Origin of the sequence: Larsenimonas rhizosphaerae (assembly GCF_023700005.1) — a bacterium.
GTDB classification, from domain to species: Bacteria; Pseudomonadota; Gammaproteobacteria; order Pseudomonadales; family Halomonadaceae; genus Larsenimonas; species Larsenimonas rhizosphaerae.
Genome location: NZ_JAMLJK010000001.1, coordinates 1,518,443 through 1,575,246, shown reverse-complemented (window position 1 = coordinate 1,575,246; position 56,804 = coordinate 1,518,443). Strand labels below are relative to the sequence as shown.

At 58.0% G+C, this 56,804-nt stretch carries 56 protein-coding genes and 2 tRNA genes (2 of these 58 running past the window's edge); 28 read left to right on the top strand and 30 right to left on the bottom strand.

Annotated elements, in window-relative coordinates; all coding sequences use genetic code 11:
• Positions 1-344, bottom strand: partial view of an APC family permease gene (locus NAT21_RS07200; RefSeq protein ID WP_250936711.1) — the 5' end (the start) only. 1,060 nt of this gene lie to the left of the window's left edge; only the first 344 of its 1,404 coding nucleotides appear in the window; it begins with the start codon at positions 342-344; its stop codon lies beyond the left edge, outside the window.
• A gap of 266 nt (positions 345-610) precedes the next feature.
• On the opposite strand from NAT21_RS07200, the gene NAT21_RS07195 reads away from it, so the two are divergent.
• Genes NAT21_RS07195 through NAT21_RS07185 form a run of 3 tightly spaced genes read left to right on the top strand, consistent with a single transcriptional unit; the run spans position 611 to position 2,626 of the window.
• Positions 611-934, top strand: coding sequence for a DUF1244 domain-containing protein (locus NAT21_RS07195; RefSeq protein WP_250936710.1), 324 nt, complete (start codon positions 611-613; stop codon positions 932-934).
• On the top strand, positions 931-1,449 hold the full coding sequence (moaB, locus tag NAT21_RS07190; protein WP_250936708.1) for a molybdenum cofactor biosynthesis protein B: 519 nt from the start codon (positions 931-933) through the stop codon (positions 1,447-1,449). The genes NAT21_RS07195 and moaB overlap by 4 nt, the downstream gene beginning before the upstream one ends.
• A complete protein-coding gene (locus NAT21_RS07185) occupies positions 1,442-2,626 on the top strand; it encodes a molybdopterin molybdotransferase MoeA (RefSeq protein ID WP_250936706.1) in 1,185 nt (394 codons plus the stop codon). The genes moaB and NAT21_RS07185 overlap by 8 nt, the downstream gene beginning before the upstream one ends.
• Before the next feature lie 3 nt (positions 2,627-2,629).
• On the opposite strand, the gene NAT21_RS07180 is transcribed toward NAT21_RS07185, so the two are convergent.
• From NAT21_RS07180 to NAT21_RS07155, 6 genes are all read right to left on the bottom strand, one after another.
• Positions 2,630-3,226, bottom strand: a complete 597-nt coding sequence (locus tag NAT21_RS07180) for an acyl carrier protein phosphodiesterase (RefSeq protein ID WP_250936704.1) — start codon at positions 3,224-3,226, stop codon at positions 2,630-2,632.
• A gap of 3 nt (positions 3,227-3,229) precedes the next feature.
• The gene (locus NAT21_RS07175) at positions 3,230-3,583 is read right to left on the bottom strand and encodes a TusE/DsrC/DsvC family sulfur relay protein (RefSeq protein WP_250936702.1); all 354 of its coding nucleotides are present in this window, start codon (positions 3,581-3,583) and stop codon (positions 3,230-3,232) included.
• 2 nt (positions 3,584-3,585) lie between these two features.
• Entirely contained in the window at positions 3,586-3,870 is a 285-nt protein-coding gene (gene tusB, locus NAT21_RS07170) for a sulfurtransferase complex subunit TusB (protein ID WP_250936700.1), read from the bottom strand.
• A gap of 4 nt (positions 3,871-3,874) precedes the next feature.
• A complete protein-coding gene (gene tusC / locus NAT21_RS07165) occupies positions 3,875-4,225 on the bottom strand; it encodes a sulfurtransferase complex subunit TusC (protein ID WP_250936698.1) in 351 nt (116 codons plus the stop codon).
• The gene (tusD, locus tag NAT21_RS07160; RefSeq protein WP_250936696.1) at positions 4,222-4,614 is read right to left on the bottom strand and encodes a sulfurtransferase complex subunit TusD; all 393 of its coding nucleotides are present in this window, start codon (positions 4,612-4,614) and stop codon (positions 4,222-4,224) included. The genes tusC and tusD overlap by 4 nt, the downstream gene beginning before the upstream one ends.
• A 128-nt stretch (positions 4,615-4,742) precedes the next feature.
• Positions 4,743-5,414 (bottom strand): Bax inhibitor-1/YccA family protein, encoded by a 672-nt coding sequence (locus NAT21_RS07155; RefSeq protein WP_250936694.1) that lies wholly within the window; start codon positions 5,412-5,414, stop codon positions 4,743-4,745.
• A gap of 151 nt (positions 5,415-5,565) precedes the next feature.
• Here NAT21_RS07155 and NAT21_RS07150 point away from each other — a divergent pair.
• The 3 genes from NAT21_RS07150 (at position 5,566) to NAT21_RS07140 (ending at position 7,607) form a co-directional block, all read left to right on the top strand.
• Positions 5,566-5,656 (top strand) — tRNA-Ser (locus NAT21_RS07150).
• A 174-nt stretch (positions 5,657-5,830) separates the two neighbouring features.
• Positions 5,831-5,921: transfer RNA gene (locus NAT21_RS07145), tRNA-Ser, on the top strand.
• 270 nt (positions 5,922-6,191) lie between these two features.
• Positions 6,192-7,607: an MFS transporter gene (locus NAT21_RS07140; protein WP_250936692.1), complete on the top strand. Its 1,416-nt coding sequence runs from the start codon at positions 6,192-6,194 to the stop codon at positions 7,605-7,607.
• Between the two features lie 206 nt (positions 7,608-7,813).
• Here NAT21_RS07140 and catA read toward each other — a convergent pair whose 3' ends face one another.
• The 3 genes from catA to NAT21_RS07125 are packed head-to-tail and all read right to left on the bottom strand — an operon-like array spanning position 7,814 to position 10,264.
• Positions 7,814-8,785, bottom strand: coding sequence for a catechol 1,2-dioxygenase (gene catA, locus NAT21_RS07135; RefSeq protein ID WP_250936689.1), 972 nt, complete (start codon positions 8,783-8,785; stop codon positions 7,814-7,816).
• A 54-nt stretch (positions 8,786-8,839) separates the two neighbouring features.
• Complete coding sequence (catC, locus tag NAT21_RS07130; RefSeq protein ID WP_250936683.1) at positions 8,840-9,130, bottom strand: muconolactone Delta-isomerase; 291 nt, start codon at positions 9,128-9,130, stop codon at positions 8,840-8,842.
• Between the two features lie 15 nt (positions 9,131-9,145).
• Positions 9,146-10,264, bottom strand: a complete 1,119-nt coding sequence (locus tag NAT21_RS07125; protein WP_250936682.1) for a muconate cycloisomerase family protein — start codon at positions 10,262-10,264, stop codon at positions 9,146-9,148.
• Between the two features lie 101 nt (positions 10,265-10,365).
• Between NAT21_RS07125 and NAT21_RS07120 the strand changes: the two genes are divergently transcribed.
• Positions 10,366-11,265: a LysR family transcriptional regulator gene (locus NAT21_RS07120; protein ID WP_250936681.1), complete on the top strand. Its 900-nt coding sequence runs from the start codon at positions 10,366-10,368 to the stop codon at positions 11,263-11,265.
• A gap of 54 nt (positions 11,266-11,319) precedes the next feature.
• On the opposite strand, the gene NAT21_RS07115 is transcribed toward NAT21_RS07120, so the two are convergent.
• Positions 11,320-12,222 carry a LysR family transcriptional regulator gene (locus NAT21_RS07115; protein WP_250936680.1) on the bottom strand — a complete coding sequence of 301 codons (903 nt, stop codon included), beginning with the start codon at positions 12,220-12,222 and terminating at the stop codon, positions 11,320-11,322.
• Positions 12,223-12,463: 241 nt separating this feature from the next.
• Between NAT21_RS07115 and aceE the strand changes: the two genes are divergently transcribed.
• From aceE to NAT21_RS07090, 5 genes are all read left to right on the top strand, one after another.
• Positions 12,464-15,127: a pyruvate dehydrogenase (acetyl-transferring), homodimeric type gene (gene aceE / locus NAT21_RS07110; protein ID WP_250936679.1), complete on the top strand. Its 2,664-nt coding sequence runs from the start codon at positions 12,464-12,466 to the stop codon at positions 15,125-15,127.
• A gap of 16 nt (positions 15,128-15,143) precedes the next feature.
• Complete coding sequence (locus tag NAT21_RS15585; RefSeq protein ID WP_350355162.1) at positions 15,144-15,323, top strand: E3 binding domain-containing protein; 180 nt, start codon at positions 15,144-15,146, stop codon at positions 15,321-15,323.
• 336 nt (positions 15,324-15,659) lie between these two features.
• A complete protein-coding gene (locus NAT21_RS15505) occupies positions 15,660-17,420 on the top strand; it encodes a methyl-accepting chemotaxis protein (protein ID WP_284732666.1) in 1,761 nt (586 codons plus the stop codon).
• Positions 17,417-18,922: a chemotaxis protein CheW gene (locus NAT21_RS07095; protein ID WP_250936677.1), complete on the top strand. Its 1,506-nt coding sequence runs from the start codon at positions 17,417-17,419 to the stop codon at positions 18,920-18,922. The genes NAT21_RS15505 and NAT21_RS07095 overlap by 4 nt, the downstream gene beginning before the upstream one ends.
• A gap of 149 nt (positions 18,923-19,071) precedes the next feature.
• Positions 19,072-20,097 carry a CNNM domain-containing protein gene (locus tag NAT21_RS07090; RefSeq protein ID WP_250936675.1) on the top strand — a complete coding sequence of 342 codons (1,026 nt, stop codon included), beginning with the start codon at positions 19,072-19,074 and terminating at the stop codon, positions 20,095-20,097.
• Between the two features lie 35 nt (positions 20,098-20,132).
• On the opposite strand, the gene NAT21_RS07085 is transcribed toward NAT21_RS07090, so the two are convergent.
• From NAT21_RS07085 to NAT21_RS07060, 6 genes are all read right to left on the bottom strand, one after another.
• Positions 20,133-20,369 carry a hypothetical protein gene (locus tag NAT21_RS07085; protein ID WP_250936664.1) on the bottom strand — a complete coding sequence of 79 codons (237 nt, stop codon included), beginning with the start codon at positions 20,367-20,369 and terminating at the stop codon, positions 20,133-20,135.
• Positions 20,370-20,528: 159 nt separating this feature from the next.
• A complete protein-coding gene (locus tag NAT21_RS07080) occupies positions 20,529-22,664 on the bottom strand; it encodes a PhoX family protein (protein WP_250936662.1) in 2,136 nt (711 codons plus the stop codon).
• 94 nt (positions 22,665-22,758) lie between these two features.
• Positions 22,759-23,655 (bottom strand): metal ABC transporter permease, encoded by an 897-nt coding sequence (locus NAT21_RS07075; protein ID WP_250936660.1) that lies wholly within the window; start codon positions 23,653-23,655, stop codon positions 22,759-22,761.
• Complete coding sequence (locus NAT21_RS07070; RefSeq protein WP_250936658.1) at positions 23,652-24,509, bottom strand: metal ABC transporter permease; 858 nt, start codon at positions 24,507-24,509, stop codon at positions 23,652-23,654. Before NAT21_RS07070 ends, NAT21_RS07075 begins: the two co-directional genes overlap by 4 nt.
• Before the next feature lies 1 nt (position 24,510).
• The gene (locus NAT21_RS07065; RefSeq protein WP_250936648.1) at positions 24,511-25,281 is read right to left on the bottom strand and encodes a metal ABC transporter ATP-binding protein; all 771 of its coding nucleotides are present in this window, start codon (positions 25,279-25,281) and stop codon (positions 24,511-24,513) included.
• On the bottom strand, positions 25,278-26,222 hold the full coding sequence (locus tag NAT21_RS07060; RefSeq protein ID WP_250936647.1) for a metal ABC transporter substrate-binding protein: 945 nt from the start codon (positions 26,220-26,222) through the stop codon (positions 25,278-25,280). The genes NAT21_RS07065 and NAT21_RS07060 overlap by 4 nt, the downstream gene beginning before the upstream one ends.
• A gap of 221 nt (positions 26,223-26,443) precedes the next feature.
• Here NAT21_RS07060 and NAT21_RS07055 point away from each other — a divergent pair, with 221 nt between their 5' ends.
• The 6 genes from NAT21_RS07055 to NAT21_RS07030 all read left to right on the top strand — a co-directional run bounded on the left by NAT21_RS07055 (position 26,444) and on the right by NAT21_RS07030 (position 30,294).
• Positions 26,444-27,484 (top strand): ABC transporter substrate-binding protein, encoded by a 1,041-nt coding sequence (locus NAT21_RS07055; protein ID WP_250936646.1) that lies wholly within the window; start codon positions 26,444-26,446, stop codon positions 27,482-27,484.
• Positions 27,481-28,515, top strand: a complete 1,035-nt coding sequence (locus NAT21_RS07050; protein WP_250936645.1) for a FecCD family ABC transporter permease — start codon at positions 27,481-27,483, stop codon at positions 28,513-28,515. Before NAT21_RS07055 ends, NAT21_RS07050 begins: the two co-directional genes overlap by 4 nt.
• On the top strand, positions 28,512-29,294 hold the full coding sequence (locus NAT21_RS07045) for an ABC transporter ATP-binding protein (RefSeq protein ID WP_250936644.1): 783 nt from the start codon (positions 28,512-28,514) through the stop codon (positions 29,292-29,294). The genes NAT21_RS07050 and NAT21_RS07045 overlap by 4 nt, the downstream gene beginning before the upstream one ends.
• A gap of 282 nt (positions 29,295-29,576) precedes the next feature.
• Positions 29,577-29,810, top strand: coding sequence for a hypothetical protein (locus tag NAT21_RS07040; RefSeq protein ID WP_250936643.1), 234 nt, complete (start codon positions 29,577-29,579; stop codon positions 29,808-29,810).
• 95 nt (positions 29,811-29,905) lie between these two features.
• Positions 29,906-30,127: a hypothetical protein gene (locus NAT21_RS07035; RefSeq protein WP_250936642.1), complete on the top strand. Its 222-nt coding sequence runs from the start codon at positions 29,906-29,908 to the stop codon at positions 30,125-30,127.
• On the top strand, positions 30,124-30,294 hold the full coding sequence (locus NAT21_RS07030; protein WP_250936641.1) for a hypothetical protein: 171 nt from the start codon (positions 30,124-30,126) through the stop codon (positions 30,292-30,294). The genes NAT21_RS07035 and NAT21_RS07030 overlap by 4 nt, the downstream gene beginning before the upstream one ends.
• 26 nt (positions 30,295-30,320) lie before the next feature.
• Here NAT21_RS07030 and cobA read toward each other — a convergent pair whose 3' ends face one another.
• Together cobA and serS are read right to left on the bottom strand one after the other, a co-directional pair.
• Complete coding sequence (cobA, locus tag NAT21_RS07025) at positions 30,321-31,496, bottom strand: uroporphyrinogen-III C-methyltransferase (RefSeq protein WP_350355161.1); 1,176 nt, start codon at positions 31,494-31,496, stop codon at positions 30,321-30,323.
• 27 nt (positions 31,497-31,523) lie between these two features.
• A complete protein-coding gene (gene serS / locus NAT21_RS07020; protein ID WP_250936640.1) occupies positions 31,524-32,807 on the bottom strand; it encodes a serine--tRNA ligase in 1,284 nt (427 codons plus the stop codon).
• 219 nt (positions 32,808-33,026) lie between these two features.
• Between serS and ydiJ the strand changes: the two genes are divergently transcribed.
• From ydiJ to cobO, 4 genes are all read left to right on the top strand, one after another.
• Positions 33,027-36,119 (top strand): D-2-hydroxyglutarate dehydrogenase YdiJ, encoded by a 3,093-nt coding sequence (ydiJ, locus tag NAT21_RS07015; RefSeq protein ID WP_250936639.1) that lies wholly within the window; start codon positions 33,027-33,029, stop codon positions 36,117-36,119.
• 87 nt (positions 36,120-36,206) lie between these two features.
• A complete protein-coding gene (locus NAT21_RS07010; protein ID WP_250936638.1) occupies positions 36,207-38,021 on the top strand; it encodes a cation:proton antiporter in 1,815 nt (604 codons plus the stop codon).
• Between the two features lie 132 nt (positions 38,022-38,153).
• On the top strand, positions 38,154-39,395 hold the full coding sequence (locus tag NAT21_RS07005; protein ID WP_250936637.1) for a NupC/NupG family nucleoside CNT transporter: 1,242 nt from the start codon (positions 38,154-38,156) through the stop codon (positions 39,393-39,395).
• Between the two features lie 76 nt (positions 39,396-39,471).
• Entirely contained in the window at positions 39,472-40,077 is a 606-nt protein-coding gene (gene cobO, locus NAT21_RS07000; protein ID WP_250936636.1) for a cob(I)yrinic acid a,c-diamide adenosyltransferase, read from the top strand.
• Here cobO and NAT21_RS06995 read toward each other — a convergent pair whose 3' ends face one another.
• Positions 40,078-41,211, bottom strand: coding sequence for an ABC transporter substrate-binding protein (locus NAT21_RS06995; protein ID WP_250936635.1), 1,134 nt, complete (start codon positions 41,209-41,211; stop codon positions 40,078-40,080). It abuts the gene before it with no gap.
• Positions 41,212-41,236: 25 nt separating this feature from the next.
• On the bottom strand, positions 41,237-42,232 hold the full coding sequence (locus NAT21_RS06990; RefSeq protein WP_250936634.1) for an alpha/beta hydrolase: 996 nt from the start codon (positions 42,230-42,232) through the stop codon (positions 41,237-41,239).
• A gap of 219 nt (positions 42,233-42,451) precedes the next feature.
• Here NAT21_RS06990 and NAT21_RS06985 point away from each other — a divergent pair, with 219 nt between their 5' ends.
• Positions 42,452-43,195 (top strand): SIMPL domain-containing protein, encoded by a 744-nt coding sequence (locus tag NAT21_RS06985; protein ID WP_250936633.1) that lies wholly within the window; start codon positions 42,452-42,454, stop codon positions 43,193-43,195.
• A gap of 91 nt (positions 43,196-43,286) precedes the next feature.
• Here NAT21_RS06985 and NAT21_RS06980 read toward each other — a convergent pair whose 3' ends face one another.
• A complete protein-coding gene (locus NAT21_RS06980; protein ID WP_250936632.1) occupies positions 43,287-44,735 on the bottom strand; it encodes a sodium-dependent transporter in 1,449 nt (482 codons plus the stop codon).
• 152 nt (positions 44,736-44,887) lie between these two features.
• On the opposite strand from NAT21_RS06980, the gene NAT21_RS06975 reads away from it, so the two are divergent.
• From NAT21_RS06975 to NAT21_RS06965, 3 genes are read left to right on the top strand one after another with little or no spacing between them, the layout of a single operon-like run.
• On the top strand, positions 44,888-45,544 hold the full coding sequence (locus tag NAT21_RS06975) for a potassium channel family protein (RefSeq protein WP_250936631.1): 657 nt from the start codon (positions 44,888-44,890) through the stop codon (positions 45,542-45,544).
• Between the two features lie 12 nt (positions 45,545-45,556).
• Positions 45,557-46,927, top strand: a complete 1,371-nt coding sequence (locus tag NAT21_RS06970; RefSeq protein ID WP_250936630.1) for a TrkH family potassium uptake protein — start codon at positions 45,557-45,559, stop codon at positions 46,925-46,927.
• A 51-nt stretch (positions 46,928-46,978) separates the two neighbouring features.
• On the top strand, positions 46,979-47,350 hold the full coding sequence (locus tag NAT21_RS06965) for a hypothetical protein (protein WP_250936629.1): 372 nt from the start codon (positions 46,979-46,981) through the stop codon (positions 47,348-47,350).
• A 62-nt stretch (positions 47,351-47,412) separates the two neighbouring features.
• Here the strand turns inward: NAT21_RS06965 and NAT21_RS06960 are convergent, their stop codons facing one another.
• Both NAT21_RS06960 and slyA read right to left on the bottom strand, forming a co-directional pair.
• Positions 47,413-47,721, bottom strand: a complete 309-nt coding sequence (locus NAT21_RS06960) for an MTH1187 family thiamine-binding protein (protein ID WP_250936628.1) — start codon at positions 47,719-47,721, stop codon at positions 47,413-47,415.
• A gap of 49 nt (positions 47,722-47,770) precedes the next feature.
• Positions 47,771-48,256, bottom strand: a complete 486-nt coding sequence (gene slyA, locus NAT21_RS06955; RefSeq protein ID WP_250938025.1) for a transcriptional regulator SlyA — start codon at positions 48,254-48,256, stop codon at positions 47,771-47,773.
• 216 nt (positions 48,257-48,472) lie between these two features.
• Between slyA and NAT21_RS06950 the strand changes: the two genes are divergently transcribed.
• The gene (locus NAT21_RS06950) at positions 48,473-49,666 is read left to right on the top strand and encodes an amino acid aminotransferase (protein ID WP_250936627.1); all 1,194 of its coding nucleotides are present in this window, start codon (positions 48,473-48,475) and stop codon (positions 49,664-49,666) included.
• Between the two features lie 30 nt (positions 49,667-49,696).
• On the opposite strand, the gene NAT21_RS06945 is transcribed toward NAT21_RS06950, so the two are convergent.
• Complete coding sequence (locus NAT21_RS06945) at positions 49,697-51,040, bottom strand: MATE family efflux transporter (RefSeq protein WP_322974090.1); 1,344 nt, start codon at positions 51,038-51,040, stop codon at positions 49,697-49,699.
• Between the two features lie 108 nt (positions 51,041-51,148).
• On the bottom strand, positions 51,149-51,604 hold the full coding sequence (locus NAT21_RS06940) for a hypothetical protein (protein WP_250936626.1): 456 nt from the start codon (positions 51,602-51,604) through the stop codon (positions 51,149-51,151).
• Positions 51,605-51,805: 201 nt separating this feature from the next.
• Here NAT21_RS06940 and NAT21_RS06935 point away from each other — a divergent pair, with 201 nt between their 5' ends.
• Positions 51,806-52,774: a LysR family transcriptional regulator gene (locus NAT21_RS06935; RefSeq protein ID WP_250936625.1), complete on the top strand. Its 969-nt coding sequence runs from the start codon at positions 51,806-51,808 to the stop codon at positions 52,772-52,774.
• Here the strand turns inward: NAT21_RS06935 and NAT21_RS06930 are convergent.
• The 4 genes from NAT21_RS06930 to NAT21_RS06915 form a co-directional block, all read right to left on the bottom strand.
• Entirely contained in the window at positions 52,759-53,949 is a 1,191-nt protein-coding gene (locus tag NAT21_RS06930; RefSeq protein WP_250936624.1) for an O-succinylhomoserine sulfhydrylase, read from the bottom strand. The two genes, NAT21_RS06935 and NAT21_RS06930, sit on opposite strands and share 16 nt — an antisense overlap.
• Positions 53,950-54,023: 74 nt before the next feature.
• Complete coding sequence (gene purF / locus NAT21_RS06925) at positions 54,024-55,544, bottom strand: amidophosphoribosyltransferase (RefSeq protein WP_250936623.1); 1,521 nt, start codon at positions 55,542-55,544, stop codon at positions 54,024-54,026.
• Between the two features lie 36 nt (positions 55,545-55,580).
• Positions 55,581-56,114 (bottom strand): CvpA family protein, encoded by a 534-nt coding sequence (locus NAT21_RS06920; RefSeq protein ID WP_250936622.1) that lies wholly within the window; start codon positions 56,112-56,114, stop codon positions 55,581-55,583.
• Positions 56,111-56,804: the 3' portion of an SPOR domain-containing protein gene (locus NAT21_RS06915; protein WP_250936621.1), read on the bottom strand. Its footprint extends 68 nt past the window's final position; only the last 694 of its 762 coding nucleotides appear in the window; the start codon falls outside the window, past its right edge; it ends in the stop codon at positions 56,111-56,113. The genes NAT21_RS06920 and NAT21_RS06915 overlap by 4 nt, the downstream gene beginning before the upstream one ends.

Genomic DNA, 56,804 nt, shown 5'->3' with positions numbered 1-56,804 from the left:
GGCAGCGCCACGGCTTCAAACGCCACCACGCTGATATAGCCCAGCACGATACTCCAGGTACAGATAAAGGAGGCAAAGTGCCCCAGCGCCCGATAACTGTACACATGCTCCCCACCCACCTTCGGCATGGCGGCAGCAAGCTCGGCATAAGTCAAACCGACCAGCACGACGGCAGCACCACCGATCAGAAAGGCTACGATGGCCCCCATGCTTCCGGCATTGACGATAAAATTACCGGTCAGCACGATCCATCCCCAGCCGATCATGGCACCGAAAGCCAGTGCCAATACGTCCTTTCGGGCCAGCACGCGCACCAGGTCACTTGATTCATTGGATGACGACATGGCAACTCCATTATTGTGTAGTTGTAGATATGTTGTTGTGTGGTGCGTCCAGGCAGTGCCTTCCGGAAGGAGAAGCACAGCCACGTGCAACATAATAGCCACACCTGCCAATAATCAAGCCTTTAAGAGCTTCGCACGGCCTTTTCAGGCTTATTTTGTATAAAAAATTGCACACCGCAGACTCTCTAAGGAATGAGGCGGTTGAGTCACCCACCAGCCACGCTACACTGGGCCTGATATTCCTATCGACGAAAAGGATTCTTCTGATGATCAATTCCCTGCCTGATGACACTCGCCAGGCCATGGAGGCCGATGCCTTTCGGCAGCTATTGGCCCACCTGGATGCCAACAAGGACGTTCAGAATATCGACCTGATGATTCTGGCCGACTTCTGCCGCAACTGCCTGTCAAAGTGGCTGGTTGCTGCCGGGGAGCGCCAGGGGGTTTCCATCGATTACGACACCGCTCGAGAATACGTCTATGGCATGCCCTATTCGCAATGGAAATCACTGTACCAGGCCGATGCCACTCCCGAACAATTGAATGCCCTCGACGCACGTCAGCAACAAAGGAGCCGGACCGACTCATGAAAGACTTCATGCCCCTGAACGTGGCCATATTGACGGTCTCGGATACCCGCACCACCGAAAATGACGGGTCGGGCGATTATCTTGAAGCCGCGCTGACCAATGCCGGCCACCGCTGTGCCGAGCGGCGTATCGTTGCTGACGATGTCTACCGCATTCGGGCCGACGTATCCTGCTGGATTGCCGATCCGGCCATCAACGTGATCATTACCACCGGTGGCACCGGGTTCACCGGTCGAGACACTACTCCGGATGCGCTGGAGCCATTGTTTGATCAACCCATCCCGGGCTTTGGCGAGCTGTTTCGTCAGCTGTCTCGCAAGGAAGTGGGCAGTTCGACCCTGCAAAGCCGCTGCGTGGCAGGATTTGTCAATCACACGCTGATATTTGCGCTGCCAGGCTCGACAAATGCCTGCCGCACCGGGTGGGAGCAGATTCTGATCGAACAGCTCGACAGTCGTCATCAGCCCTGCAACTTTGCCAACCTGGTCAACGGCGGAAGCGGCCATCATGGCTGAATTGCACAGTGTCGATGAGGCCCTGAACGCTACGCTGTCTCTGGCCCGGCGTATGCCAAACGAGCAATGCCTGCTGCACAGGGCCACCGGGCGTGTACTGGCCTGCGATATTCACGCCACCATCGACATGCCACCGTTCGACAACAGCGCCATGGACGGCTACGCCCTGAGAGCGCGAGATGGTGGTCAGGCCCTGACCGTCAGCCAGCGCATTCCGGCCGGCCATGCACCGTCTCCACTTGAAGCAGGCACCTGTGCCCGCATTTTTACCGGTGCACGTCTGCCCGAAGGCGCAGATACCGTCATCATGCAGGAGCAGGTCGAAATAACAAACGAGGGCCAGGCGGTATTTGCCGCCGACCTGCCCGTCAGCAACAATATCCGTCAACAGGGCGGAGAACTTCGTCGGGGTAACCGGTTGCTGGCAGCGGGTGCCTGCATCACCCCTGCCGCGCTCGGCCTTCTGGCCAGTCAGGGGCTGGGGGAAATTACCGTAGTGCAACGGCCGCGTATCGCCCTGTTGACCAGCGGTGATGAAGTCATCCTGCCGGGCAGAGCACTTGCCGAAGGGCAAATCTACAACAGCAACCGCTATCAGCTTGCGGCACTGATCGAGCAGTTCGGTGGGGAGCTGGTAGCCATCGACCACCTGCCGGATCAGTACGATGCGAGCCGACAGGCGCTCGAGCAATACGCTCGTCAGGCGGATATCATCGTGACCGCCGGAGGCGTATCGGTCGGTGAAGAGGATCATGTGCGCCATGCGATCGAGGCCGTGGGTCAGGTAGCCATGTGGCGGCTGGCCATGAAACCTGGCAAGCCACTGACCCTGGGTCATATCGGCAATACTGCCGTGATCGGCCTGGCAGGTAATCCGGTGTCAGGATTTGTCAGCAGCTACCTGTTCCTGCGGCCGCTCATCGGCAGCATGCTGGGGTGTCCGGCCATGTCGCAGTTGCGCAAGAGAACGGTCAGCGCCGGCTTCGAGACCCGCACGAATGCTCGATGCCACTATCTGCGGGTTGTCATCGACGAGCATGGCAAGGCACATCTAACCGGTGCTCAGGACTCTTCCATGCTGAGCTCCTGTGTCGATGCAACCGCACTGGCCGTGATCGACCCACACCGGCATATACAGCCCGGAGATGACATTACCTGCCTCGAACTGCCCGGCTGACCATCAGCCACCCTTCACGGCAGTGGCCCGGCGCAACAGGTCGGGCCACAGCTCATGATAGGTTGCTTCAAGCAGTGCCTGCTCCCTTATCAGCCAGGGCGTCAGCTGTTGAAGCCGATTCTCTCCGCGAAGCCGCAATCCAATGCGTCCGATGGCATGACATGTCGTGGTGTAGCGGGCATAGGATTCCAGCCAGCGCTCACGAACAAGGGCTTCGAACATTGGCTTCATGGCAGGCGGGATCAGCGCTTCATGCTCGGTCAGAGTGTCATAGACTCGATCCATCAGGGCAGGCTGCAGTTCTGGCACCTGAAGGGAAGGATCCAGCATGTCGCGAGCCAGAAAGTGATCCCAGATCATGTCAAGACCGATACCGGCCACCCGGCGGGTGGCGGGTGGTACCCGGGGCTTGAGTGCCATCACGGCCGGATGGTGATCAATCCACGCATCAATTTCGCGATGGCATCGCATCCCGTCAATGACGTCTGACGGCCAGCCTGAGGTCGGCAGCGCTCCCTTCACCCCATCAGCAATCAGATTGCCCAGCAGGAAGGCATCACTGCCATGCTGCGCGACTACGGCGTGTCCCAGAAAATTCATGAGTCAGAGACAGTTATCGGGCTTGGGCAGCCCGGCAAGCCGCGCCGCCACGCGAGCTGGGCTGTCAGGAAACAGCCGCATCAGATAAATGGAACGTCCCTTCTCGGCTCCAAGTGCCAGCGCCGTGGCCTTGACCAGTGGCCGCATCGCCGGTGACAGCTCATAAGTGGCGTAGAAATCACGAATGACGTTCAGTACCTCCCAGTGCGCCGACGTCAGTTCACGGCCTTCCCGTGCAGCCATGGCCTCGGCCACGGAACGGGACCACTGGGTTCGATCCACCAGACATCCCTCACTGTCCAGCGCGACACTCACGCCCTGAACATCGATAAACGTTGCTGCGTTGGCATGTGTCATGACTAGAACCAGCTGATGGTGGATGTGGCCTCGGCGGTCAGGCGAATGAACCCGTCAACGTCCACCAGATGAACATCATCGGGCATACGACCCGCCACCCCACGGGAAACGGCATCTTCACGCAAGGCATGCCAGCGTACGGTCTCGATGCGTGAATAATCAGGCGCCATGCCGGTGAAGACCCCATCCTCGATCAGGATGACGGTGTCACCGGGCAACAGCGCCGAAGCCATGTCATCAGGAACACGGGAACCAAAGGCGCTGCGATTGAGAATATGCAGAATCATGAGCCTAGAACGTCAAAATGGAATGATAATGGGCCAGACAGTCACGAGGTTCGACCACGTCACCATCAATGGCCAGCGCGTCAGCCTTCAGCCCTCGAGCTTCAAGCGCCGGACGACTCACCAGCACCGTGTCGATATCGTACATCGGGAACGCCTTGAGCATGGGCAACGTGCCCTTTTGCCCCAGTGCACCGGCCTCCTGGCCTTGCAGCAGGCAAAAGATGCCATCGCCGTCGAACAGCACATCCACCGGCACGCCCAGCGCACCGCCAACCAGTACCACCTCGATACCCTCTCGCGCCCAGCTGCTACCGTGGGGGGGATGACGAACAATGATCAGTGTTTTTCGTGTCATGGTGCAAAGGTTACCGTGCGATCACTGTGTTGCGAAGCGACAAGCAACTGCCCCACGCCTGTCAATTCAAAGGGCGCTTCCAGCGCATGTGCCTCATGGCCATGGCGCGTCGCCTCCGAGGCGTCATGGATGCCACGCTTGACTGCCGCCGCCACACAGACCAGCAATTCACACTGCTGATCGGCATGCAGTGCTCGCCAGCGCGTCAGAAGATGAGGTTCATCCTGAGGCGGCTGCATCAGCGACGAGCCATTGTGAACACCATCATGGTAGAAAAAAACCGTCGTCACACGATGCCCCTGCGCGGGCAACGCCTCGGCAAGGCGCAACGCCGAATGCGACGCCTGAGTGCTGTAGGGCGCCCCGTAAACCACCAGCGTATAGTTCAAGGTAACCTCACTGCCATGGGGCGAAAGAAGCCTGAGCCCCTGACGCTACCCGGTCAAAAAGTCTCTGTCCAAAAACAACAAGACCCCATCAAAGGGGCCTTGTTGCGCAGAATGATCAAACCGCATCATCAGTCGTCGCCGGACACCACGCCCAGAATCGACAACAGGCTGACAAACAGGTTGTAGATCGACAAGTATAAACCGAGGGTCGCCAGAATGTAATTACGCTCCCCCCCGTGGATGATCTGACTGGTTTCAAACAGGATCATCGCACTCGAGAACAGCACAAAGCCTGCCGAAACCGCCAGCGCCAGACCGGAAATATTGAAGATCATGGCCACCAGCATGGCCACCACCAAAACGATTGCTCCCGCCATCAGGAAGTTGGAAAGAAAGCTGAAATCCTTTTTGGTGATCAGAACCACCGCTGACAGTCCGATGAAGGTCGTGGCCGTCATCCCCAGCGCCGTCATGATCAACTGCGCGCCATTCGACAGGGTCAGATAACTTGTCAGAATGGGGCCCAGGGTAAAGCCCATGAAGCCTGTAAAGGCAAAGATGGCCAGCAGCCCTGCCGAGGAATTCTTGAGCTTGTGAACCAGAAACATCAGGCCGTAGGCCCCGATGAAAAATACAAAGATGTTCAAATGAGCCACGCCCATCGACATGGCAACGCCTGCAGTAACTGCCGAAAAGGCCAGAGTCAGCGCCAGCAGCATGTAAGTATTGCGAAGCACCTTGTAAGCCGGACTGACCTCCTGCCGGGCTTCAGACTGCGCAACATGGTAACGCTCGTTCATGGTAATGCTCCCATAGTACCGGTTTCTACCATCCAGCATGCTACGAGGCTGCACCCGGCGCAAGCCACCATTCAACACCGGTTAAGTCCATGATCGTTAAAAAGATACTTGACGCGTGCAGACAAGCTGGTAGCATGCATCGCCGTGAGACGGAGGGATGGCAGAGCGGTTGAATGCACCGGTCTTGAAAACCGGCAAGGGTTTATAGCCCTTCCAGGGTTCGAATCCCTGTCCCTCCGCCACCTCGAACACCAATGCCCCGAATCGATCCTATCGACTCGGGGCATTTTCGTTTCGGCCTCGCTCTTTTTTTAATGGCATATGAAATACCCCTCTGAATCACTACTCATGAAGCAACCGTGGCGTTTTAAAATTGCGTACAGCAATATAGCGTGTTAGTGTACGCACCCGTATTCGGAGGGATGGCAGAGCGGTTGAATGCACCGGTCTTGAAAACCGGCAAGGGTTTATAGCCCTTCCAGGGTTCGAATCCCTGTCCCTCCGCCAGTTTATATAAAAAAGGCCCTGATGATTCAGGGCCTTTTTTATGCCTGCGCACTCCCTGCCCCGCCTGCAGCAACCAGTTTGACACGCACCTTATCCGTGCACGACCTGCCTATATCGGCCACGCCGTGGTGCACTGGAACATCGGGCATTCAAAAGGTCGCAGCTGACAACGTCGACGACGCTTTGGTGTGTCCCGTCGTGAAGGGCTTGATGACAGACTGAGGTCGTGAGCATCTTGCGTATGCTTATCACCTGCCCAGGAAAGCGACCGTGTCCAATAACAATTATGCCGGCTCATCGAACAGCGGCAACCACCGCTCCCCCTTGTCCCAACCTCTGTCGCCAGGCCGTCGAAAGGCCATGCGCCAGGTCATTATTGCCTCGACCATCGGCAACTTCGTTGAATGGTTTGATTTCGCCATTTATGGCTTTCTGGCACTGATCATTGCTCAGCACTTTTTCCCTCAGGGAGAGCCTGCTCTGGCATTACTGCAGACCTTTGCCGTATTCGCCATCTCCTTTGCGCTGCGACCGCTGGGCGGCATCTTCTTTGGCCGGCTGGGCGACCGCATTGGCCGCAAACGAGTGCTCGCCATCACCATTTTGATGATGGCCGGCGCCACCGCCGTAATCGGCATTCTGCCCACCTACGACACCATCGGTTTCATTGCTCCGCTGCTTCTGGCACTGGCCCGCTGCATTCAGGGGTTCTCGGCCGGTGGCGAATATGCAGGCGCCTGCACCTATGTGCTGGAGCATGCCCCCACACGGCAAAAGGCACGTTATGGCAGTCTGATTCCAGTATCCACCTTCATGGCCTTTGCCTCAGCGGCCGGACTGACACTGGTGCTGGGCACAACACTGTCGGATGAAACCATGCAGTCCTGGGGCTGGCGCGTTCCCTTTCTGATTGCCGCCCCGCTCGGCCTGATCGGACTTTACATGCGCCTGCATCTGGAAGAATCGCCAGCCTTCAAGGCCCTGCAAAAAGCTCCCGAAACGGAACATGCCACCGTGAAGGAAACGGTACAGGTGCATGGACGAACCATCGTGTGCCTGAGCGCCTTCATCTCGGCCACTGCGTTGTCGTTTTACATGTTCACCACTTATCTGGTGACCTATATGCAGGTAGCCGGTAACGCCACACGCACGACTGCCCTGCTGGCCAGCCTGGGTGCTCTGGTATTTTCGGGCCTCCTGTGTCCGGTGGTGGGCCGTCTTTCGGACCGGATCGGGCGGCGCAACACCATCAAAACGGCCTGTATCTCCCTGATCGTGGCCGTATTCCCCGCCTATTATCTGGCCGGCAGCGGCGAACTGTGGCCGGCCATGCTGGGCGCCTCGATGCTGGCCGTGGGAGCCGTCATGTGCGGCGTGGTGACAGCGGTACTGCTGGCAGAACAATTCCCGACGCGGGTTCGCTATACCGGATCAGCCCTGTGCTACAACGTGGCGTATACGATTTTTGGCGGGACCGCACCACTGGTCGCCACCTGGTTGATCTCGCTGACAGGCTACTCGCTGGCACCTGCGTTCTACCTCATTGCGATTGCAGTGCTGGCCCTCATTGGTGGCTCACGTCTGCCGGAGTCCGCGCACCGTGCACTGGATGACAGGGAAGCCGCGTGGCAGGACCACCCACCGGTCACTCACCACAAGGCAAAGGGACGCGCTGTCACCTCATGAACTGGAGCGTCGTGCTCCATCGATGAGGCTATAACACCTGGCGTAAAGGCAGCCCAGCCACCATGAAACGCGCCCGACATTCACATGTCGGGCGCGTTTTTCCTTGATGCAGATGACTACGCTACTGCAGGCCTGCTGCCAGGACCGAAGGCACCGGATTCTAATTGATCAGGCAGTCCGGAGGTGGTGACGGCGTTAATCAACATCTAGACCTTCGCGGTGCCAGCCAGTTGGCTGGCCAGATCGTGCTCGTTTTCCTTCGCCCGCGGGCGAGCGTGACGCGCCTGAAGCTCGACCTTGTCGGTCGGCGACAACTCAATATCGAACACTACCTGTGAGAACGGCCCCTCCAACGCGCGTTTTTCGATCTCGGACACGTCATCGATGCGTTCGGCGGGAATCACCAGCTCTTCGCGGGTGGCGAAGGCAAAGTCATCAAAGGTGTATGGATCGCCGGCCAGATTGATCTGGGTGGTGAGGTGCTGATGGCCGGGCGCCGAGATGAAGAAGTGAATATGGGCCGGGCGCTCGCCGTGCCGGCCGAGCGACTTGAGCACGACGTCAGTCGGTGCGCCTTCGGGCACGCCATACCCGGACGGAATGATACTGCGGGCGGTGTAGCGGCCGTCGCTGTCGGTGTAGATAGTGCGGCGCAGGTTGTAACCGGACTGTGACGGATCGAAAAAGGAATAGCATCCATTGTCGTCGGCGTGCCAGATTTCCACCTTGGCCCCCTTGATCGGCGTACCATCCACATCACGGACCTGACCGGTCAGCCACATGGTCTCGCCTTCGGTAACCTCATCATTCATACGGGCAAAACCCTCGGCTTCCGGGGCACCTGCTACGTACAGCGGCCCTTCAATGGTGCGTGGCGTACCGCCGGTGCGCTGAGCCTCGGCATCGAGAGCGTCGTGACGCATGTCGAGAAAGTGATCGAACCCGAGCCCCGGCGACAGCAGACCGAACTGAGTCTGGCTGCCAAGGGCATTAAGCAGGTTGATGCCGGCCCAGTACTCCTCTTCGCTGATGTCAAAATCGTCAATCAGCTTGAACAGATCACTTACCAGGCGGTGAACGATCTGCTTGGCGCGATCGCTGCCCCCGGCATTTTCCAGCCCACTGAGTTTAACGAGAAAGTCCTGCACGTCAGGGGAATCAAAGATCTTCACGCTCATGGAAACCACCTCTTTATTTGAAATTGACTTCGGCACGCTCAAGGGCCCGGGTATTCAACTGTCGTCGTCACGCACCGAAGACGGATGACGGCACAGCGGACGTACGCGAATCTCCATGTACGGGAACAGTGGCAGGCCGCTGATGATGTGGTGCAGGGTCTCATTGTCCTCAACATCGAAGATGCTGACGTTCGAGTAACTTCCAGCCACTCGCCACAGGTGACGCCAGGTCCCCTCGTTTTGAAGCTTCTGGGAATAGGCCTTTTCGGTGGCCTTGATCTCGGCGGCCTGCGCTTCGGGCATATCGGCTGGCAGATTGACGGTCATTTCGACATGAAACAGCATGGGTCTTCTCCTGTGTCAGGGGCGGCTGTAAAAGCGCAGCCGATCTTCATCAAGCGTGATACCAAGTCCCGGTCCACGAGGCAGCTCGACCCCGAACTCGTGGTAGTGAAGGCTTTCGGTGACAATGTCGTCCTTCAGAAGCAGTGGACCGAACATTTCGGTTCCCCACCGGAGAGAGGCCAGCGTGGACCAGGCGTGAAGTGAGGCGGCAGTGCCGATGGTACCTTCGAGCAGGGTGCCACCATAGAGACCGAGACCGGCGCTCTGGGCCAGATGAGCCAACTTGAGCGCGCCTCGGGGGCCACCGGCCTTGGCGATCTTCAAGGCAAAGGCGCCGCTGAAGCCGGCGTCCAGCAGTGTCAGACCGTCGCCGGTATCCTGAACGGCTTCATCGGCCAGCATCGTGACCCGAAAGCGGTTGGCCAGCCGAGCCAGGCCATGGACATTGCGTGCAGGAATCGGCTGCTCGATCAGTTCGACACCCGCCGCCTCAAGCGCGGCGATGCCTTCAACCGCGGTCGCCTCATCCCAGGCCTGATTGATATCGACCTGCACGCCCGCCCGGCCCTTGAGCGCATCGCAGATCGCTTCGGTATGGCGCAGGTCATCTCGCAGGGCATTGGCGCCCAGCTTGAGCTTGAACTGGTGATGCCGGTGTTCATCAAGGCGCTGGAAGGCCTCATCGATATCCTTTCGGGTATCGCCGCTGGCGAGTGTCCAGAGCACCGGCAGGTGGTCGTGCACGGCTCCGCCCAGAAGCGAGGCGACCGAGACACCAAGACGCTTGCCCTGAGCATCCAGCAGTGCCGTCTCAAGCGCCGAGCGGGCAATGGCGTTACCGCGCACATGGCGGTCAAGACGGGCTGCAAGGCCGTTGATGTTATCGGCAGGCTGGCCGATCAGTAGCGGAGCCAGCCATGCATCGATATTGCACTTGATGCTTTCGGGGCTTTCCGCGCTGTAGCTCAGCCCACCGATGGTGGTGGCTTCGCCAAGGCCTTCGATGCCATCGGAGCTTCGAAGACGGACGATGACCAGCGACTGACACGCCATGGTAGTCATGGATAGTCGGTGCGGTCGGATGGTCGGCAGGTCGACAATCTGGGTGGTTATCGACTCGATAATGGCGGACATGGTCAGTCTCTTGTGGCAATTCAGCGATGACCTAAGTCTGATTGCACATCTCTCATCAAAAAAATATCGTTTGGGTCGCTACCCATACCCGGAAGGTATCAATGGACATACGCCAACTGCGCTACTTCTGCACTGTCGCCGAAGAACTCAACATGACTCGTGCGGCCGAGCGGCTGCACATGGCGCAGCCGCCCTTGTCGCGCCGAATAAAGCAGCTGGAGACCGAGCTGGGCACGTCATTGTTCGAACGCCAGGCGCGCGGACTGGCACTGACACCGGAAGGGAAGTTCTTTCTGGAGCATGCGCTGCAGATCCTGGAAAAGATCGATACCACCGTCGCCGCCACGCGGCGGATGGCACGACGCGGGCATCAGGTATTCGGTATAGGAATGGTCGGCTCGCTGCTGTTCGGGCAGTTACCGCAGTTGATTCGGCGTCTACGGCAAACGGATAACATCGAGCTGTTGTTGCTGGAGTTGACCACGGTCAGTCAGGTTCAGGCGCTCAAGGCCGGCCGAATCGATATTGGCTTCGGTCGGCTCAGGGTCGATGACCCCGACATCGTGCAGGAGGTGCTGCTTGATGAGCCAATCGTGGCAGCGCTGCCGGTGTCTCATCCGCTGGCAAACACCACGCCGACGCTGGCCCAGCTGGCCGAGTACCCGTTGATCATCTACCCGGCCACGCCACGCCCCAGCTACGCCGATACGATTCTGAGCCTGTTTCGCCTGCGAGGGCTGAGAGTGCGGGTCATTCAGGAAACCAACGAGCTTCAGACCGCGATCGGCCTGGTGGCGTCGGATCTTGGTTTCAGTCTGGTACCGGAACAGGTGATGCGCATGCAGCGCGATGAAATTACCTATGTGCGACTGGCCGAACCCAATATCACCTCCCCCATCATCTGTAGCCGCCGGCGCGAACCCGACACCCCCGCCATGATCCAGACCAACAGGATCATGAAGGAACTGATCAGCAATCGGCGTGAGGGGCGCTACCCATGACAGGCAGGCGCCCTGCTGATCAGCACCCCGGGTTCGGTTGAACCAACGGTGAGGCTACGCCAGCGCCTTGTCTCTGAGCTCGGTTTTCACCATATCCACAAAGGCTCTGGCACGCACTGAAATACTGTTTCGGTTCGGATAGATCGCCACGATATCAAGTGGCGCAGGCTGACAATCAAGCGTGAGCTCAACCAGCTCACCCGAGGCGAGGTGAGAGGCGCAAAAGGCCGTGGGAATAATGGCAAACCCGATGCCGGCCAGCGCGCCTGAAATCAGCATCTGGCTGCTGTCCACCTTGTAGCGCGAAGGCAGTTTCAGGCTGACCGCCTGCCCCTTGTCATCAATGAATACCCAGGGATTTGATTTCAGTGCTGTCAGGGTCGAAATACATGGCAGCTCTGCCAGCTCGCTGATTCGAGACGGTGCGGCGTATCGTGCGAGCAATTCCGGGGTCGCCACGACCGAGCTTGCCAGTGATAGAAGCGGACGAACAACCATATTGCTGCTTTGGCGGTCGCCACGATGGTAGGCAATCGAAACATGAACGTCGCGACGCACCGGGTCCAGCGGCGCCATGCTGGTAATGCACTCAAGGGCCAGCTCCGGATGCTGACGGGAAAACTCGGCAATACCGCGGTTCAACCACGTCACACAGAACTCGGAAGGAATGGCGACAGTGAGCGTACCACTGAGTCGGCCATGTCGGCTTTTCACCTCGTGGCCAATGTCACTTAATGCTGCCACCAGTGGCCGCGCCCGTTCATACAGCGCCCGGCCTTCGGCGGTCAGGCGCAAATGCCGGGTACTTCGCAGTACAAGTTGCTGGCCGAGCTGTCCTTCGAGGTTTTTTATCTGACGAGACAGTGTCGAGTTGGGTATATCCAGCATTTTCGATGCTGCAAGAATCGACTCCTGCTCAGCCACGGCTACAAACAGTTTGAGGTGATCAAGATTCACGCGCGCTCATGCCTTGTTGACTGTTCAGCAGGCTGTATAACACAGCAGTCAGCGTGCCTGAAATCTCGACAACTTCGATTTACCGGGAAGGAAGGCTGACTCCCGAATACGCCCGAGAAGATAGCAAAGGCAACGTCATTATTACCGAAAATGGGCAACTGATTCCCACGAGAAGGGATTGTTGAAGCATTCCGCCAGGGAGTAGCGTTTCAGGGACACTGACAACGCGAGATACCTGAACATGGTGCGGGATACAGATACACACGGAACCCGGGAATGGCTGGAAGCGCTGCGATCGCTCATCCACTTCGAGGGCAAGGATCGGGCCGAGCTTGTGCTCTCGAGCCTGACACGTGAATGCTTGAAACATGACATGTCACTCGGCCATGCCTGTACGCCCCACCGAAACACCCTTGCTCGGGCAGATGAACCTGATTACCCGGGTGATTTAGCCGCTGAGAAACGACTGCGCGCGGCGATTCGCTGGAACAGTATTGCCATGGTGGTACGCGCCAATCAGAAGGACAAAAGCCTGGGGGGCCACCTGGCAAGCTTCATGTCGAGCTGCACGTTATATGACGTTGGCTTCAACCACTTCTTCAAGGCTTCCACCGAGCATCATCAGGGTGATCTGATCTACTTTCAGGGGCATATCGCCCCGGGCATATACAGCCGTTCCTTTCTGGAAGGCCGGTTCGATGAAGCCAGGCTGGATGGCTTTCGTCAGGAGGCTGGCGGTAGTGGCCTGTCCTCCTACCCTCACCCATACCTGATGCCAGCGTACTGGCAGTTTTCGACGGTCTCCATGGGCCTTGGTCCTCTGCAGGCCATTTATCAGGCCCGGCTCATGAAGTATCTGGATCATCGCGGCCTCTGTCCGCTGGACAATCGCAAGGTGTGGGCATTTCTGGGAGATGGAGAATGCGATGAAGTTGAAACACTGGGAGCACTCAACGTCGCCAGTCGAGAGCGCCTTGATCACCTCATCTTTGTCGTCAACTGTAACCTGCAACGGCTGGATGGTCCGGTCAGGGGTAACAGCAGGATCATGGATGAGCTGGAAAGTACATTTCGAGGCTGTGGCTGGAATGTGATCAAGGTGGTGTGGGGAAGTGCGTGGGATACCCTTCTGGACAACGACCATGATGGTCTGCTGCAACACTGCATCGATTCAACCGTCGATGGCGAATACCAGAGCTACAAGGCACAGGGTCCGGCCTATACGCGCAAGCATTTCTTCGGAAAGTTTCCGGAACTGCTTGAGCGGGTCTCATCACTATCCGATGAACAGATTGCACAACTGCAGCGTGGTGGACACGACCCCCGCAAGATTTACGCGGCCTACCGGGCTGCAACCCGCAATAATGACGGCCGGCCTACGGTCATCCTTGCCCATACCGTCAAGGGCTATGCGCTGGGCAGCGACAATGGTGAGGCGGACATGGAAGCCCACAATATCAAGACCATGTCGGTGAAGGGACGCTGCACCCTCAGGGACCGCCTCCACATGCCCTTCAGCGATGAAGCGCTTCAGGATGGCATGCCCTATTACCGACCTGATACCGATAGCCCGGACATGCGTTATCTTCATGCTCGTCGAGAGTTGCTCGGAGGCTATCTGCCGGCACGCTCAACCACCAGACGTTCCCTGTCGATCCCATCACTGACAGACAAGGCATTTGCAAGCCAGCTCAAGGGGACCGGTGAACGGACGGTATCCACCACCATGGCCTTTGCCAGGATTCTTTCCGGGCTACTGAAGGACAAGGAGCTGGGCAGCCGTATCGTTCCGATCGTGCCGGATGAAGCCCGAACGTTCGGCATGGAAGGCCTGTTCCGACAGGTGGGTATCTATGCCCATGAAGGGCAGAAATATCAGCCAGCCGATGCGGGCCAGATCATGTTTTATCGCGAAGACCGGCAGGGGCAGATACTTGAAGAAGGTATTACGGAAGCCGGTGCCATGTCGTCCTGGCTGGCGGCGGCCACCGCCGAGGCCAATCACGCGAGGGCAGTGATCCCCTTTTATATCTTTTATGCCATGTTCGGTTTTCAACGCGTAGGCGATCTGGCCTGGGCAGCCGGCGATATGCTGGCTCGCGGATTTCTCATCGGAGGGACCGCCGGACGAACCACCATCAATGGTGAGGGGCTGCAACATCAGGATGGCCATAGCCATCTATCGGCCTCCTTCATCCCCAACTGCCGCAGTTATGACCCTACCTACGCCCATGAAGTGGCCGTGATTATCCGACATGGTCTGGTAGACATGTTTGAAAAAGGCAATGAGCGGTTTTATTACCTCACGGTAATGAATGAAAACCATACCCACCCGGCGATGCCGGAGAACTGTGAAGAAGGCATCATCAGGGGCCTGTACTTGCTGAAGAAAGCCCGCGACATGCAAAAATGGCCCGCCGTGCAGTTGATGGGATCAGGTGCCCTGTTGCCGGAAGCCGAGGCAGCGGCCGGCCTGCTGGCAGGATTCAATGTCGCCGCAAACGTGTGGAGCGCCACCAGCTTCAACGAACTTCGCCGAGACGGACTTGATTACGACCATAAGCGGCTTCACCGCCCCGGTGAAATTCATGAAAAACCATGGGTGATGTCACAGCTTGAAGCCCACCACGGCCCGGTCATTGCCGTCACGGACTACATGAAGCTTTATGTTGACCAGATAAGGCCATGGGTTCCAAACGACTTTCATGTACTGGGCACGGACGGGTTTGGCCGTTCCGATACCCGCCAGGCGCTGAGGTCATTTTTTGAAGTGGACCGGTATTACATCGCCTTCAAGGCACTGACCGCGCTCACGGATGCCGGCCTGATATCGGAGCAGACCCTGGAAGATGCACGGGTATCCCTCTCTGTCTCCAGTAAAAAAACCAACCCCCTCGATAGCTGAGCAATGAGTCACTGAAATGAGCACTATCACTCATACCCCGAAGATACCCCATGCAGCGCCCTCGGCCAGAAAACTGGCCCGTGAGCTGGGTGTCCCCCTGTCATGCATTGCAGGAAGCGGGAGACATAACCGGATACTGACGTCGGATATAAAGGGCTTTGTCAACGCGAGGCTTCATCCACTCTTGAAGCAGTGAGGTCACCAGGATAACCAGCCTCCAGATGATCGTCATGAAATGACCGGCCGCCAGCCACAACCTTCATGATCTCATGATGATCAAGCGGCGCAGTTGCATCACACCATCATGGCCTGCCCGATGACATCGTTTATCGGGCAGGCCCTTTTGAACGTTCCATACCTCATTTCGACCCGAGGCTATCGCAGGGAGCGACTCGGACGATGTCATGCCAATGCCTCTGTTTTATTTGCCCTACCAGACAGTACCTCCTCAAGCCATGCCCGGTGATACCGATAATAGCGACAGATGCTGACCCACTCCCTGACCCTCTCAGGCCAGTATTACTGGAGAAACATGATGTCCATGACGCAGGATAGCTCGATCCCACAGGATTTTTTCAGGCAGGCAATCAGCCGCTCTCAGGCATTGATCGAATTCGGACTCGACGGAAAGGTACTGGATGCCAATCAGAATTTTCTGGACCTGATGGGGTATACCCTCGAGGAAGTGGTTGGTGAGCATCATCGTCTGTTCTGTGACGACGAGACGGTTTCCAGCCCGTCCTATCAGACCTTCTGGCGCCGGCTGGCCGATGGCAAGCATGAAACCGGATCGTTTCGTCGGCTGGCCAAGGGCGGGCGTGAAGTATGGATTCAGGCCAGTTATACCCCGGTTCTTGATGAGTATGATCGTCCCGTGAAGGTGATCAAGTTTGCCTCCGACATCACGCCAAGAAAGCAGCGCGCCGCTGAATATGAAGGCAAGATAGAAGCCATCAACCGCTCTCAGGCGGTGGTTGAATTTGACCTGGAAGGCAGAGTGCTTGATGCCAACGAAGGGTTCCTGAAGGCGACGGGGTATACCCTGGCAGAGATCAAGGGGCAACCGCACCGACTGTTTTGCGAGCCATCCTATGCCAACAGCGAAGAATATCAGCACTTCTGGGAGAAGCTGGCGGAAGGCGCCTTTCTCTCCGGTGAATTCAGGCGCCGGGACCGGCGCGGACGGGATATCTGGCTGCAGGCAACGTACAACCCCATTCTCGATGCCAGCGGCAGGCCGGTACGCATCATCAAGCTGGCTTCCGATATTACCCGGCAGAAGAGCCTCAACATCGACTATGAAGGCAAGGTCAATGCCATTGATCGTGCTCAGGCGGTGATTGAATTTGACCTCAAGGGCAATATCCTCAAGGCCAACCAGAACTTTCTGAATACCCTTGGCTACCAGGCAGATGATATCGAAGGGCAGCATCACAGTATGTTCTGTCCACGTGCTTACATTCAAAGCACGGAGTACCGTGATTTCTGGCAATCCCTGAGCCGTGGCGAGTTCTTTACCGGCCGCTTCATGCGGCTTGGGAAGTTTGACCGCCGCGTATGGATTCAGGCGACCTATAACCCGATTTTCGATATCGATGGCAACCCCTGTCGCGTGGTCAAGTTTGCCACCGACATTACTGCGCAGGTCGAGCTGGAAGAGCATATCCAGTCGCAGTCCGACGCCATGCGCAAGTCTGTCGGAGAACTCAACCAGTCCATCAGCTCGATTGCCGAAAATACACAGCTGACTCGTGAACTGGCACGCGCCACCCAGCGTGATGCGTCCTCCGGCACCCAGTCCCTGCAGCAGTCCGCGGATGCCATGGAAGCCATTTCAAAGTCGTCTGAAGACATTGGCGAAATTGTGGCTGTCATTGGCGAGATTGCTTCTCAGACCAACCTTCTGGCCTTCAATGCCGCCATCGAAGCCGCCCGCGCCGGAGAACATGGACTGGGCTTTTCCGTTGTCGCTGACGAAGTGCGCAAGCTTGCTGAAAAATCTGCCGAAGCCACCCGCCAGATTACCCGTCTGCTGAACGAGTCCAACAAGCGCATTCAACAGGGCAATGATATTTCCGCCAGAGCCCGGGATTCGTTCAACCGGATTGCCGAAGGTGTTGAGCAAACCACCGAATCCATTGAAACCATTGCCAGAACGACCGCATCGCAATTAAGTACCGCCAGACAGGTTGATCAATTGATTACTCAGCTGGCGGATACCCAGGCGACCTCCATCGCATCCATCTCGGAGGTCGTTCATGCCAGTGCCAGGCAAACCGGGACGGTCTCATGAGCATTCGGATCTTCGGCATTCTCAACCTTGGCGCCACGGATGTTGCACTGAGTGCCGACAACCTGCTCGAGGTCACCACCCTGGCCGGACCGCTGGCGCCCAGGCCCCGCATGCCGGAATGGGCGCTGGGCAGCTTTGCGCTGCGAGGGGCATTGATTCCGACCATCGATCTGTCGCGGCTACTGGGATTTGACAGCAGCCAGAGTGCTCAGCAGACCAGCGATCAAATCGCCATCGTCAGTTACAGGGGGGGACGGTTCGGGCTGCGAGTGCATCATGTTCGTGATGTGGTCAGTATCGAATCATCCGATCTGCAGGAGCTCGGGAGCGCACAGGGTGCCACTGATGCCCTGACGCCCCACGTCTTCATTCACCCCGATGAACAGCGCCCGATCCATGTACTTGACATGGATGCCCTGTTCGCCCTCGAAGGCATGCTGCTCAGCTTTGACAACACCGCGCAAAGAGGCCCTTCCGAGGCAGAAAGTTCCGCCGTTGCCGAACTGCCCGACCGTCACAGGGCATTGATCATGGAATGCGGTGACCTCCGCTTTGCCGTGGATACGGTCGTGGTGCGCGAAGTCCTCAACAGTCATGCCCTGAAGGAGCCCTCGACACGGCTGCCCGGTTATCTGGGCAATCAACAGGTTCGAAAGGATATCATCCCGGTATTCGACCCCCGCGTGCTGATGGGTTACAAGGCCACCCCGCCACACAACCATCAGCTCGTGGTCCTCGACAGCCCGCAGGGGCGTATCGCCCTGGCCATCACACGGCTGGAAAGGATGGCGGACTACACGGAAGACAATTGCCGCCTGCTGACCGCCGATGACCAGCAAGGCATCCGTCATGTCCGTGGCCTGCTGGCCCCACCCGGGCTCAAGGACGCGCTGTTGCTGGATCATCGCTCACTGTTTGACTCCGAGGCTCTGACCGGACTGGCCGCCATACATGCCAGCCTGAGTGCCGTGGATGAATATCATCAGACGGCACAGGAGTGGCAGCGTTTTGCCTTCATGAGCTACGGCGCCGGGGGCGACTTCGTAACGCCGCTGACACAGATTGATGCCGTACTTCCCATTCCGGAGACCATTACGCCACTTTCTGATTCGGGCTTGTTTATCGGAACATTCCGTCATCTGGACCGAACCGTCTCCGTGGTGGATCTCAGGGCGCTGCTGGGCCGCGATACTCAATCGCCTGCCGATCAGATCCTGGTGGTCAGCTGTGGTGACTGTGCCGTGGGCTTCATGATCGATAGCGTACGTCGTATCGAGTATATCGATGCGCCGCGGGCCTCCCTTGTAGTGCGGTGGCGCGGTGACATGCGGGCCAATGTAGCCCCGATCGAGGCTTCAAAGCGTCTTGTCGGCGTCGGCGAAGGCGCACGACTGAAACTGCTGGCAGTGCTGTGTCTGGCCAGCCTGGCCAACCTGCTGACAGGCCGTCATGCCATTGCCTGTGATCTTGGTGTAACGCCTGCGACACCGCCAGCGGTGTAACGCAACGCGCCCTGTTCGCCAGGGTCAATATCACGGGCTATCGCCTCGGCCGGGACGGTGGATTTTCCCGGCCTGCCGAAGGTATTTTCATTGACTAACCTGTCGATGCCTTCTTGAATGAGTATTCATTTCCCTGGATAGCGATTTTCATGATCCTGCTCATCGTCTTTGCGCTGATTTCCATCGTTATTTCCTTTTTGTGCTCGATCATGGAAGCCGCAATCCTGTCGCTGACGCCCAGCTACATTGCCCAGTTGAAGGATACGCGCCCAAAGCTTCACAGCGCCCTTTCCGCACTGAAAAAGGACATAGACCGGCCACTTGCCGCAATTCTGACCCTCAATACCGTGGCACATACGGTCGGGGCTACCGGGGTGGGCGCACAGGTAACGGCGCTGTTTGGCGAGACCTACATCGGAGTGGCCTCGGCGATCATGACACTATTGATTCTCGTACTGTCCGAAATCATCCCCAAGACCATCGGCGCCAATTACTGGCGAGGGCTGGCACCGCTGCTGCCAGTGCTGCTCAAGCCCATGATCTGGGTGTTGTCACCGTTTATCTGGTTGTCGGAAATCATTACACGCCGCATCAGCCGACAGACCGATGACGTGGACCTGCGCAGCGAGATATCAACCATGGCCCGCATCGGCCTGGAGGAAAAGGCACTCGACAAGGATGAGGCCCGCACCATCGTCAACATGCTCAACCTGCATGAAATCAGTATCAGTGACGCCATGACCCCGCGTACGGTATGTGAAACCGTCACCCCTGCCATGAAGGTCAGCGAGTTCGACGCACACTACAGCCATATGCAGTTCACTCGCTTTCCGGTCATGGACGAGGATGAACATGCAGCCGGCTATATTCACAAGGCTGATACCTACCACGCTGATCCCGATGGTCAGATCGGAACGCTGATGCGACCGGTAACGGCCATGCAGGAAAGCGACAGCGTCGAGAAGGTGTTTACCACCATGCTCAAGGAGCATAACCACCTGAGCGTGGTATACGATGACAACGGTACCTGGGTGGGGTTGATCACGATGGAAGACGTGTTTGAGACGATCCTGGGTCAGGATATCGTCGATGAGACCGATCACGTACAGAATCTGAGAAAGTACGCACGGCTACGCTGGTTGAAGCGGGCCAGGCGGCAACGCTCACTCTCATGACATGTCCTGCCGCACGGCCTTTCAGCGCTGCTATATCATCCAGCGGGAAGATGTTGAATGACAGATACCGGATGGAAGCGCGGCAAGGCGAAGGCAGGGCCGGATAATGAGCGTTTCAGCGGGCGGTAAACAACCGTCCAGCGAGTGACCCGCCCATGCTCGTCGCAGTGCCCGATTTCAAGCTGACCGCACCGGATACAGCGACGTTCACGAGCAGACAGGAATTCGGTGTGATGCATGCCGATACGGCACAGGAAAGGAATTTTTTTCATGGCAGCCGACCCGATCAATGTAACTTGTTGTCGGCTAAAGGTTACGCCCGGTAACGTTCAAACACTACCGCTCACCGGGCAACAGGCACAACCTGCACAATTACCGGGGCCATGAAAAAGGCAGGCCATTACAGGCCTGCCCTTCTCATCCTGCGACACCTACACCCCTACCGGACCGCCATCATCGCGCTGAATCACCACGGTGGCCGCGCGCGGTCGCACAGCGCCATCAGCAGCAACCGTGGCATCATCACTGTTCATGGCAGGCCAGTTACCTGGATGCTGAATATTGATAAACAGCGCAGTCCGGTCTGGTGTGGCAAAGATGCCGGTAACTTCACAGTCATTCGGACCGACGGCAAACCGCTTGAGTGACTCACCCGCATTGCCGCTGCCCATGGCACCAGGCACCACGGCCAGAACCTGGTCATTGGTCGCCTCGGCAACGGCATTGCCGCGCCCCTTGTCGAGGCCGTTATCGGTCTGAATCCACAGGATGCCGTGGCCGGCACTATCCCGCTGATCGAACCAGAGCCCATCCGGACTGGCAAACTGGTTGTCTGCCGTCAGCCCTGAGCGGTTGACCCGCGGGTCCTCATTGGCGGCGCTGCCGAACAGAAAGACCTCCCACTGGAACCGGGTCGGGCTATCGGCATCATCCTTCCAGCGAAGCACCTGCCCATACTCGTTATCCGGGCGCGGGTTGGGTGCATTGACCGGTGCGGTAGCATACCCGACACCCATCTGATCAATATCGGTCCCTTTTTCGGTATAGCTGGCCTCGGTACCCTGTGCCGTACGCTTGGAATTATTGGTTAGCGACATGTATACCTCACCGGTTGCGGGATCTACCGTACCCCACTCGGGTCGATCCATCGGCGTGGCACCCAGAAGGTCCGCGGCGTCACAGGTATTGATGATGATACCCGCCAGATCGCCAAACACCTCGCCCAGCGTGCCGGCTCCCTCGGGGCCCCCTCCTGGAATCGAGGATTCCGGCGTCAGTGGCAGCCACTGACCCCGGCCGTCATCATCAAATCGCGCAACATAAAGCGTACCGTCATTGAGGTAACTGTCACCGATGGCATGACGGTCATAGGTCTCACCCGGCCGGTTGGCATCAGCCGCCTGCCAGCGCTTGCGGGAAACAAACTTGTAAATATATTCATTGCGCGAATCATGACCGGTATAAAAGGTCAGCGGCTGCCCTTCGACGACCCTCCCCGGCCAGCATCCCTCATGGCGGAACCGACCCAGTGCCGTGCGCTTGTGGCCGGCACTCTCCGGGTTGTACGGATCAATTTCGACAACATAGCCAAAGGCGCGCGCCTCGTTCCGGTAGTCCCCGGTGGCACTGTCAGCAGTGGGTGTATTATCGAACCGTTCAAACTCACCCTCCTTGCCGCCGGTGGCCGTTTCCCAGCCGTAGCGGCCTCGATCCGTGGGAAATCCCAATCGTTTCTGGTCCGCGCTCAGCTCACCGCGATTGATGAATACTTCCGGCCAGTTTTCTTCACAGGTCAGATAGGTGCCCCAGGGGGTATACCCGCTGGCACAGTTGTTGTTTGTTCCACGCACGCGGGTACCATCGGGAGACCACGCCGTCCTGACATGATCCGTTCCGCGCACCGGTCCGGTCAGTATCATGGGAGACTGCGAGGTATAACGCTTGTTGTGCCGGTCATCCTGTACCACCTGCCAGTGGCCATTGTCATTCTGACGAATCCGGACGACCCCGACCCCATGCGCATTGATTTCAGTACGCACTTCATCCGCCGGTCTGGCGCCCGAGGCATTATTGGTCGGCCCATTGCGTGGCGCCCACAATGCGCCTTGATCGATATATTCGTGGTTTACGGCCAGAAGAAAGTCCCGAGAGGCATCGGCGTCGTTCAGCGGAAAATGATACATCCCATCGTGATGCATCCCCATGGCTCCGGCCTGATACTCGGGCGTCAGTACCATATCGGGAGACCACTGCCTTCCGGCGGAAGACAGGGATGTCCCCCACGGTGCCAGCACCTGCGCACGATAACCCGGCGGAACGACGACCGCATCGGTGGTGGAGCCGGCAATGGCCTTGAATCCAAGTGTCAACGGTGCCTGCGTGCCGGTCTGGGCCATGGCGGCTCTGACCGCTCCCGGCAGGCCGAACCCTGCAAACATGGTCGCTGCAGCCATTCCCAGACCGCCCTGCATGATACGGCGACGAGACAGTTGCCGCGCCAGCACGGTTGAAAACGGTGCATTGGAAGAAGGATTCAGGTCGTTATGGTTTTCAATCTCGCTGCTCATGCAGGTTCCCCATCGGTCATGTCATCATCGATTCGCCTCTCTGGGCGTCGGGGACATCCTGACGGCAGGATATGACATTTCCATGACGACACACTCAGTCAGTGCAGGACGCCGCCGCACGACGGCGGTCCGTGCGCACCGCACGACGAAAGCTCAGATAGCGAGCCAGCACGCCCTTGCGAGGCGCCAGCAGGAAAGAAACCAGAAAAAAGCCTGACTGCGCCAGCACAATGGCAGCACCGGTTTCCACATTGGCGTAGAAACTCGCCCACAGACCAAGCATCACCGATATCACTGCCGTACCCATGGCTACCATGACCATGGGTACGAATCGGCGTGTCCAGAGAAAGGCTGTACTGCCAGGTGTAATCAACATGGCCACCACCAGCACGACACCGACAGCCTGCAACCCCACCACCGACGTCATGGCAAGCAAGGTCAAAAGCAGCAGGTGCAGGCGGGCTACCGGCATTCCAAGCACTGCCGCCTGCGAAGCATCAAAGCAGTACAGCACCAGGTCCCGATGTTTCAGTACCAGTAACGCAGCGGTCATGGCACTCATCAGCCATACCTGCTGGCGCACATGGGCTTCAACACCCAGCAGGTTGCCCAGCAGAATATGCATGTAATGGATAGTACTCTGGGAGGCTGCAATCAGTACCAGGCCCAGCGCCAGAAACCCGGTCATTGCGATACCCAGCACGGCATCTTCCTTGATGCGACATCGCGACGTGATGGCCCCGGCGCCCAGTACACACCCCAGTGCGCTGATTACCGCCCCGAGCACCATTGGCACGCCAAGCCAGTAACCAATGACAACACCAGGCAGGATACCGTGTGAAATTGCATCACCAGCCAACGCCCAGCCCTTCAGCACCACAAAGCAGGACAGCCAGGCACACAGGGCCGCAATCACCACACCGACCCACAGCGCCTCGCTCATGAAATCAAAGGTGAAGGGCAGCAGCAGCCCCTCCAGCAACAGGCTCATGATGTGGCCTCCACTGCGGCCACCATTCGGCGCGTTCGACGCCGGCCAAGGCAGGATGAGATCATCAACACCACGAGAAATAATCCGGTCTGGAGCAGCACAATGGTGCCTCCTACCGAGGTGTTGGTGTGAAAGCTGAGCCAGCTGCCCAGAAAGGCGCTGCCTCCGCCGCACACCGGCGCCAGACAAAGCATATGTCCCAGCCGATGACTGACAAGCCAGGCCGTCGCACCGGGAGTAATCAGCATCGCCATGACCAGTAACGCCCCTACCGCCTGCAGCCCGGCCACGGTCATCAATGACAGCAGGGCCAGAAGCAGGGCATTGAGACGACGCACCGGCAGGCCGATACACCAGGCGTGACGCTCATCGAAACAGACCAGTCGCAGATCCTTCCAGCACAGGCCAATGGCCAGCACACACCCAAGGCTCATGAGCATCAGTTGCAGCGCCTGGCCGTCACCTATGCCCAGCAGATTGCCGAACAGGATGGTCGACAGCTGCACACCAGCCGGGTTGAGCGATACGATCACCAGCCCAAGGGCCAGAAAGGCGGTAAAAACAACCCCGATGACAGCATCCCCCTTCAACGCCGTGTGCCGGCGCACCACGCCCATGGCCCCAACCGCCAGCAGGCCAGTGATAAAGGCCGCCAGTGTCAGCGGCCACCCGGCCCACCAGGCAATCGCCACGCCGGGTACAACCGCATGGGAAAGCGCATCCCCCATCAGGGAAAGCCCCTTGAGCGTTACAAAGCAGGACAGCAGCGCGCATACCGCGCCGATCAGTGTGGCGCACATGATGGCGCGACTCATGAAATCATAGGCGAAGGGAGCGGTCAGCCATTCCAGCATATCAATGGGCCTCGTCAGTCATCATCATCGGATGACCACCAAAGGCCGCCTGAAAATTGGCCTGTGTCAATGTCGTGTCGACCGGCCCAACCGCGATCATGCGCTGGTGGATCATGGCAACACTGTCACAGTACTGTGCAAGGGATGCCAGCCCGTGCGTCACGACCAGCACCGCCATGCCCTCCCGTCCCTGGTCACGAACCAGCGACTGGATGCACTGCTCGGTGCCAACATCCACCCCGGTAAAGGGTTCATCCAGTACCAGAATGGCCGCCTGCTGTGCCAGCGCACGCGCCAGAAATACCCGTTTTTTCTGGCCGCCCGACAGCTCGCCTATCTGACGATCCGCCAGTGCCGTGATATCAAGCCGTTCAAGGGCTGCCATTACCAGAGCGTGATCATGACGTCGGGCAAGACGCAACCAGTTCATGTGCCCCTGCCGTCCCATCATGACTACATCACGCACGGATACCGGAAAGTCCCAGTCCACGTCCTCGGCCTGCGGTACGTAAGCGATACTCCCTCGGCGGCGCGCCTGGGCAATCGGCCCGCCCTGCACTGAAATGCTGCCCGTCGTCGGCCTGATCAAACCCAGAAGGGCCTTGCACAGGGTGGACTTGCCACTGCCATTGGTACCAATCAGTGCACAGACCTCACCAGGCGCCAGTGTCAGGGTAATATCCTCGAGGGCGAGATGGCCGTTGGCATATCGCACCCCAAGGTGCTGGATATCGATGGCTGCCACACCTTCAGTCGATGGCGTACCGGTCATGGCGTCACCTCGTTCTGCTCGACACCGAATCCGGCAGCCATGGCCCTGGCGTTGTGCGCCAGCAGCGCAAGATAGGTAGGTACCTGGCCCTCGGCAGAGGTCAGGGAATCAACGTACAGCACACCCCCGTAACGGGCGCCGGTTTCCCGAGTAACCTGACGCATTGCCCGATCACTGACCGTGCTTTCACAGAAGGTTACCGGCACCTGCTTCGTGCGCACGGCGTCAACCAGGTGGCGAACCTGCTGTGGAGAGCCTTCCTGTTCTGCATTCACGGCCCAGAGATACAACTCATTGAAGCCATAGGCCGTGGTCAGGTAGGAAAAGGCCCCCTCACAGGTGGCCAGGTATCGCTGCGACGCCGGAATACGGGCAAGTTGCGCTTTCAGGGTGGTATCGATGGCCTGGATGCGGGCCACATACTGCGCCGCATTTCTGGTATAAGCGTCGCGGTTTGTCGGATCGATATCAATCAGGGCATCACGGAAATTATTGACGTAAATGACCGCGTTGGCAGGTGCCATCCAGGCATGTGGATTGGGCTTGCCCTGATAGCGGCCCTCACCCAGCAGGATCGGCGTCACCCCGTCAGACAGTACGGCCGACGGCACCGACGACATCCCCTGATAGAACCGCTCGAACCAGCGCTCCAGCCCCAGCCCGTTCCATACCACCAGATCCGCACGACGAGTCTGAATAATATCTCTGGGCGTCGGTGCATATTCATGGACATCAGCCCCGGCAGGAATCATCGAGACAACTTCCGCCTTGTCCCCCGCCACCTCCCGCCCCATATCGGCCAGAATCGTGAACGTGGTGACGACAACAGGCCGGGACTCCGCCATGAGAGGGCCTGAAAGCAGGCCGAATACCAGGGCACAAAGGCCGGCCTGCCACCCTCGGGCGGCTGATATCACTGGTGAGCGCGTCGTCCATGGCATGGCATTACCCTGTATCATGTCAATTCGTGGTTCACTAGATTAACTATGGTTAAACATGAGCACCAAGGTTACTTTCTGCCAGGTTCCAATATTAAGATCAACCCAGGCTTTGCCAGGCGCAACACGCGGCCAGGCCATCACCACATCACTGCACGCAGGGATAAATTCCTTTATCATGCGCCGTCACCGTTAATTGTTATAAGATAACAAAAGGAAAATGCATGCGTATCGGTATTCGGGGCTGGCTGATGGGAGGAATAACGACCCTATGGTGTTCACTGGCCGCTGCCGGGTCAGCACCCGCCCATACCAGCTGGCCGCTTGTCATCGATAATTGCGGCCATCAGGTGACCCTTGACCGCCCTCCCGAGCGTGTAGTCACTCTGGGCCAGCATGAAACCGAGCTGTTTCTGGCACTGGGGCTTGATGACAGGATGGCAGGCACCGGCGTCTGGTTTGGCCCGCTGCCGGAACGCCTTGCTACCAGGGGCCGCGATATTCCTCGCCTGTCCGACAATGCACCGAGCCTTGAAGCCGTCGCGGCACGGCGACCTGATTTTGTCGCCGCGCAGTACACCTACCATCTGGGGCCCCATGGTGAAGTGGCAACACGTCACCAGTTCGAGGAACTGGGCATTGCGACCTGGGTTTCGCCCAGTGACTGCATCGGCAAGCAGGTCACCGATACATCCAATAGTGACGGGGCCAGAGTACGCCCATTCACCATGGCGCAGATCCTGCTGGAAATCAGACAACTGGCCCGGATATTTGATGTCCCTGCCCGGGGTGAAGCCCTCGGCAGGGCGCTTGAAGAGCGCATTCGGAAGGCCCGTCAACAAGCCGCTTCCCTACCTGAAAAAGCGCCACTGAAAGTGGTGTACTGGTTCTCGAGCCCGCGACTTCAGGGCGATGCCTGGGTGGCCGGCAACATGGGCGCCCCGGCATGGATCAACCGTGAACTGCACCTTGAGAACGTGATCGATTCCACTCAGGAGTGGCCCACTGTCAGCTGGGAACGTATTGCCGCGGCAGACCCGGATATCATTGTGCTGGCGGACATGGAGCGACGCCTGTACCCCGCTGATGATATTGCACAAAAACTTGCGTTTCTGCGCGCGGATCCGGTGACCCGAGAGCTTCGCGCCGTCAGGAACAATCATGTCGTCATTGTGCCGGCCCAGTCCCTGAATCCTTCGTTGCGAGTGGTGGATGCACTCGAGCGGATCAGTCAGGCGCTGCCTGATATTGCTCCGGCGTCATGATCCGCTGGCTGGCCGGACATCCCCGTGCACGCTGGCTTTTACTGGCCGGTGGGTGTGCCATGCTGGGGCTGATGATGGCGCTGGCGGCGTCCATTGGCACCATGCCCATTTCCCTTGATACGACACTCAAGGCCATCGTCAACGGTACCGGCATCAGTCATTTCGATATTGCACCCATCGAGGAAGGGATCGTGTGGCAATACCGCATGAGCCGAGCCCTGATGGCTGCCTGCGCCGGTGCCGGCCTGGCCCTGTGTGGTGTCATCCTTCAGGCGTTGCTGCGCAATGCACTGGCCGAACCTTATGTACTTGGCATTTCCGCAGGCGCGTCCACCGGCGCGGTCATGGTCATGCTGCTTGGTGTCGGCGGCGGTGTACTTGGGGTATCGGCGGGTGCCTTTTCAGGCGCCATCCTGGCCTTTACCCTGGTGCTGATGCTGGCTCGAGGATTACAGGGGGGCACCACGCGCGTCATCCTGGCTGGCGTGGCAGGAGCTCAGTTGTTCAATGCCCTCACCGCCTGGGTGGTCAGTACATCCGCCAACGCTGAACAGTCCCGCAGCGTCATGTTCTGGCTGCTGGGTAGCCTGTCCGGCGTACGCTGGCCTGATGCCCTGCTTGCCCTGGGAACGGTAGCCTGTGGCACGGTCGTGGTTCTGCTGTTTGCCCGGGCGCTTGATGCCTTTGCCTTCGGGGAGGACAGCGCCGCATCAATGGGCATACCGGTCACGACGGTACGCATTGTACTGTTGACGATAACGGCGCTGATGACCGCCATTATCGTCAGTATCATCGGGGCTGTCGGCTTTATTGGCCTAGTGATCCCGCACGCCGCCCGCTTTCTGGCAGGGCCGAACCATCTCCGTCTGATTCCTGCCTCGGTGGTCATTGGTGCCAACTTCATGGTACTGGCCGATATCGGCTCTCGCATGCTGGTGCCACAACAGGTATTGCCCATCGGGGTAGTTACTGCTCTGGTGGGAGCCCCTGCCTTTGCCCTTATTCTCTATCGACACAGACCCGGACCATGATGCTCAGTACACACCACCTGAGCCTGAAGGCTCAGGCCCATCTGCTGCTTGACGATATCACCCTGACCGTCAACCGCCATCAGACCGTCGGCCTGCTGGGCCCGAACGGGTCGGGCAAGTCAACCCTGCTCCGCTGTCTGGCCGGGCTGACGCGGCCAGACAGCGGCGGCGTGACAATGGAAGGCGTCCGTCTCGATACGCTCGGCAGGCGTCATATCGCACAGCGCCTGTCACTGGTAGAGCAGCATGCCGTGACCGATGTAGACCTGACCATCAAGGAGGTGGCCGCGCTGGGGCGAATACCCCACCGGGGCGCCTTCAGTCATTGGCAACAGGTGGACCAGCAGGCTCTTGAGTGCGCCCTCCAACATACCGGTCTGACAGCCCTTCAGCATCGCCGCTGGCACAGCCTTTCCGGTGGTGAGCGTCAAAGGACCCAGATCGCCAGGGCGCTGGCGCAGAAGCCGGATATACTGCTACTGGATGAACCTACCAATCATCTTGATATTCAACACCAGCTCGAACTCCTGACACTGATCAATACCCTGCCGGTCACCTGCATCGTGTCATTGCATGATCTGAACCTGGCCGCCGGTTACTGCGATCAATTGATTGTTCTTGATCAGGGGCAACTGATCGCACAGGGCACTCCAGGGGAGGTACTTACCCCCGAGCTGATCAAACACACCTACAGGGTCAATGCACGCGTTGCGACTTCCCCCGCTCACGGCGGCCTGTTGATTGACTACCTTCCTCCCGATCCCGTTATTCCTGCATAAAAAAACGCCCAACACAGTGTTGGGCGTAAATACGCAGGGAATGCTGCCGCCATGGGCAGCACTCACATTGACTTGGGTTAAACAAATAAGTTCATCACGTGATCGATTAAATACGTCATTTATTTGTCATACCCCCCTGCTCTAATGGCACCCGCTTTGGACAGCATGTTTTGCACAGGATGTGTACAACTAAAAGCAAGATGATGTATAATATTTTGTATTCTGTTACGGACAGTTTCAGAGATAGCGCGCAAGGATGCGCCCTTTTACAGGACAACGCTCATGAACACTTCAAATGTTTGCTGCCCTGAGTGCGGATGTTCACTCGACTGGCCGACCCTGACCAGCCATACCCCGGCGTCGCGTTGGCTCTATTGCCCCAATAATCACCCCCTGTGCACGGTTGGCGAATTCCGCCAGGTAGCCAGAGAACTTGCCCTGAGCGAGGAAATCGCCCTCTACCAGCAAGGGCGGGAACGTCGCATGAGAGCCATGAGCTATCGTGACGTCGCGTAACGGTCTTCCTGTACGAACCACGTAGTGCATAGTACATTGGTAACAGTACGCTCAAGAACCGGACCGCTGTCGGTGACGACGCCTTGGAGGACCTCATGAATGATCAGGGTCATGCCTACATGGAGCAGTTTACGCCCTGCCAGCACTGGCTTTCCCAATGGGTCAGCCAGTTCCGGAAAACCCCGGAAGATGCCTGGGGCCTGTTTGAATCAGCGCATCGAACAGCCTTTATCATTCTTCGCGCCACACGCCCGGAGACCAATGACGAGGGGTTGATGGACATGCTGATTCAGGCGCAGATGGATCTTGCCTCATGAGTAGACCAACCCTTACCTCACCGTCCCCCCATATCAGCAGTCGCAACTATCGGCACACGGTCAGAGGAGAAGAACTGAAGCTTTTTGCCATGCTGGCAGGCGGCTTCCTGTCTCCCCTGCTGCTTTGCCTGATCGTCATGATCCTGAACCGCTCCTTCATGATTTAATCGGCCAGATGCACATCCGGCATATCTCAGGTGGTGGATGGCGTTGGATGCTTGCCATGGCTCCACCCCAGGCTTGGAGCGGTTTCAGGATCGAACCACGCCAGCGTTTCATGCAGTGACACCACGTCTCCAACGATAATCAGGGTTGGCGGGGCGATAACAAGCGATTTTATCTGCTCGGCAATGCCTGCCAGAGTACCTACATGCACCTGCTGACGCGCCGTGGTGCCCTGCTCCACCAGCGCAATCGGCCGTTCGGGTGAGGCACCGTGACTTATCAGGTTATCGCAGATCGCAGAGAGGGTTCCCAACCCCATGTAAAACACCAGCGTCTGGCCGGGGTGCGCCAGCGTAGGCCAGTCCAGATCGCAACTACCATTTTTGAGGTGCCCGGTGATAAAGCGTACCGACTGGGCATGATCTCGATGTGTCAGAGGGATTCCTGTACAGGCGGATACCCCCAGCGCGGCAGTAATACCCGGCACCACTTCAAATGGCACCCCCTCGCGGGCAAGTACCTCAAGCTCTTCACCACCACGCCCGAAGATAAAGGGATCACCGCCCTTGAGACGCACCACGTGATAACCGGCCCGCGCCCAGCGTGCGAGCGAATCATTGATATCGTCCTGAGCCACACTGTGATTGGAACGTTCCTTGCCCACATAAAACCGCTGGGCATCAGGAGAAGCCAGAGCCAGGATTTCACGCGATACCAGTCGATCGTGCACGATCACGTCGGCATCTCGAAGACAAACCGCTGCCTTCTGGGTCAAGAGCCCCGGATCACCCGGACCGGCCCCGACCAGGGTCACCCGCCCACGACCGGCAACGCCTGGTCGGACGGGCTGCCCCTGAACATAGCGCCCAGGTAGATGCACGGTGGACCGGTCAGGAAAGCCGGGAGCAAAGACCGGTACGCCTGCACGTTCCGCTTCGTCAAGCCATACCAGATCATCTTCCGGCTGCTCATGCGCGATGACCCAGATATCTCCCGGCGCAGGCGTCGGTGGGGTATTCACCTGCTGCCAGTGGCATGCGTCCAGCAGCGCAGAAAGCGATGCCTCGGGTGGCTGGCGCGGGTGAAGCGTCAGCGTTACGCCAAGCCCTACCCATTGACGCGCCAGCACCTCGGCACGCCGTCCCTCGCCCAGAAGCCGCAGCCTGAGTGCTGTTGGCGTATAGTGGACCGTCAAGACATCCATACAGAGATCCCCAACCCGATCGTGTAATCAGTCAGTCGCATTGATGATCTCAAGACCGCCCATATAAGGTTTCAATACGGCAGGTACGCGTACGGAGCCATCTTCCTGCTGATGGTTTTCAAGGATGGCCACCAGACAGCGTCCTACCGCCAGCCCGGACCCATTCAGAGTATGCACCAACTGAGGCTTTTTCTGACCCTTGAGCCGGAAGCGGGCCTGCATCCGCCGCGCCTGGAAGTCTTCGCAGTTGGAAATGGAAGAAATCTCCCGATACGTATCCTGCGTAGGCAGCCATACTTCCAGGTCATAGGTTCTGGCAGCAGCAAATCCCATGTCTCCGGTGCACAGGGTAACCACTCGATAAGGCAGCTCCAGCGCCTGAAGCAGCGCCTCGGCATGCCCGCGCATTTCTTCCAGCGCCTCCCAGGAATGGTCCGGATGAACAATCTGCACCATTTCAACCTTGTCAAACTGGTGTTGGCGAATCATCCCGCGGGTATCGCGGCCATAAGCTCCGGCCTCGCTGCGGAAACAGGGAGTGTGAGCCGTCAGCCGAAGAGGCAACTCACTCTCGTCGAGAATGCTGTCACGAACCAGATTGGTCAGCGAGACTTCCGCCGTCGGGATCAGGTAATACCCGGAGTCGCCTTCCAGCTTGAACAGATCTTCCTCGAACTTGGGCAACTGGCCCGTGCCAAACAGACTGTCGCTGTTGACCAGGTAAGGCACGTAGGCTTCATTGTAGCCATGCTTGAGCGTATGAGTGTCCAGCATGAACTGGGTCAGTGCACGGTGAAGCCTGGCAATGCCGGAACGCATCACGGCAAAGCGTGAACCGGTGAGCCTTGCTGCCGCCTCGAAATCAAGCTCGCCATGCAGCGCACCCAGATCGGTATGGTCGCGCGGCGTGAAGTCGAAGTCGCGCGGTGTGCCCCAGCGATGCAGCTCGACGTTATCATCTTCGTTCCTGCCGAGCGGTGTTTCCGGATGGGGCAGATTGGGAAGCCCTGCCAGCAGTGCATCAAACTGTTCCTGAGTGTCCGCCAGGGCTGCCTTGGCTTCTTCGAGCCGTTCACCAAGATCGCTGACTTCAGCCAGTAGCGGCTCGATATCTTCCCCGCGGGACTTCGCCTGTCCGATGGACCTTGACCGGGTATTGCGCTCGTTCTGAAGCTCCTCGGTACGGCTCTGAAGCTCACGACGACGCGTCTCCAGCGCCTCGAATTCAGCGGTATCGAGCGTATAACCACGTGTAGCAAGACGTGCGGCAACGCCTTCCAGATCGCTGCGAAGCCCTTTGGGATCAAGCATGGTGTGATTCATTCCCTGGTCAATAAACATGGATCGACAGCCTGTAACGGCTGTTGCTGCACTCCATTGTATGGAAAACCGCCATCAAGCTCCACGGGTGAACTTTCCTCCTGATCTTATGAGCATTTTTACTGAAACCGTTCAGTAACAGGACTCGCAGGCAGCGACGCACCCCTTTAGAATGAACACACTCCTGTCGACAACCAGTATGTAGCGCCCATGACCACGATTTCCACGGAACACACCCCCCATCATGCCGACGTTTATGGCGCCTTCCTCACTGCCCTGAAAGACACCGGGTTCGAGGGTGATATCGCCACGCGCGACGCAGATCGTACCGTGCTGGCAACCGACAACTCGATTTATGAACGCACGCCACAGGCGGCGCTGTTTCCCCGTCATCAGGCCGATCTGGTCCGGATTGCCACCCTTGCCGGAGAGTCACGCTTTCAGACGATTGTCCTCACGCCCCGGGGAGGAGGCACCGGCACCAACGGGCAGTCACTGACCGAGGGGCTGGTAGTGGATGTCACCCGGTACATGAACCGCATTCTGGATATCGACGTTGCCGGCCGTCGAGTGGTTGTCGAACCTGGCGTGGTCAAGGACCAGCTCAACGCGGCGCTCAAGCCTCATGGGCTGTTTTTTGCGCCGGAGCTTTCCACGTCCAACCGGGCGACCATCGGTGGCATGATCAGCACCGATGCCAGCGGTCAGGGCAGCTGCAGCTACGGCAAGACACGTAATCACGTGCTTGGTCTTAAAACCGCCCTGATAGGCGGCGAAGTGATGGAAAGTGCCCCGGTGGATGACAGGACGCTTGACGATATCTGCCAACAGCCCTCTGCCAGTGGCCGAATTCATGCCACGCTGCGCAAGCTGATTGATCAGCATCATGACGCCATCATGGCCGGCTTCCCCCCGCTCAACCGCTGCCTGACCGGCTATGACTTGCCACACCTTCGCACCGAGGATGGCCGCCTTGATCCCAACAGTGTCCTGTGTGGTGCCGAAGGCTCGCTGGGCCTGATTACCGAAGCCACCCTGAACGTTCTGCCGATTCCACGCCACAGCGCCCTGATCAATGTACGTTATGAAGGATTCATGGATGCATTGAGCGATGCCAGAGCCCTGATGGCCTGTCAGCCGACTTCCATTGAAACCATCGACGACACCGTGTTGCTACTGGCGATGGACGATATGGTCTGGGACAGCGTCGCCGATTATTTTCCGCCCAACGCTACCTCGGCGAACGGCCATACGCCACAGACCCGTGGCATCAACCTGGTGGAATTCAACGATGATGACGAGCAGGCCCTGGCCGACAAGGTTGCGGCATTCATCGCGACGCTTGAGAAGGGCGAAGGCCCGACTCGCCTGGGATATACAAAGGCCTGGGGCCGCTCGGCCATTTCGACCGTTTATGCCATGCGAAAACGCGCGGTAGGCCTGCTTGGCAATGCTCGCGGCGAACAGCGCCCCCTGCCCTTTGTCGAGGATACCGCCGTACCGCCGGACCGTCTGCCCGAATACATACAGGAGTTTCGCGCATTGCTTGACAGCCACGGACTGCGCTACGGCATGTTTGGTCACGTGGATGCCGGCGTGCTGCATGTCCGGCCGGCCATGGATATGCGTGACCCGGCGCAGGCCGCGCTGGTGCGGCCCATCTCCGATGCCGTGGCAGCACTGACAAAGCGCCACGGCGGCCTGTTATGGGGCGAACACGGTAAAGGCATACGCTCGGAGTACACGCCGGCATTCTTTGGCGCGCTCTACCCCCTGCTGCAGGAGGTCAAGCAGGCCTTTGATCCCCATAATCAACTCAACCCGGGCAAGATCGCCACGCCGCCGGCAAGTACCGATGAGCTATTGAAGATTGATGGCGTCACGTTTCGTGGCGACCTGGACCGCAATATTGATGATGCCCTCTGGAACCACTACTCCAGCGCCGTGTACTGCAACGGCAATGGGGCCTGTTTCAACTATGATCCCGACGATGCCATGTGCCCGAGCTGGAAGGCGACGCGAGACAGGGTTCATTCGCCCAAGGGGCGCGCCATGCTGTTCAAGGAGTGGCTTCGTCGCGAGAGCCATCGCGGACAGGATATTGTCGAGGAAGCCCGCATGCAGGAGCAGGCCGGCCGGTGGCAGAAACTGCGCCAGGCACTCCAGCGACGGCTGTCTCCCCCGGCAGCAGATCCCTTCATACACGAAGTACATGAGGCCATGTCAGGCTGTCTGTCCTGCAAGTCCTGTGCCGGCCAGTGCCCGATCAAGGTCAACGTGCCGGACTTCAAAAGTCAGTTCATGGCCATTTATCAGGGACGCTATGGTCAGCCCCTGCGCAATCATCTCGTCGGCTCACTTGAAGGGCTCCTGCCCTTCGCTTCGCGGTTTACTCCCCTATATAACGCCTGGATCAACAGCCGGGCAGGCCAGCGCCTTTTCAAGGCGGCAGGCATGGTAGATACCCCCGCCATCGACCGGGCAGCGCTGGACAAGGTGCTTGAAAGCTGGGGCGTGCCGGTAGCCACCCCGATCACATTGGCCAGACTGACACCTGAAGCACGGGCGCGAAGCGTCATCATGGTGCAGGACGCCTTTACCCGTTACTTTGACAGCCAGGTGATCCGAGATGTCGTCACACTGTTGAATCGGCTGGGCATTCAGGTGTTCGTGGCCCCGTTTCTGCCCAACGGCAAACCGGCTCAGGTCATGGGACAACTGGGACGCTTTGAGCGAATAGCCCGTCGCAATGCACGTCATCTCAAGGCGCTGGCCGACTTTGATGTACCACTGGTGGGTGTCGACCCGGCGATGACGCTGACCTATCGTCAGGAGTACCCCAAGGCACTGGGACAAGGTGCCTGCCCCGAGGTTTTACTGCTGCAGGAATGGCTGGTTACCCTGGCAGGCCGCTGGTCCGGGTCACCAGTCTCGTCATCTCGCCATTTCAGGCTATTGAGTCACTGCACGGAAAAAACCAGTGCCGGTGGCAGCCCTCAGGCCTGGCAGCAGGTGTTCAAGGCCTTTGGCCTCTCGCTGGAGCTGGTCCCTGCCGGATGCTGCGGCATGTCAGGCACCTATGGCCATGAAGCGGAACATCGTGAGCTGTCTGAAAGGATTTATGATATGTCGTGGCGGCCGATAGTGGAACAAACGGCCATGGATACTCGTCTGCTGGCTACCGGTTATTCCTGCCGCAGCCAGGTCAGCCGGTTTTCGCAGACGCAGTTGATGCACCCGCTGCAGGGTTTGCTGGAAGCACTTGAAGGTACTCGGCATGCCAACCCGGCAGCATCGCGCTAAAAACAGGATGCGTTGATTGCTACTCCGGTACGAGGTCGCTAGTCTTGCGCCGATAACTGCCTGCCATCCACCGACGAGACCTACCGCATGGAACATGCTGCACTGTTTATTTCCATGATCGGGCTACTGGCCCTGATCTGCCAATGGTTGGCATGGAAGATGCGTCTACCGGCCATTTTGCCGCTGTTGATTGCAGGCTTGATCTTTGGTCCTGCCACCGGTCTGTTGAAGCCTGATGTCCTGATGGGGGATCTCCTGTTCCCGCTGGTCTCGCTATCGGTAGCTGTCATCCTGTTCGAGGGCAGCCTGACCCTGTATCACAAGGACCTTCGCGGGCATGGCCATATCGTCAGCCGACTGGTGACCTGGGGCGTGCTGATCACGGGCGTGATCGGTACGCTTACCGCCCACTGGCTGCTCGGAGTATCCTGGCAGATTGCAGCGGTAGCCGGTGCCGTACTGGTTGTCACCGGTCCCACGGTGGTCACGCCCCTGCTTCAGACCCTGCGCGCCAAGGAGAACCTGAGCCAGATCCTGCGGTGGGAAGGTATTCTGATCGACCCGGTGGGAGCCCTGCTGGCGGTACTGGTCTACGAATTTGTTGCCATAGGCCAGGGCAACGGTGCGGCGTCACATACCGTCCTGCTGTTTGCCAAGACCGTGGCACTCGGCTTTGGCGTCGGGGGCATCGGGGGCTATCTGTGGGGACTGGTACTCAGGCACTACTGGCTGCCTCAAAAGCTCCACAGTTTCGGCACCCTGATGTTCATGCTGACCGTGTTTGCCGGATCAAACACGCTGTTTGAGGAGTCGGGCCTGCTGACCGTCACGGTGCTGGGCATCTGGCTGGCCAACATGCGAGGCGTCCCTACCGGCCCGATCATCGAGTTCAAGGAAACACTCTCGGTCCTGTTGATTTCAGGCCTTTTCATCCTCCTTGCAGCACGCATCTCGCCGGAACAGCTGATGTCACTGACCTGGCCCTACTGGTTGATGCTGGGCATCCTGATGTGGGTAGCGCGCCCCCTCTCTGTCTGGATATGCACGATCGGGTCGGGGCTCAACTGGCGGGAAAAGGCCCTGCTGGCCTGGCTGTCTCCTCGCGGCATTGTTGCTGCCGCCGTTGCCTCGCTGTTTGCCATCAAGCTTGAAAAGGCAGGTGTCGAAGGCGCAGAAACGCTGGTCCCCATTACATTTTTGGTCATCATTGGCACCGTGGTAATCCAGAGCCTGCTGTCCCGGCCCATCGTACGGGCACTCAAGGTCGATGAGCCGCCGCCCACCGGGTTTCTGATCATTGGCGCCAATCCCGTGGCCCGAGCCGTGGCACGCGAGCTGGTGGATCTCGGCTTTACCGTCCGATTGACCGATACCAGCTGGGATGCGGTGCAGGAAGCCCGCATGGCAGGCCTGCCGGTGTATTACGGCAACCCGCTGTCCGAACACGCGACCCAGCACCTGGAGCTGACCGGCATCGGCCGCCTGCTGCCACTGTCGCCCTATCGCGAACTCAATAACCTGGCCGGGCTTCACTTCGAACACCTTCTGGGGCATGGCAAGGTGTTCAGACTGCCGGAAGATACCGGCAAGCAGGCCAAGCGACAGCAGGACAAGGCGTTGGGGCATCTGCCATTGCTGTTCAATACTGAAGCCACCTATGCCAAGCTCGCAAGCCTGGTAGCACGGGGGGCTGAAGTACGTACCGCCAGCATTACCGACAATTTTGACATGGCTGCCTATGAAGAAATTCACGGAGGGCAGCTATTACCCTTGTTCGTACTGAGCGCGCAAGGCAAAATCCGCGTGGCCGAGGCCTCGACCCCCCTGGCACCGAAATCCGGAGAGCGACTTGTCAGCCTCATTTATCCGGATTCACCCGAGATGCTGTCAACGCCTGACTGATTCGGCCATGCCGCAATCAGCACTCGCCATTTGCCGGTATTGTCATTAAGGTAACGTTAAAAGCTGTCCAAACGGGCAGCTTTTGATTTACCACACGACAAACACAACCAACAATAGCTGTGGAGATTTCCTATGGCCGTCATCATGGGCCTTGTCGGTATAGTTACTGTACTGCTGATCGCCTTCCTCCTGTCTGAAAACCGCAGGGCCATCAATTACAGAACCATTGTCGGTGCCTTTGTCATTCAGGCCGGGCTCGGCGCCTTCGTGCTGTACACCCCTTTCGGCAAGCGCGTGCTACTGGCCATGTCCTCAGGCGTTCAATCCGTCATGAATGCCAGTCAGGCCGGGATCGACTTTCTGTTTGGCGGACTGGTGTCCGACAAGATGTTTGAACTGTTTGGCGGCGGCGGGTTTATATTTGCCTTTCGCGTACTGCCCTTCATCGTCTTCTTCTCATCACTGATCGCCGTGCTTTATTACCTGGGCGTCATGCGCTGGATCATCACTATCCTGGGCGGTTTTCTCCAGAAGGTGCTGGGCACCAGTCGGCCGGAATCCCTTTCGGCGGCGGCCAATATCTTTGTCGGCCAGACAGAGGCCCCTCTGGTCGTGCGGCCCTTCATTGACACCATGACTCGCTCGGAACTGTTTGCCATCATGTGTGGCGGACTGGCAAGCGTGGCTGGCTCGGTACTGGGTGGATATGCAGCCATGGGTGTGGACCTCAACTTCCTGATTGCGGCCTCGTTCATGTCAGCACCCGGTGGCCTGCTCATGGCCAAGATGATCATTCCGGAAACCGAGACGCCTCGTCAGGGGCTCGACGACATCAACGGCAAGATGGAAGATTCCGCGGCCAATGTCATCGATGCTGCCGCCGAAGGCGCTGGTGCCGGCCTGCAGCTGGCCCTCAACGTCGGGGCAATGCTGCTCGCATTCGTAGGCATCATTGCGCTGGCCAACATCATTCTGGGCGGTGTGGGCAACTGGTTCGGCATTGAGCAGCTGACACTTCAGGAAATTCTCGGCTACTGCTTTGCGCCCATCGCCTTTCTGATCGGCGTCCCCTGGAGCGAGGCAGTGACGGCGGGCAGCTTTATCGGCCAGAAAATCATCCTCAACGAATTTGTGGCCTTCGCAAGCTTTGCCGATGTCGGCACGGCCCTGTCTGCTCACAGCCAGGCCATTGTCGTCTTTGCCCTGTGCGGCTTTGCCAACCTGTCATCCATTGCCATCCTGATGGGTGGACTTGGCGTCATGGCTCCCAGCCGTCGCGGCGATGTCGCGCGACTGGGCCTGAAGGCCGTCGCCGCAGGAACCCTTTCCAACCTGATGAGTGCGGCACTGGCGGGACTGTTTCTGTCGATGTAGTCTGACAGGCCTGCTTCAAACAAAAGCCCCGCTCGACGGGGCTTTTTTCTGTATCACCCACAGGGAGACGACCCTCATGAGCGATGATGAACGCCAACAGCGCCACAAACGCGCAATGCAAAGGCTCAAGTCTCACGTTGATGAGCGCGTAGCCAGGGCCACCGAGGAGCGAGGCCTGGTAATTGTATTTACCGGCAATGGCAAGGGCAAGACCACCGCAGCCTGGGGCACCGTCACCCGTGCACTGGGCTATGGCTACAACGTTGGTGTCGTGCAGTTCATCAAGGGCACGTGGGAATGCGGCGAACGGGAGCGCCTCGAGCATGACGAGCACCTTCAGGTGCATGTCATGGCCACGGGGTTTACCTGGGATACTCAGGACAAGGCATCGGACCGGGCAGCCTGTCAGGCCGTCTGGGCTCAGGCTCGAACACTGCTTGAAGATGACAGTGTCTATCTGGTGGTGCTGGACGAGCTGACCTACATGCTCAAGTTCGGGTATCTGGATATTCAGGATGTACTGCATGCCCTCGGACGACGACCGACAGAACAAACCGTGATCATCACCGGCCGCAATGCTCACCGCGACCTGCTGAGTGTGGCCGATACCGTGACAGAGATGCAGGAGGTCCGACACGCCTTCAATGAAGGATTGAAAGCGCGCCGGGGCATTGATTACTGATCAGCGCACACTGGTGTCGGATGGATCGATCCAGAGGCTTCCGGTAATGGGAACAACGGCGAATCGCTCATTGATGGTCTTGAGCGTGGCCTGCGGGTCAAGCGCTTTGAACACCTCCGGATGGATCCATTTGGCCAGCAGTTCAAGCACCACAATGTTGTAGGGCGTATTGATCAGGTGATGATACAGCCCGTATACATCACCATGACGTACGGCAGGCATCTGAGCAATCCCAGGGCGCCGGGTAACACCTTCAAGCGAAGCCCGTGCCTTGTCGATGGGCTCGTAGGGACCAAGCACCAGACCAGATGTGCCTTCAAGATAAGATCCGCCGGTGGCCACATAAATGTCAGGTTGACTGGCCAGAATGTATTCCGGAGTCAGCTGCCCGCTTTTTCCTTTCAGGGTGCGACCACCAAGGTTCTCCCCCCCTACCAGCGAGATAAAGCCCTGAAAGCTGCCGTCACCGGGCGTATAGCAGCAGGCATTCATGCCGCCGGCATGCGTTTCCAGAAAGACCAGCGGCCGTGTGCTGTTCTCGCCCAGCGCCTTGGACATCGCCTTGATGCGGGCCTCATGCTCTGCATAAAACCGATTGAACGCCTGTGCCTTGTCGGTACGTCCGATGACCTTCGCCATGATGGACAGGCTGGTGGTAGTGTCATTCAACGGGTCAGTGGCAAAATCCACATAGACCACCTTGATGCCAGCCGCTGACAATTGCTGCGTCATCAATGTATTTTCCGAGGGTGGTGTCTGTGAACGACTCAGGATCACCACGTCAGGAGACAGCGAAATGATGTGTTCGACGGACAGATCCGAGCTGCCCTGACCACTACCTACCGTCGGGATGGATGAAAGCGCCGGCAGACGGTCGGTATAGCGCTGATACAGTGTTCTGTATCGCTTGAAGTCACTGCCCCATCCGACCAGCACTGATGATGGATCTGCCGTCAGCATCGACAGTGCAATTACATTGCGCCCTTCGCCCAGAACCACTCGACTGGCGGGGTGGTCAAAATGAATCTGACGGCCGGTAATATCGGTAACATCGAACCCGTCTGCGCGAGCAGTGCCGATCATCAGGCCCATCAAAGCAAGAAAGGCCGCAGCGCGGCCAAAACGTTTCCACATGGTATCCAGCTCTCGTCCAGTAAAATCAGGGCGTATCCGGCGACAATATAAACCGCATCGCCCGGTTCAACGCAACCGGCAGCACCGAGCGGTGATATTCCTGAGGAAAGACAATGACACTGGCATCGAGACGCTGACTGTCAAGCATCTTGAGGCGTCGCGCCAGATCCTGCGCATTGTTGATCATCTGGTGTTCACGCCGACGAGCAGCAGTTTCACTGGCATCGTCACTCTTTTTTTCCGCTGGCGACAGCGCCTGCTCATATTCACCGACCGTAATCAGTACACGTACCGGACGGTCCAGGGTGATCGCCGTGGGGTCAAATTCCTTTTCCAGCGTCTTCATCATTCCCTCGCCCCACCAGAGTGATGGGCTGGCAGCAATGTAGATATTGAAGGCGTCAGGATGGCGAAACAGGGTTGTCAGCGCAAACAGCGCCCCATAGGAATGGCCGAATAATGCCTGGCGGCCCGGGTTGATCCTGAATCGCTTTTCGATGGCCGGCTTGACCTGCTGCTGAATGAACCGATACAGCGCCTCGGCACCGCCATAGCTGACCTCCTGCCCCTCTTCGGTCATGGCATGACGAGCACCTTCTCGTGGCATGGGCGTGTAATCATGCGCCCGGCGCACCATATTGAAGGGCTCATCTCCGGGATATCCGATGCCTACTATAATAGCGGCAGACAAACTGCCATGGGCCGAGGCCTGCTGAACCCGCATCGACTCTACCGCCATGGGAAACGTGGCGTTGCCATCCAGCATGTAAATGACCGGAAACCCGCCAGGTGGCGGTGGCTGGTCCGGTGCATATACCATGACCTGATAGTCCTCGCCCCCGGGCGAAGTCATGTTCCATTGTGTTGTATTGGGAACGGTCACGGCATAGGAGGCATTGGTTACCGAGCGGGCCTTGAGCGGCATCACCAGGATAAGAAACACACAGCCAAAGGCAAGCCACAGCCGTCTGGGAGACGTCGTCGAACGAGGTGAGGAAGACCTGAAACACCCGGATGTCATCAATGTAATACCTTTTTCACCAACCTGTTACCACCGGCAGAAACGCCGGGGCATGCATTCATCAGCACAGTCGAATAAGCAATTGTGCACACTACGTTGCGAAATATTATCACTTGATCTACTACACAAATGTGCCAAAGGAGTTAAGTTAAAATATTTTGTCACATTGCCTTACAACTTTACCCTTGCCACTCACGTATCCATGGCCCGAGACCACCAATGAAAAATACTATCATTTACATGCCTTTGCTGGCATTGCTCCTTTTGCCTCTTCCCGGCCATGCTGCCGACACGCCCTCACCGGCCATTACCGTCAGTGCCGAGGCCAATATTGAGGCAGCGCCGGATCAAGTAAAACTGGACGCCTGGCTGGTCAATCACACGCCTTATACCACCATGGACACCGGGAATATGTCGTCAGCGCCATTTGATGCTGCCCGCGACAAGGTCATGGCCCGTGCCACCGCACTGTTGGACGCGCTGAAAAAGGCCGGCATAGCCTCAAACGATATTCGCGCCGGAGCCGTGTCGGTAAACCGGCAGACACGGGCTGAAAAGGACGACACCGTACAGACCCGATGGGAAATTACGCGACCGATCAGCATTACACTTCGACAACTGGATCACCTGCCACAGGTCGTCAATGCCCTGCTTGATCAACAGGTAGACCGACTGAGCGAGCCGGCCTTTGATACCAGTCAGCGTGCGGCACTTGAAGACAAGGCCCTGGCCAGCGCCATCACCCGAGCGCGCCAGAAGGCAGAAGCCATTGCACAGGCCTCCAGCGTACATCTGGGCCCCCTGGAGCAGGCTGATGCTTCCACTCCCGGGGCGCCACCCATGCCCCGCTACAGCATGATGCAGGCACGCTCGGCCAAGGAAAGTGCCCCGGCACTTGAACCTGGAATGATCAGCATCGAGGCCAGCGTCAACACCCGCTGGAGCATTCGCTCGGCGCCGTGACACCTGATGGAGATGGAAAGCAACGACAAGGGCCCCGCATTTGCGGGGCCCTTGTCGTTGAACATCATGTCCGTGGATCGGACTGCATGAATCAGCCGGTCTGACGACGTCGCCAGACTTCACCGCCCAGAGCGAATACAGCAACCAGCGCAAGCAGGTACATCCACTGCTGTTCCAGGTCAATCGCCCACCAGCCAAGGGCGTCGATAAAGATCAATACAATGCCGACCGGGGTGATATAACGCAGCGCGAACTGCCACAACCCCCATACCAGTGAAGATACGGCCAGCTCATCCTTCAGGGCCTGCCGGTTGAAGACATATCCGGCCATGATGGCTGTCAGCAGACCACCCAGTGGCATCATCCAGCGCGACGTCAGATAGTCCAGCCAGTCAAACACCGTCTTGCCCCCTGGCGTCCAGTCGGCTCCTGCATTGAATGAAAGCATGGCCATCATGCTGATAATCCACAGCACAACGCCCACCATCACGCTGAGAGCACGCCGGCTGTACCGCGTATGCCGTTCAAGGAATGCAATGGTTGCCTCGACCATCGAGATGGAAGACGTCAGTGCCGCCAGCGAAAGCATGATAAAGAAAACGGTCGCGATGATGCCGCCAAATGGCATGTGATCGAACGCCATCGGCAGACTCATGAAGATAAGCCCCGGGCCGGACGACGGATCCATGCCATTGGCAAAGATGATCGGGAAGATCGCCAGACCGGCCATCAGGGCAATCAGCGTATCGCACAGTGCCACAAGTACCGTTGTACGGGCGATGGAGCGATGAGCCGGCAGATAGGCGCCATAGGTCAGGATGGCACCGGAGGCCAGACTCAACGTAAAGAACGCATGCCCCAGTGCTGCCAGCAGGGCACCTGCCGTCAGCTTGCTCGGATCAAAGGCAAACAGGAACCGTGCGCCCTCACCGAAGCCGCCGGAAAAGAACGCATAAACGATCATGACGGCCAGCAGCACCACCAGACCTGGCATCATCCAGTTGACGTTCTTCTCGATACCTTCCTGCACCCCCTTGCCGACAATGAGCATCGTGATCAATGTCACCAGGGTACTCCATCCACCGAGCGTCCAGGGGCTGGCATTGGTTGCCCCGAACAGGGCCTGATAAGCCTCGACATTACCAAGTCCCAGCCCGCCACTGATGGATTTCCAGACATAGGACAATGCCCAGCCGGCCACCACTACATAAAAGCAGAGGATAAGGAACCCGCAGAGCATGGCCATCCAGCCAGTCAGCGACCAGAGCGGACTGCAGCGTGATTCGCGAGCCATTGCCTTCAAGGCATCCACCGGACTGCCACGCCCCCGGCGCCCGAAGACGATCTCGGCCATCATTACCGGTACACCGATGGCCAGAATGCACGCAAGGTACACAAGTACAAAAGCAGCACCACCATATTCCCCGGTCATGTAAGGGAATTTCCAGATATTGCCAAGACCTACTGCCGACCCTGTTGCAGCAAGCACAAAGCCCCACCGACCGACCCATTGGGTGGTGGCTGTCGATGAATTGCTCATGTCCCTGTTCACTCATTTTGTTGTATCAATGCGCCCTGCTCGGTACGCGCAAGCCGAGCATTTTATCGCGAAGCCGCGAGCAGCGCGATACATGACACCACATCACCCGCTATGCTCCTATTCATTGTCCGTTGCTACTTCACAGGAATCACATGAGCCGTCAATTTGCCGTTATCGGACTGGGCTACTTCGGCAGCACAGTTGCACTTGAACTGCATCGCCAGAAACATGAGGTACTCGGCGTTGATCGCGACGAAAGACGCGTTGATCGACTGGCCGAACATATTACCCAGGCTGTTATTGCCGACCCCACCGATCAAAAGGCCCTGCAGGAATTGAACCTGAGCGAGTTCAATGCCGTACTGGTGGATGTGGATGACAGTATCGAAGCCAGCATGATGACCACCCTTTATCTCAAGGAGCTCAAGGTAAAGGAACTGTGGGTCAAGGCCCTGAGCGATGATCACCATAAACTGCTGAGCTATATCGGCGCCGACCGTATTATTCATCCGGAATACGACATCGGTATCCGTGTAGCGGAAAGCCTCAGCTATCATGCGGTCATGGATTTCATTCATCTCGGTGATCAGCAGTACGTGGTGGAAATAGAGCTCACCGAGCGCCTGGTATCCAGCTGCAACACCATCGATGATCTGGGCCTCAAAAATGAGAAGGCCCGGGTAGTCGGCCTCAAGCAGGATGGAAAACTTCATTGCAGCCCGACCGGAGACATGGAAATACAGGCCGGCGGGCAACTGATATTGATGGGTGAACTGGATATCCTGCGCCAGTTCGGCGACAAACTGTAGGACAGACAAACCATGCCATTGCCCCACCCCCTGCAGCACTCCAAACGCAGCCATCTGTTCCGGCACCGAGCGCTGCAGCTCAATCCGCCACTGATGCTACTGACCGGCTTTACCGTGCTGGCAATTCTGGGCACGCTTGCTCTTCAGCTTCCTGGCTCGACCACCATTTCGATTACCTGGATGGAAGCGCTGTTTACCGCCACATCGGCCATTACGGTCACAGGGCTTGGCGTCATGGATGTAGGCCAGCATCTGACCACCTGGGGTCAGGTGATCCTGTTGATTCTGATACAACTTGGCGGTCTGGGGTTCATGACCTTTGCAGCGCTCACCATGGTCTTTCTGGGCGCTCGCCTGCCGATCCAGCAACAGAACGTGGTCAGGGAATCACTCAATCAGTCTTCCTACAGTGATTTACTGCAACTGGTACGGCTGGTCATTGTGTTTGCCCTGGTGGTCGAGCTGCTGACAACCCTGCTGCTGGCCATTGCGTGGGTGCCCGATCTCGGCTGGCACAAGGGACTGTGGTACAGCGTGTTTCATGCCATTTCCGCCTTCAACAATGCCGGGTTTTCATTGTGGAGTGACAGCCTGGTCCATTACGCTGGCTCACCGCTGGTAACACTGACCATTACCGCTTCCTTTATCATCGGTGGTCTGGGCTTTGCCGTCGTGCAGGAACTGCTCAAGCATCGCAGGCACACGCCCTGGTCAATGCAGACGCGCCTAGTCATTCTGACCACCGTCGGGCTGAACGTCGTCGGCACCCTGATGTTTGCCCTTCTCGAATGGCATAATCCGCACACGCTGGGGGGGATGCCCTCGTTGAGCGACAAGTGGCTGGCGGCCTGGTTTCAGGCCGTGACACCACGCACCGCCGGATTCAATACCATCGATACAGGTGACCTGACCACGCCCAGCAGCCTGTTGACCATGCTGTACATGTTCATCGGCGGCGGACCCGGCTCTACCGCCAGCGGCATCAAGGTCACGACCTTTGTCGTGCTGCTGTTGACCGCACGCGCCTTCCTGAGAGGGTCGACGGAACCGGTCATCTTCAGCCGACGCATTTCAAGCGAAATCGTTTTCAAGGCGGTCGCCGTTGCCCTGAGCGCAATGATCCTGGTATTTACGGTACTGTTCGGGTTGAGTATCACCGAGCCAGGCAAACCGTTTCTGGATCTGGCCTTTGAAACCGTATCAGCGTTCGGCACGGTAGGTCTGTCGCGCGGTGTCACGCCACATCTCAGTGGTGAGGGTCAGCTACTGCTGGTATTGACCATGCTGCTCGGCCGCGTCGGATCGCTGTCACTGGGGTACTTTCTGGCCACGCGGCAAACCCCGGGGCTTCGCTATGCCAAGGGCAGGATTCAGATTGGTTGATCAACCATGCCGAGAAGCGCCATGAGCCCATTTAATGCACAAGGAATGACCATGACTACCCTTCGTACGCCTGCCTCGCTGGCGCTTCTTCTGCTGAGCCCACTGCTGCTGTCAGGCTGCACATCAACCGGAACCGACATGGCTTCAACTCAGGCTCGCCCACATGCCATCGCAGCCATGGATGCCGATCGGGACGTCGCCCTGGCCGAAGCAGCATCACAGGCAAGCACCTATTGCAAACGCATGGACCGCTCTGACTATACGGTGATCGATCAGACGATTGAAGCTCCGGCCGATGGGCCGGGCGCCATCATGGCGAGCGCACTCCAGAAAGATGCAATGATCAGTGAAGACACGGACCTTGAAGCAGCAACTCAGGAAGGTGATGGCTTTCAGGTCAACTGGCTTGTCCGCTGCAGCTGACATCACTCGACATTCACGAGCAGTAAAAGGATGCCCCTGCCGAATAACCTGTCAGGCTCCTGTTACTGCTCACCGGACAACACCTGCTCAACACTGGTTACCTTGTCATCCATGCTCTGATGACGGTCTGTACGCGTACCCAGCTTCATGGTGGTTGTAATACGCGGCGCCCCAGCCTCGTGTACAGCCTCATGGCAGCGCTTGACTACCGCCATGACCGCATCCCATTCGCCTTCGATATTGGTGCCATAGGCATGCATTCGATACGACAGGCCGGCCGCATCAATCTCACGCTGGCAAAGGGCAACGTAGCTTGATACGGAAACGCCGACGCCCAGTGGCACCACACATAAATCGATAATGACGTGCATGATTCGCTCCTCTGATGATGATTCAGCCTCGCTCACTTCATTCCCGCCACTACGATGAGCGCTCTTCTGCCTTATCGCAGCAGCCGGGTGTATCACCCTGGGTAATATCAACGGTATTGGATGCAATCCGCGCGATCATGCCCTCGAGTATTGCCACCTCGTCCGCTGAAAACCCCTGAAGAAGGTGCTGATGAACTTCATGAGAACGCCCCTGAATGGCCTGCATGAGCACACGTCCTTCATCGGTAAAGTGAATCGTACGGGCACGACGGTCATTGTCACAGCGATGCCGTGTGATGAGATCCTGCTTTTCAAGACAGTCCAGTGTGCGCATCAGTGACGGAAGCTCGATGCCTACATGCTGGGCAAGGCAGGATTGTGTCGTGCCTTCACCAAGTCGGGAAAGATGCAGCAGTGCTACCCAGCGCGCCTGAGTCAATCCCAGCGGCTCCATTGCCTTGTCGACGGCAGCTCGCCAGCCCCGCGTCATCATGGCCAGCTGCATGCCCAGACTCATTTGCTCGAATTCATCCATATTGATCACGTCAACAGCCCCTCCGCGGGCAGATAAATACCTTTGCCAGACACGATACCTTGCATGCTCAGTTTATCCTAGCACGTCCCCGGGAGGCATCGGAGATCAGCAGTCCAACACTGCCTGGTGCGGGGTAGCACATGACACGTTATGATAAATGTGCAACGACGTTCGAGCGTCTTTTTCCTTTGGCAACAGTGAGGCTTTGGCATCAACATGTTTGAGCACATAGAGCGCGTACCCGGTGATGCGATTCTCGGATTGATCGAGGCCTTCAAGAAGGACACCAATCCTCGCAAGGTGGATCTGGGGGTGGGTGTATATCGCGATGCACATGGCAACACACCGGTACTCAAGTCGGTCAAGGCCGCAGAAGAGCGCCTTCTTGAGCAGGAGGAGACCAAAAGCTACATCGGGTCTCACGGTGACCCGGCCTACGGTAATGCCATCCTGTCGCTGGTACTGGGTGAAGGCTCTCCCCTTCTGACCGACAAACGCGCCAGCGCTACCCAGTCACCCGGCGGGACCGGCGCCCTGCGCCTGGCGGCGGACTTCATTCGCACCAACCTGCCCGGCAAGGCCATCTGGATGAGCAATCCGACATGGCCCAACCATCACGGCATTTTTGATGCTGCCGGTATCGAACGCCATAGCTACCCGTATGTCAGCGCGTCAAATACGCTGGACTTTGACGGCATGATGGACAGCCTTGGCCGGATCCCGGAAGGTGATATCGTGCTGCTGCATGCGTGTTGCCACAACCCTTCCGGGTTTGACCTGGACAAACAGCAATGGCAGCAGGTGCTGAATGTGGTCAAGCAGCGCAACCTGATGCCCCTGATCGACTTCGCCTATCAGGGGTTCGGCGATGGGCTGGACGAGGATGCCTACGGCGTACGCCTGTTGGCAGAACAGCTGGATGAAGTGATCATTACCAGCTCATGCTCCAAGAATTTCGGCCTGTATCGCGAGCGCACCGGCTGCTTGATTCTGGTTGCCAAAAACGAAGAGCAGATGAATAACGTACGCTCTCAGGTGGCCATCGTTGCACGGGAAAACTACTCCAACCCGCCGTCCCATGGCGCGGCCGTCGTCAGCACCATCCTGGGGGACGAGGCACTCCGTGGCATGTGGCTGGAAGAAGTCGATGACATGCGGGGACGCATCAACCAGTTGCGCTCCGGCTTTGTTGATGCCATGGCCCCTCATGGTCTGGCGGAAAAATTCGACTTCATCAAGCAGCAACGCGGCATGTTTTCCTACACAGGCTTGAGCAAGGACCAGGTAGAGCGGCTCCGAAACGATTACAGCATTTACATGGTCAGTTCCGGGCGTGCCAATGTTGCCGGCCTGTCCAGTGATGTTCTCGAATATGTCGCCCAGGCAATTGCTGACGTCTCCGACACCTGAGAGGTAACAGGCCAGCCCCTGAACACGCCGCTATGACGCGGCGTGTTTTTGTTTCAGCCCTCGATAGAACATGCTGCCGGCCAGCAGCCCCGCCAGCACATTGCCGATTCCGGCACCTGCAGCAATACCCCAGATCCCTGCCACCCAGGCGCCTATAGCCACACACGGCAGATAGCAGACAAACAGCCGAGCAAAGGCAATGATCATGGCGCGTCGAGGCCATCCGAGTGCGTTACTGGATGAGACAACCACCATGCAAAGCCCCAGCAGGGCATAACTTGGCAACATGAACGGAATCAGAATGGAAAGCGCATGGCTCACCTCGTCATCGGCCGCCATCCAGTGCGACAACCAGGGCGAGGCACCCGCCATGACCACTCCTACCACCAATTGCCAGACCAGCACTACCTTGAAGCTCAAGATCATCAGGTCGTGGATTTCATTCCATCGCCCTGCCCCGAAGCACCGTCCCAGCCAGGGAGGAAGCGACATGGTCAAGGCCAGCACCGCCAGTAGCGCAAAATTCTCCATTCGATTGGCCAGGCCCCAGGCGGCCACGGCCGCATTACCCTGAGTAGCGACAATCGAGGTTGCCAACAGCGCAGCCAGAGGTGGCATCAACTGGGTAATCATGGCCGGCCCGGCAATACCGGTAAACTCTCGCCAGGAGACGCGCCACTCCTCCTTGATACCTGCCAGCGTCAACCAGTCACGTCGGCTCAGGGCGACCCCCACGATCATCAGCCCTGCGGTAAAGGAAATCATGGTCGCCCAGGCCGCACCCGGCAGACCAAGATCGGGAAACGGGCCCATACCAAAGATCAAAAGCGGGTCCATAACGACGTTGATCAGGCTGGTAATCACCATCACAAGACCCGGAAACCGGGTATATCCATGTGCCCGAAACAGGCTATAGCCCAGATACAGCATGGCGCCGATCCAGCTTGTAACCAGCCAGGGTGCCCAGTAGGCATCGATCAATCCACTCAGGCTGTCCTGTGCTCCCATGGCCGAGAAGATCGGGCGCCGTAACCACCACAACAGCATCATCACCAGAGCAAGGGTGACGCCCCCGCCGATCATTACCAGGCTCCCCAAACGATGAGCCCGAGCCTTTTCGTCCCGGCCGAGAGCTCGAGAAATCAGTGCGGCTGTCGCAATACCAATACCTACCTGAATGCCGATGACAATAAAGGAGACGGGCATGGTAAAGGACTGAGCCGCCAGCGGTGCCGTCCCCAGGTGAGCGACAAAAAGGCTGTCTACCAGATTGAATCCCAGCAGGGACATGACCCCGATAGCCATTGGCCAGGTGGTCTGCCAAAGCTGAGCCCCCATGGGGGAAAGAGGAGAAGTCGACGTCGAACGGGACACACAATGCTCCTGACAAACACATAAAAAAGCCGCTATCCAAGGATAACGGCAGTCGATACGGCATGATAACGCGTTGCCGGGCAAGACAGAACCTTGCCCTTGCGGAATTTACAGGCGATCAAGATGTAGCTGGTAGGAAGCATCGGTGTGATTTTCGTTATGGAGCGTCTGTCCATTGACCTGAACCAGGTAATCCCCTGCCGCCAGAGGCTGGCTGAGCTTGAAGTTACCGCCATCGGAATTGATGGCTGTGGCCACCAGCTCACGCTGCTCATTGAATACCTTTGCACTCAAGCGATAGCTGTCGCCATGGTCGCCTGCAAAGTGGCTGCTTGACAGCACAATGGTCTGCGGCTGGCTGACATGGATCAGAAACTGATTCGGGTGGCCCTGAGTCGCCATACGAGTGTCACTCCAGCCCTGCTTGAGCACTTCTACATTCTCACCGGTAGTGCTGGCATTGAGCATCCCTTCCTGAGCGCGCGTCGCGGTAGAGGCAACAGCGTGGGTGGCAGTTGCTGCCAGCAGGGCACCTGAAAGAACGATAGTGAGAAGATTACGCATACTGTGTACTCCTTGCATTTTTCTTGATAAAACTCGCTGTTGATGAGAAAAAGCCGGCACCATCGGCCTTGAGCCAGGTGCTGATGACGCTCTCATCGAATGACAAGAAGTTTAGTGTGCTAACTAAGATGTTGGAACAGAGCAGGCGGCATTACAGTAGTGCCGTTTTGGCAACAATAACTATAACTACAGGGGATAAGCATGGAACGAAGCACACGACTGCTTCTCTTCATGGATGTCGTGGATGCCGGCAGCTTTACGCGGGCGGCAGATCTAAGGCAGGTCAATCGCTCCGTCATTTCCAAGCAGATCCGGGCACTGGAAAGTGAGCTGAAGGTGCAGCTGTTCAATCGCTCTACGCGAAGCGTCTCGCTGACGGACATCGGCCAGGAAATCTATCGTCGCGGCCTGAAGATGCGGGAAGCCCTGGACGAAACATCAGACGTCATCAATGCCTATCAGACAGAGCCGATGGGGTCGCTCAGGATTTCCTGCCCGGTACACTTCGGGCGACGCCATGTCGCCAGCGGCCTGCGACTTTATCTACAGCGCTACCCGCACATGCAGATCGAAATGCGTCTGGACGATACACTGGTCGATCTGATTGGTGGCGGTTTCGATCTCGGCATACGCATCAGTGCGATGAACGATTCCAACCTGATTGCTCGCCATCTGGCGCGCCATCAGCGCGTGCTGTGTGCCAGCCCGGCCTTTGTGGCGCAGCACGGCATGCCACAGACACTGAAAGAATTGATTGCCCTGCCTGCGGCAGTGTACTCGCGAGATGGCTTCGAGCTTGATCGGCTGCGCTATATTGATGATGAAGGTATCGAACGCAGCCTGCGAGTGATCCCGAAGATCAAGACCAATGACCCGGAGATCCTGCGCAATGCCATCATGGCAGGTGTGGGATATGGCATGACATCCGGATTTCAGGTCGGAGAGGACCTGCGGGACGGGCAACTGGTGCCCTTACTGCCGGACTTGCGTCTGGCAGATGCCCCGCCCGTGCAGATCGTTTATCCGCACCGGCGGTATCTCCCCCAGAAAACCAGACGCTTTATCGAGTGCCTGCAGGAAGCAGTGGGCACACCACCGTTCTGGGAAAAGTGGTTGCCGGCTCGGGGGCCGGCAACGGCACTGGACGCAGAGGATCAGCCGCCGAGCTGATCAAGCCCTCGGGCCAGATCAGCCTTCAGATCCTCAAGTGCTTCAATACCGACTGAAATACGTAAAAGGCCATCACTGATTCCGGCGATGCGTCGCTGCTCATCGGAAAGCTTGCCATGAGTCGTGGTGGCCGGATGCGTAATGGTGGTTTTGGTATCCCCCAGATTTCCGGTGATCGACATCAACCGTGTCGCATCAACCACCGACCAGGCGTTTTCCCTTCCTCCCTTGATCTCCACACCGAGTACCGCACCAAATCCACTTTGCTGCTGTACCGCCAAGGCGTGCTGAGCATGATGCTCAAGCCCTGCGTAGTGCACTCGCTCAACGGAGGGATGCGCTTCAAGCCAGTGCGCCAGCGCGAGAGCATTGTCGCAATGAGCCTTCATGCGCAATGACAGGGTTTCAAGCCCCTTGAGAAAAATCCAGGCATTGAACGGACTCATGCATGGTCCACAGGTACGTACCACCCCGTAGAGTTTTTCAAGGGTATCGTGATCGCCAACAATCGCACCGCCGATGGCACGCCCCTGCCCGTCCAGAAACTTGGTAGCCGAGTGAATGACCAGATCAGCCCCGAGTGACAGTGGCTTTTGCAGCGCAGGCGTACAAAAACAGTTATCGATCACCAGCTTGATGTCATGGCGATGTGCTACATCCGCCAGGCGACGGATATCAACCAGTTCCTGCAGCGGATTGGAAGGCGTTTCAGCAAAGAACAGCCGGGTTTTCGGCGTCACGGCGGCTTCCCAGGCCGATAGATCCGACAGGGGGACATATCGAATGACGACCCCGAATTTGGCCAGGTACTTGTCAAAAAGACCAATGGTTGAGCCAAACAGTGACCGGGAGGCTACAATTTCGTCCCCGGATTCAAGCAGTCCCAGCGCCATGGAAAGGATCGCTGACATGCCGGAGCTTGTCGCAACACACCGCTCGCCCCCCTCCATGGCGGCCAGTCGACGCTCGAACGTATGAACCGTCGGGTTGGTGAACCGCGAATAGACGTTACCGGCCTCTTCACCGGAAAACTTGCGGGCAGCCTCGGCAGCACTGCTGTATACGAAGCTTGATGTCGTGAAAATCGACTCACCGTGTTCCTGCTCGAAGGTGCGCTCGTGTCCGGCACGCACGGCCAGGGTATCCGGATGCCACTGCGGGTGTTCGTTGTCCATGAATCGTCCTTGTTACTGCCATGCAAAGACCGGCCTGGCCCGTCGCCGCCCTTTAGCGACGACGGGGAAAGCCATTACTCGACTTCTTCGATATCGTTGTGCATCTCGACCACGGCGCTGCTCACGGACCCGCCATGTCGAGCAGCATCATTGCGCGCGGCTTCCAGCCGGGCCAGGTAGTCGCCATCGATATCACCGGTCACGTACTGACCATCGAAGACGGAGCAGTCAAAGGCTTCCAGAGCCGGATTGATCTCGCGACAGGCATCCTTGAGGTCTTCGAGGTCCTGATAGATCAAGCGGTCCGCCCCGATCAGCGTACAGACCTCCTCGTCGGTGCGATCATGACCAATCAGCTCCATGGCCACCGGCATGTCGATACCATAGACGTTCGGGTAACGCACTGCGGGGGCCGCCGACGCAAAGTAGACCTTTTTGGCTCCGGCCTCACGCGCCATCTGGATGATTTCCTGGCAGGTCGTGCCGCGCACGATCGAATCATCCACCAGCAGCACGTTCTTGCCGTCGAATTCGACATCCATGGCATTGAGCTTCTGACGCACCGACTTCTTGCGCTGCGTCTGCCCCGGCATGATAAAGGTACGACCGATGTAGCGGTTCTTGACGAAGCCTTCCCGGTACTTCACCCCCAGATACTGGGCAAGCTCCAGCGCCGCGGTACGGCTGGTATCCGGAATAGGGATCACCACGTCGATATCGTGGTCAGGCCATTCACGCTCCACCTTCAGCGCCAGCTTCTGCCCCATCCGCATGCGGGTACCGTACACGTTGGCCCCGTCCATGATGGAGTCCGGGCGGGCAAGGTATACATATTCAAAGATGCAGGGCCGCAGCCGGGCCGATTCGGAGCATTGCTGCATGAACATTTCGCGATCGTTATTGATAAAGACCGCTTCACCCGGAGCAAGGTCGCGAATCAGTTCGAACCCGGCCACATCCAGCGCCACGGATTCTGACGCAATCATGTATTCCGGCTGACCACCTTCGATACAACGCTTGCCGACAACAACCGGACGAATGCCATTGATATCGCGAAAGGCCACCATGCCCAGGTCACTGATGATCGAAACCGCAGCATACCCACCCCGGCACCGACGATGGACCCGACGTACGGCATCGAACACATCTTCGGCATCAAGGCGATGGCCCTGCTTGCCAAGTTCATGAGCAAACACATTCAACAGCACTTCCGAATCGGAGCGTGTATTGATGTGGCGTAGATCGGTATTGAACAGCTCCTTGACCAACTGATCCGAGTTGGTCAGGTTGCCGTTGTGCACCAGCGTGATGCCATAGGGAGAATTGACATAAAACGGCTGGGATTCAGCTTCGGAAGAAGAACCGGCAGTGGGATAACGAACATGCCCGATACCGATATTCCCCTGCAGGCGCTTCATGTGACGGGTGTGAAATACATCCCGCACCAGCCCATTGCTCTTGCGCAGAAAAAAGCGACCATCATCCCAGGTCATCATTCCGGCGGCGTCCTGGCCGCGGTGTTGCAGCACAGTCAGCGCATCGTAGAGCGCCTGATTGACCATGGAGTTGCCCATAAGGCCGACAATACCGCACATCAGTACACCCTCGCTTTATAGATCATGACGACATTCCTATCCGGATGTGTCAGTAGCAGTGGATGATGTTGCCTGAACATCACCCGCGTTTTCCTGTTCCCAATTGTCCCAGTGCGCCATCAGCGCATCACGTGCCTGACCGACCAGTGGTCGAAGCTGTGACTGCTGCCAGTCCGGCGCATCCCGCCATGGGGTAAGCCCGACTACCGCGGAGATGAGCACCAGCACCGCAGCCCCACGAAGTGCCCCGAACAGGGCTCCCAGCAACCGATTGAACCGCCCCATCCCGGCCCATTCAATGACCGCATCAAGAAAGCGAATCAGCATGCCCGAGACAACAATGACCACAAACACCACGATCACGAAGCCGATCGCAAGGCGCATGTTGGCACTGGCGACATAATCACGAAAGATTTCGCCAGCCGGGCCGGCAAACATTCTGGCGGCGACAAGCGCAGCAAGCCAGGCCAGCAGGCCCAACCCCTCGCGAATGAATCCCTTTGCCATGCCGGAAAGTACGGAGATCAGCAGTACCGCAGCAAAGGCCCAGTCAATCCAGGTCCAGCTCATTCGTCATCCTTGCGACGCACGACCAGCCCCTTGATATTGGCCTGCTGTTGTAACTGAGTGCTGGCCTTTTCTGCCGACTCACTGCTGTCATAGGGTCCAACCAGTACGACGGTCAAATTGTTGCGTGCCAGGGTATAAACCGGGAAGTGATTACCTTTGAGCTTGTCGGCCAGCCCCTTGGCATACTCCGGATTACTGAAGCTGCCGGACTGTACCGCCCAGCCGCCGCCACTGACGGCTGACGGTGGATTACCCGAACCATCCGATCCCTTGCGTGCGGCTTCAAGAATGGGGTCGTTTTCAGCACTGTGACGCGCACGGGCATCAGCGCTTTCCCTGTCCGCCGTAGCACGCTCACGACCTGAGGAAGGCGGCGTCTGCCTGGACGAGGAAGCCTGTGAGGATGAAGACGCCTGAGACGAAGGCGTGGACGTCTCCGTACTGTCCTCATCCGCCGGAAGGACAGGTTCACTGGGAATCGCGTCAGGTGGCGGCATATCATCCGTATTACCTGGCGCAGGCTCACCTTCAGCCATACCGGTATTGACACCGGCGTCAATGCCCTGGGTGTCCTGCGGCGGTTGAGGGGCCGGTACGCTCTGATCCTCCGGCATATCGATCGGCTGTTCGATGGTCAGAGTGGGCTCGGGCCCGCCGCTGTCACTGTCCGGCTTATCGAACAGTATCGGA

Bases quoted from the DNA above. Each gene is read 5' to 3' on its own strand.
- NAT21_RS07195 (WP_250936710.1), top strand. From the start codon at position 611: ATGATCAATTCCCTGCCTGATGACACTCGCCAGGCCATGGAGGCCGAT.
- moaB (WP_250936708.1), top strand. From the start codon at position 931: ATGAAAGACTTCATGCCCCTGAACGTGGCCATATTGACGGTCTCGGAT.
- NAT21_RS07185 (WP_250936706.1), top strand. From the start codon at position 1,442: ATGGCTGAATTGCACAGTGTCGATGAGGCCCTGAACGCTACGCTGTCT.
- NAT21_RS07180 (WP_250936704.1), bottom strand. From the start codon at position 3,226: ATGAATTTTCTGGGACACGCCGTAGTCGCGCAGCATGGCAGTGATGCC.
- NAT21_RS07175 (WP_250936702.1), bottom strand. From the start codon at position 3,583: ATGACACATGCCAACGCAGCAACGTTTATCGATGTTCAGGGCGTGAGT.
- tusB (WP_250936700.1), bottom strand. From the start codon at position 3,870: ATGATTCTGCATATTCTCAATCGCAGCGCCTTTGGTTCCCGTGTTCCT.
- tusC (WP_250936698.1), bottom strand. From the start codon at position 4,225: ATGACACGAAAAACACTGATCATTGTTCGTCATCCCCCCCACGGTAGC.
- NAT21_RS07155 (WP_250936694.1), bottom strand. From the start codon at position 5,414: ATGAACGAGCGTTACCATGTTGCGCAGTCTGAAGCCCGGCAGGAGGTC.
- catA (WP_250936689.1), bottom strand. From the start codon at position 8,785: ATGAGCGTGAAGATCTTTGATTCCCCTGACGTGCAGGACTTTCTCGTT.
- catC (WP_250936683.1), bottom strand. From the start codon at position 9,130: ATGCTGTTTCATGTCGAAATGACCGTCAATCTGCCAGCCGATATGCCC.
- NAT21_RS07125 (WP_250936682.1), bottom strand. From the start codon at position 10,264: ATGTCCGCCATTATCGAGTCGATAACCACCCAGATTGTCGACCTGCCG.
- NAT21_RS07120 (WP_250936681.1), top strand. From the start codon at position 10,366: ATGGACATACGCCAACTGCGCTACTTCTGCACTGTCGCCGAAGAACTC.
- aceE (WP_250936679.1), top strand. From the start codon at position 12,464: ATGGTGCGGGATACAGATACACACGGAACCCGGGAATGGCTGGAAGCG.
- NAT21_RS15585 (WP_350355162.1), top strand. From the start codon at position 15,144: ATGAGCACTATCACTCATACCCCGAAGATACCCCATGCAGCGCCCTCG.
- NAT21_RS15505 (WP_284732666.1), top strand. From the start codon at position 15,660: ATGATGTCCATGACGCAGGATAGCTCGATCCCACAGGATTTTTTCAGG.
- NAT21_RS07095 (WP_250936677.1), top strand. From the start codon at position 17,417: ATGAGCATTCGGATCTTCGGCATTCTCAACCTTGGCGCCACGGATGTT.
- NAT21_RS07090 (WP_250936675.1), top strand. From the start codon at position 19,072: ATGATCCTGCTCATCGTCTTTGCGCTGATTTCCATCGTTATTTCCTTT.
- NAT21_RS07085 (WP_250936664.1), bottom strand. From the start codon at position 20,369: ATGAAAAAAATTCCTTTCCTGTGCCGTATCGGCATGCATCACACCGAA.
- NAT21_RS07080 (WP_250936662.1), bottom strand. From the start codon at position 22,664: ATGAGCAGCGAGATTGAAAACCATAACGACCTGAATCCTTCTTCCAAT.
- NAT21_RS07075 (WP_250936660.1), bottom strand. From the start codon at position 23,655: ATGAGCCTGTTGCTGGAGGGGCTGCTGCTGCCCTTCACCTTTGATTTC.
- NAT21_RS07070 (WP_250936658.1), bottom strand. From the start codon at position 24,509: ATGCTGGAATGGCTGACCGCTCCCTTCGCCTATGATTTCATGAGTCGC.
- NAT21_RS07065 (WP_250936648.1), bottom strand. From the start codon at position 25,281: ATGACCGGTACGCCATCGACTGAAGGTGTGGCAGCCATCGATATCCAG.
- NAT21_RS07060 (WP_250936647.1), bottom strand. From the start codon at position 26,222: ATGCCATGGACGACGCGCTCACCAGTGATATCAGCCGCCCGAGGGTGG.
- NAT21_RS07055 (WP_250936646.1), top strand. From the start codon at position 26,444: ATGCGTATCGGTATTCGGGGCTGGCTGATGGGAGGAATAACGACCCTA.
- NAT21_RS07050 (WP_250936645.1), top strand. From the start codon at position 27,481: ATGATCCGCTGGCTGGCCGGACATCCCCGTGCACGCTGGCTTTTACTG.
- NAT21_RS07045 (WP_250936644.1), top strand. From the start codon at position 28,512: ATGATGCTCAGTACACACCACCTGAGCCTGAAGGCTCAGGCCCATCTG.
- NAT21_RS07040 (WP_250936643.1), top strand. From the start codon at position 29,577: ATGAACACTTCAAATGTTTGCTGCCCTGAGTGCGGATGTTCACTCGAC.
- NAT21_RS07035 (WP_250936642.1), top strand. From the start codon at position 29,906: ATGAATGATCAGGGTCATGCCTACATGGAGCAGTTTACGCCCTGCCAG.
- NAT21_RS07030 (WP_250936641.1), top strand. From the start codon at position 30,124: ATGAGTAGACCAACCCTTACCTCACCGTCCCCCCATATCAGCAGTCGC.
- cobA (WP_350355161.1), bottom strand. From the start codon at position 31,496: ATGGATGTCTTGACGGTCCACTATACGCCAACAGCACTCAGGCTGCGG.
- serS (WP_250936640.1), bottom strand. From the start codon at position 32,807: ATGCTTGATCCCAAAGGGCTTCGCAGCGATCTGGAAGGCGTTGCCGCA.
- ydiJ (WP_250936639.1), top strand. From the start codon at position 33,027: ATGACCACGATTTCCACGGAACACACCCCCCATCATGCCGACGTTTAT.
- NAT21_RS07010 (WP_250936638.1), top strand. From the start codon at position 36,207: ATGGAACATGCTGCACTGTTTATTTCCATGATCGGGCTACTGGCCCTG.
- NAT21_RS07005 (WP_250936637.1), top strand. From the start codon at position 38,154: ATGGCCGTCATCATGGGCCTTGTCGGTATAGTTACTGTACTGCTGATC.
- cobO (WP_250936636.1), top strand. From the start codon at position 39,472: ATGAGCGATGATGAACGCCAACAGCGCCACAAACGCGCAATGCAAAGG.
- NAT21_RS06995 (WP_250936635.1), bottom strand. From the start codon at position 41,211: ATGTGGAAACGTTTTGGCCGCGCTGCGGCCTTTCTTGCTTTGATGGGC.
- NAT21_RS06990 (WP_250936634.1), bottom strand. From the start codon at position 42,232: ATGACATCCGGGTGTTTCAGGTCTTCCTCACCTCGTTCGACGACGTCT.
- NAT21_RS06985 (WP_250936633.1), top strand. From the start codon at position 42,452: ATGAAAAATACTATCATTTACATGCCTTTGCTGGCATTGCTCCTTTTG.
- NAT21_RS06980 (WP_250936632.1), bottom strand. From the start codon at position 44,735: ATGAGCAATTCATCGACAGCCACCACCCAATGGGTCGGTCGGTGGGGC.
- NAT21_RS06975 (WP_250936631.1), top strand. From the start codon at position 44,888: ATGAGCCGTCAATTTGCCGTTATCGGACTGGGCTACTTCGGCAGCACA.
- NAT21_RS06970 (WP_250936630.1), top strand. From the start codon at position 45,557: ATGCCATTGCCCCACCCCCTGCAGCACTCCAAACGCAGCCATCTGTTC.
- NAT21_RS06965 (WP_250936629.1), top strand. From the start codon at position 46,979: ATGACTACCCTTCGTACGCCTGCCTCGCTGGCGCTTCTTCTGCTGAGC.
- NAT21_RS06960 (WP_250936628.1), bottom strand. From the start codon at position 47,721: ATGCACGTCATTATCGATTTATGTGTGGTGCCACTGGGCGTCGGCGTT.
- slyA (WP_250938025.1), bottom strand. From the start codon at position 48,256: ATGGATGAATTCGAGCAAATGAGTCTGGGCATGCAGCTGGCCATGATG.
- NAT21_RS06950 (WP_250936627.1), top strand. From the start codon at position 48,473: ATGTTTGAGCACATAGAGCGCGTACCCGGTGATGCGATTCTCGGATTG.
- NAT21_RS06940 (WP_250936626.1), bottom strand. From the start codon at position 51,604: ATGCGTAATCTTCTCACTATCGTTCTTTCAGGTGCCCTGCTGGCAGCA.
- NAT21_RS06935 (WP_250936625.1), top strand. From the start codon at position 51,806: ATGGAACGAAGCACACGACTGCTTCTCTTCATGGATGTCGTGGATGCC.
- NAT21_RS06930 (WP_250936624.1), bottom strand. From the start codon at position 53,949: ATGGACAACGAACACCCGCAGTGGCATCCGGATACCCTGGCCGTGCGT.
- purF (WP_250936623.1), bottom strand. From the start codon at position 55,544: ATGTGCGGTATTGTCGGCCTTATGGGCAACTCCATGGTCAATCAGGCG.
- NAT21_RS06920 (WP_250936622.1), bottom strand. From the start codon at position 56,114: ATGAGCTGGACCTGGATTGACTGGGCCTTTGCTGCGGTACTGCTGATC.